32 protein-coding genes, 1 tRNA gene and 1 pseudogene (1 of these 34 only partly in view) are annotated in these 41,123 nt (G+C 62.1%); 19 read left to right on the top strand and 15 right to left on the bottom strand.

All coding sequences use genetic code 11. The features are described from left to right. Positions 1 to 133: 133 nt before the first annotated feature. The 4 genes from GC162_12690 (at position 134) to GC162_12675 (ending at position 4,748) form a co-directional block, all read left to right on the top strand. Positions 134 to 1,390 (top strand): hypothetical protein, encoded by a 1,257-nt coding sequence (locus GC162_12690; GenBank protein ID MBI1369496.1) that lies wholly within the window; start codon positions 134 to 136, stop codon positions 1,388 to 1,390. A gap of 232 nt (positions 1,391 to 1,622) precedes the next feature. Next, the gene (locus tag GC162_12685; protein MBI1369495.1) at positions 1,623 to 2,327 is read left to right on the top strand and encodes a hypothetical protein; all 705 of its coding nucleotides are present in this window, start codon (positions 1,623 to 1,625) and stop codon (positions 2,325 to 2,327) included. A gap of 6 nt (positions 2,328 to 2,333) precedes the next feature. Next, positions 2,334 to 3,239 carry a prepilin-type N-terminal cleavage/methylation domain-containing protein gene (locus GC162_12680; GenBank protein MBI1369494.1) on the top strand — a complete coding sequence of 302 codons (906 nt, stop codon included), beginning with the start codon at positions 2,334 to 2,336 and terminating at the stop codon, positions 3,237 to 3,239. 81 nt (positions 3,240 to 3,320) lie between these two features. Beyond that, complete coding sequence (locus GC162_12675) at positions 3,321 to 4,748, top strand: glycoside hydrolase family 29 (protein ID MBI1369493.1); 1,428 nt, start codon at positions 3,321 to 3,323, stop codon at positions 4,746 to 4,748. Positions 4,749 to 4,769: 21 nt separating this feature from the next. Here GC162_12675 and GC162_12670 read toward each other — a convergent pair whose 3' ends face one another. Beyond that, complete coding sequence (locus GC162_12670) at positions 4,770 to 7,334, bottom strand: hypothetical protein (protein ID MBI1369492.1); 2,565 nt, start codon at positions 7,332 to 7,334, stop codon at positions 4,770 to 4,772. Between the two features lie 20 nt (positions 7,335 to 7,354). Then, the gene (locus GC162_12665; protein MBI1369491.1) at positions 7,355 to 8,440 is read right to left on the bottom strand and encodes a LacI family DNA-binding transcriptional regulator; all 1,086 of its coding nucleotides are present in this window, start codon (positions 8,438 to 8,440) and stop codon (positions 7,355 to 7,357) included. Between the two features lie 217 nt (positions 8,441 to 8,657). On the opposite strand from GC162_12665, the gene GC162_12660 reads away from it, so the two are divergent. Both GC162_12660 and GC162_12655 read left to right on the top strand, forming a co-directional pair. Continuing rightward, entirely contained in the window at positions 8,658 to 10,049 is a 1,392-nt protein-coding gene (locus tag GC162_12660; protein ID MBI1369490.1) for a hypothetical protein, read from the top strand. A 340-nt stretch (positions 10,050 to 10,389) separates the two neighbouring features. Then, the gene (locus tag GC162_12655) at positions 10,390 to 10,866 is read left to right on the top strand and encodes a hypothetical protein (GenBank protein ID MBI1369489.1); all 477 of its coding nucleotides are present in this window, start codon (positions 10,390 to 10,392) and stop codon (positions 10,864 to 10,866) included. 207 nt (positions 10,867 to 11,073) lie between these two features. Here GC162_12655 and GC162_12650 read toward each other — a convergent pair. The 6 genes from GC162_12650 to GC162_12625 form a co-directional block, all read right to left on the bottom strand. Further along, positions 11,074 to 11,147 (bottom strand) — tRNA-Arg (locus GC162_12650). 81 nt (positions 11,148 to 11,228) lie between these two features. Beyond that, complete coding sequence (locus GC162_12645) at positions 11,229 to 11,666, bottom strand: hypothetical protein (GenBank protein MBI1369488.1); 438 nt, start codon at positions 11,664 to 11,666, stop codon at positions 11,229 to 11,231. Between the two features lie 205 nt (positions 11,667 to 11,871). After that, positions 11,872 to 12,699 carry a hypothetical protein gene (locus tag GC162_12640; protein MBI1369487.1) on the bottom strand — a complete coding sequence of 276 codons (828 nt, stop codon included), beginning with the start codon at positions 12,697 to 12,699 and terminating at the stop codon, positions 11,872 to 11,874. Continuing rightward, the gene (locus GC162_12635; GenBank protein MBI1369486.1) at positions 12,666 to 13,934 is read right to left on the bottom strand and encodes a hypothetical protein; all 1,269 of its coding nucleotides are present in this window, start codon (positions 13,932 to 13,934) and stop codon (positions 12,666 to 12,668) included. Before GC162_12635 ends, GC162_12640 begins: the two co-directional genes overlap by 34 nt. Positions 13,935 to 14,266: 332 nt before the next feature. After that, complete coding sequence (locus GC162_12630) at positions 14,267 to 14,956, bottom strand: hypothetical protein (GenBank protein MBI1369485.1); 690 nt, start codon at positions 14,954 to 14,956, stop codon at positions 14,267 to 14,269. A gap of 523 nt (positions 14,957 to 15,479) precedes the next feature. Then, positions 15,480 to 16,145, bottom strand: a complete 666-nt coding sequence (locus GC162_12625; protein MBI1369484.1) for a hypothetical protein — start codon at positions 16,143 to 16,145, stop codon at positions 15,480 to 15,482. A gap of 280 nt (positions 16,146 to 16,425) precedes the next feature. Here GC162_12625 and bioA point away from each other — a divergent pair, with 280 nt between their 5' ends. Continuing rightward, positions 16,426 to 17,796 (top strand): adenosylmethionine--8-amino-7-oxononanoate transaminase, encoded by a 1,371-nt coding sequence (gene bioA / locus GC162_12620; GenBank protein MBI1369483.1) that lies wholly within the window; start codon positions 16,426 to 16,428, stop codon positions 17,794 to 17,796. Here the strand turns inward: bioA and GC162_12615 are convergent. Genes GC162_12615 through GC162_12605 form a run of 3 tightly spaced genes read right to left on the bottom strand, consistent with a single transcriptional unit; the run spans position 17,768 to position 23,006 of the window. Beyond that, on the bottom strand, positions 17,768 to 21,664 hold the full coding sequence (locus GC162_12615) for a hypothetical protein (GenBank protein ID MBI1369482.1): 3,897 nt from the start codon (positions 21,662 to 21,664) through the stop codon (positions 17,768 to 17,770). The two genes, bioA and GC162_12615, sit on opposite strands and share 29 nt — an antisense overlap. A 4-nt stretch (positions 21,665 to 21,668) precedes the next feature. Further along, the gene (locus tag GC162_12610; GenBank protein ID MBI1369481.1) at positions 21,669 to 22,304 is read right to left on the bottom strand and encodes a hypothetical protein; all 636 of its coding nucleotides are present in this window, start codon (positions 22,302 to 22,304) and stop codon (positions 21,669 to 21,671) included. A gap of 18 nt (positions 22,305 to 22,322) precedes the next feature. Next, positions 22,323 to 23,006 (bottom strand): prepilin-type N-terminal cleavage/methylation domain-containing protein, encoded by a 684-nt coding sequence (locus tag GC162_12605; protein MBI1369480.1) that lies wholly within the window; start codon positions 23,004 to 23,006, stop codon positions 22,323 to 22,325. 206 nt (positions 23,007 to 23,212) lie between these two features. Between GC162_12605 and GC162_12600 the strand changes: the two are divergent. The 3 genes and pseudogenes from GC162_12600 (at position 23,213) to GC162_12590 (ending at position 28,119) form a co-directional block, all read left to right on the top strand. Continuing rightward, positions 23,213 to 23,374, top strand: a pseudogene (locus tag GC162_12600) (prepilin-type N-terminal cleavage/methylation domain-containing protein). 492 nt (positions 23,375 to 23,866) lie between these two features. Further along, complete coding sequence (gene dnaE / locus GC162_12595) at positions 23,867 to 27,844, top strand: DNA polymerase III subunit alpha (GenBank protein MBI1369479.1); 3,978 nt, start codon at positions 23,867 to 23,869, stop codon at positions 27,842 to 27,844. Between the two features lie 47 nt (positions 27,845 to 27,891). Beyond that, on the top strand, positions 27,892 to 28,119 hold the full coding sequence (locus GC162_12590; protein ID MBI1369478.1) for an RNA-binding protein: 228 nt from the start codon (positions 27,892 to 27,894) through the stop codon (positions 28,117 to 28,119). Between the two features lie 25 nt (positions 28,120 to 28,144). Here the strand turns inward: GC162_12590 and GC162_12585 are convergent, their stop codons facing one another. From GC162_12585 to GC162_12575, 3 genes are all read right to left on the bottom strand, one after another. Further along, the gene (locus tag GC162_12585) at positions 28,145 to 29,332 is read right to left on the bottom strand and encodes an ROK family protein (protein ID MBI1369477.1); all 1,188 of its coding nucleotides are present in this window, start codon (positions 29,330 to 29,332) and stop codon (positions 28,145 to 28,147) included. 119 nt (positions 29,333 to 29,451) lie between these two features. After that, positions 29,452 to 31,206, bottom strand: coding sequence for a protein kinase (locus GC162_12580; GenBank protein MBI1369476.1), 1,755 nt, complete (start codon positions 31,204 to 31,206; stop codon positions 29,452 to 29,454). 190 nt (positions 31,207 to 31,396) lie between these two features. After that, positions 31,397 to 32,080: a hypothetical protein gene (locus GC162_12575; GenBank protein ID MBI1369475.1), complete on the bottom strand. Its 684-nt coding sequence runs from the start codon at positions 32,078 to 32,080 to the stop codon at positions 31,397 to 31,399. A gap of 232 nt (positions 32,081 to 32,312) precedes the next feature. Between GC162_12575 and GC162_12570 the strand changes: the two genes are divergently transcribed. The 4 genes from GC162_12570 (at position 32,313) to GC162_12555 (ending at position 35,171) form a co-directional block, all read left to right on the top strand. Next, a complete protein-coding gene (locus GC162_12570) occupies positions 32,313 to 32,663 on the top strand; it encodes a hypothetical protein (protein ID MBI1369474.1) in 351 nt (116 codons plus the stop codon). A 49-nt stretch (positions 32,664 to 32,712) separates the two neighbouring features. Further along, entirely contained in the window at positions 32,713 to 33,510 is a 798-nt protein-coding gene (locus GC162_12565; protein ID MBI1369473.1) for a thymidylate synthase, read from the top strand. Between the two features lie 45 nt (positions 33,511 to 33,555). Further along, complete coding sequence (locus GC162_12560; GenBank protein ID MBI1369472.1) at positions 33,556 to 34,047, top strand: dihydrofolate reductase; 492 nt, start codon at positions 33,556 to 33,558, stop codon at positions 34,045 to 34,047. A gap of 638 nt (positions 34,048 to 34,685) precedes the next feature. Continuing rightward, a complete protein-coding gene (locus tag GC162_12555; protein MBI1369471.1) occupies positions 34,686 to 35,171 on the top strand; it encodes a peptidylprolyl isomerase in 486 nt (161 codons plus the stop codon). Positions 35,172 to 35,455: 284 nt separating this feature from the next. Here the strand turns inward: GC162_12555 and GC162_12550 are convergent, their stop codons facing one another. Continuing rightward, complete coding sequence (locus tag GC162_12550; protein ID MBI1369470.1) at positions 35,456 to 36,139, bottom strand: hypothetical protein; 684 nt, start codon at positions 36,137 to 36,139, stop codon at positions 35,456 to 35,458. A 350-nt stretch (positions 36,140 to 36,489) separates the two neighbouring features. Between GC162_12550 and GC162_12545 the strand changes: the two genes are divergently transcribed. The 5 genes from GC162_12545 to GC162_12525 all read left to right on the top strand — a co-directional run. Continuing rightward, positions 36,490 to 37,005, top strand: coding sequence for a peptidylprolyl isomerase (locus GC162_12545; GenBank protein ID MBI1369469.1), 516 nt, complete (start codon positions 36,490 to 36,492; stop codon positions 37,003 to 37,005). 161 nt (positions 37,006 to 37,166) lie between these two features. Beyond that, a complete protein-coding gene (locus tag GC162_12540) occupies positions 37,167 to 38,813 on the top strand; it encodes an LptF/LptG family permease (GenBank protein MBI1369468.1) in 1,647 nt (548 codons plus the stop codon). A 13-nt stretch (positions 38,814 to 38,826) separates the two neighbouring features. Further along, complete coding sequence (locus GC162_12535) at positions 38,827 to 39,963, top strand: LptF/LptG family permease (GenBank protein MBI1369467.1); 1,137 nt, start codon at positions 38,827 to 38,829, stop codon at positions 39,961 to 39,963. Positions 39,964 to 40,040: 77 nt separating this feature from the next. Continuing rightward, positions 40,041 to 40,808, top strand: coding sequence for a carboxy-S-adenosyl-L-methionine synthase CmoA (gene cmoA, locus GC162_12530; GenBank protein ID MBI1369466.1), 768 nt, complete (start codon positions 40,041 to 40,043; stop codon positions 40,806 to 40,808). Between the two features lie 50 nt (positions 40,809 to 40,858). Then, a protein-coding gene (locus GC162_12525) for an S-isoprenylcysteine methyltransferase (GenBank protein ID MBI1369465.1) crosses the window boundary here: on the top strand, positions 40,859 to 41,123 show its beginning. 494 nt of this gene lie beyond the right edge of the window; only the first 265 of its 759 coding nucleotides appear in the window; its start codon is at positions 40,859 to 40,861; its stop codon lies off the right edge, out of view.

Genomic DNA, 41,123 nt, shown 5'->3' with positions numbered 1-41,123 from the left:
GGCGATCAAATCCCGAATCTTCTGGCCCGTTCGCACGCTCGGTGGTACTCTCTGACTCATGGGGTGGCTCCTTGTGGGTTGTTGGTCCAACCGATAGGGTCCACCCCTTCTCAATTTACAGCAAGTTTAGGACATGACCGATCGCATGGCGCTCGCGATTCTGGCGGACGGTCGGCAGTTGGCGATTTATCAGCGGATGGTTCAGGTGCATGCGGCGCTGACTTGGTCGCATCGCTGGACAGCGGAGAAGTCGAAGTACGTCATGAATGTGCAAACCCTCCATCATCGCGCGGCGGGGCGGCACGTCGCAGTGGCGACGGTGATTGCGGCGACATTGTTGCTCGCGGCGGGACTTTGGTGGAGCACGGGGTCGGGCAGACCGATCGGCGGTGTGCCGGTCGCGGGAACGACGCCGGGCGTGGCAACGCTGACGGACTTTTCCAAAGACGCGGCATTTGCCGGAGGGGAGAGGCAGCTCGGCGACGCTCTGCCATCCGGCGAGCTTTTTCTGCGATCTGGCCAGGCGCAGATCATGTTCGAATCCACAGCGGTGGTCGATTTTTCGGGTCCGTGTCGATTCGAGATGACCGGGCCCAATCGAGGGCGGCTGGCGTCGGGGTCAATGCAGGCGTATGTGCCGCAGCGGGCGCATGGGTTCACGCTCGAACTGCCCGGCGGATACCAAGTCGTCGACCTCGGCACACGGTTTAACGTGCTGACGGGCGCGAGCGGCAATGTGAAGCTCAACATCGACGAAGGCGCGGTCGAGTTCCGTCAGCCCGCATCGGATACTCCGGGGCAGCCGCCCATGACGCTGCATGCCGGTCAGTCTTTGCAACTGATCGATGGCATGGTGAACGTGTCGCAGCCGGAGAATCTGCTGATCGACGGCGATTTCGAGCGGCTCGCACTGGGCGAAGCGGAGGGTTGGGTGAGCGATGGGAACAGGGCGACGCTCTGGTACGACGAACCGCTGTGGGGTTCCCGCTGCGTGCGCTTGCTGCCGAAGGAGTCGCAGTCGCAGGGTTTTGTCAATGTTTATCAGTGGGTGACCGGCATCAAGCCGGGTGAACGCCTGCGATTCACCGGTCATGTCCGTACGGACGCGAACAATCCCCTGCACGCCCGTCAGCAGGTTATCCTGCGGCTGAACTATTACGAAGGACCGCAGCATCATCTGCATTCGACCATGAGCCAGGCGCTGACGCCGACCTCGCCGAACGGGGCATATCAAACGTTGAGCGTGGCCGCGATCGCGCCGCCGATTGCGGACCGGGTGCAGGCGGTGGTGGTGATGATTGTCGATCCGCGCGATCCGACGCCCGCGCCGGCTTATGTCGACGATTTGCGTCTGTACCGCGACGAGATTTCGAAGGAGCCGCCCCAATGACGCCGCACACGACCGGCGGCGGCGTTCAAACCGACTTTGGAGCGACCCTTTGGTCACGCTCTATGTGCGTCACCCGCCTTCATCGAAAACTCATCCGAGCGGTGGAATCCGTCCGGTGGAGCTGGATAAATGTTCTCACCTGTGGCGCCGCGGTGAAGCCCTTCACCGGGTCGCAGCCCAACGGAGATTCGTCGTCAGTCCTGATTCATGCCCCCATTCGAAGGAGTAAATCGTGAAAGATTTCAAGACATCATGCGTCATCGCCATGCTGGCGATCTCACTGACCGCCGCGACAAGTCGGGCCGCCACGGTGTTCATTGACTGGAGTTCCGCCGCGGCCGTGAGCAATCCCGACGCGAACGGCAACTACTGGAATTCGATCGGGACCGGCACCAGCGGGGTGACGCAGAACAACCTGCTCTCCTCGACGGGTGTCGCTACCTCGTGGAATGTGAGCGTTGGAATCGTCGGTACGAGCGCCATGGGTTTCAGCGGCTCCGGCGCGGGTTTGACCGGGCGGCCCGCCCCGTTCAACGTGACCAACGCGACGACGGACGGCATCTTCGCCAACCGAATCACCGCGACGGCGACGATTACATTCACCGGTCTGACGCCGAATGCGAACTACAGCCTCTCACTGGTCGGCGGCCGAGTCAGCAGCGGTGACGACGGCGCGATCGCCGTCATCACCGGCACGGGCTCCGGCGGCACACTGAAAAATGACGGAACGCTGCTGAACCTCTCCATCGTCGCCGATGCGAGCGGCACGATCGCGTTCACCTTCAAAGAAGCCGGGGCGATTGAATCCTCTCCCGCCAACATCGCCGCCAACTTTAACGCCATGAGCATCACCGCCGCCCCCGTGAGCATCCCGCTTCCGGCCGCGATGCCCGCCGGACTCGCGCTGCTGTCGCTGCTGGCAGTGCGGCGCCGGTGATCGTTGATGGCCGATCTTCGATTTACGATTCGAGAACCGATGCGAACGCAACGTCGTGAACAATCTGTTTTGGACCCTCGAAGATCGCGCGCGTTCACGCTCATCGAACTGCTTGTCGTCGTCACGATCATTACGCTGCTCGTGGCGATCCTGGTGCCTTCGATGCGCTTGGCGCGTGACGCCACCCGCATTGTCGTCTGCACTTCCAACCAGCGTCAGATCGCCGTCGGCGCCCTGAGCTACGCCGCCGACAATGCCGCGCATCTGATGATCTCCAAGGAGACGTCGTTTTACACCAGCGGGCGCGACCCCGTCCTCATCGGCACGGACACGAACACAACCGCCGGCGATTGGAACGTGTACCGGATTCAGCCGTATCTCAATGGCTTTGATCTGACAACGCATCAGGCCCGCGGCGTGTTTCTGTGCCCCGGCGTCGATGCGGACTTCTATGCGTGGTTCGCTCAGACGCACTGGCAGACATGGGCCTCCACCGCGAAATTCACGCAGCTCTGCTATGGCTATTACGCCGGGGTCGATCGCTGGAAATCCGGTGAAGCTCGCAACGATGCGGATCGTCAGATTTGTCTGACAACTCCGGGCGGGGCCGATCGTCTGCTTGTCAGTGATGCGTTGTTTCCGGACACCAACGGCGTGCAGTACTTTCGATACAACCACGGGCTGAACGGTTGGTCGTTCAGCTACCCGCCCGTCGTCACTCAGTATGGTCAATCTCTGGGCTGCGTCTATGACCGCGCTCCGCCCTCGATCAGCGGCCTTGTCCAGGCGTTCGGCGACGGCTCAGCCCGATGGAAAGACGCCTCGCAGATCAAGACCGATCAGATGTATAACCCCGCCTCCTATACCGATGGCTGGGTCAATCGCGGCGGGTCATCCCCCGCTTATTACTAATCGACGAATCCCTCCCGCCGCTCCCCGTACGAAGCCTTCGCCTCACCCCGTTCATTTACTCCCCCCATATTGGAGACTTTGATGTTTCAACCGACGCGCCGTCAGATGCTTCACGTTGCCTCCGCCGCTGCGGCGCTGCCGTTGCTCGCTTCGACCGCGATCCGATCCGCCGTTCGCGCCGCGGCGCCGCTGCCGGCGAAACGGCCCGTCCCCACGCCCGCGCAGCTTCGCTGGCAGGACTGCGAATTCGGCGTGATCTGTCACCTGGACATGCCCATCGTCGCCGCGCATCCCGTGCCGACGAATAACCTCACGAAAAAGACCTACGACCCGCAACTTTACAACCCCGCGCAACTCGACACCGATCAATGGGTCGCCGCCGCCAAAGCCGCCGGCGCGAAGTACGCCGTCTTCACCGCCACGCACTTCAACGGCTTCATGCAATGGCAATCCGATGCGTATCCCTACGGGCTCAAACAGGCCGCGTGGCGAAACGGCAAAGGCGACATCGTCGGCGACTTCGTCGAGTCCTGCCATAAGGCCGACATCCTGCCCGGCATTTACATGTCGACCAACAACAATGCGTACCAGACCGTCTGGCGTCATTTCGTCAAATGGGGCAAAGGCAAAAGCACGCCCGAGCAGGCGGCGTACAACCGCATCGCCGAGCAGCAGGTGACCGAGCTTTGCTCGCGCTACGGCAAGCTGATTCAGATCTGGTTCGACTCCGCGACGATGACCCCGAAGCAGGACGGCGCGGATGTGTTGCCGATCTTCGAGAAACATCAGCCCGACAGCGTCTTCTACGCCAGTCAGCAGCGGGCAGATCACCGCTGGATCGGCAACGAAGACGCCGTAGCGGGCGATCCCTGCTGGGCGACGATGCCCGGGTTCGACTGCGGCCCGGTCGGACATGGCAGCAACGGCTGGCGAAAGTATCTCGCTGGCGGCGACCCCGATGGCACGTACTGGTCACCGGGCATGGCCGACACCGTTCTGCGAGGCCGCGGCGTGCACGATTGGCTCTGGACCGGCGGTCACGAGAATAACCTGGTCTCCGTCGATCAACTCATGCGAATGTACGACACCTCCGTCGGACGAAACTGTAATTTCCTCCTCGGCCTCGTCATCGATCCGACCGGCCTCGTGCCCGCGGCCGACGTCGCCCGCATGGAGGAATTCGGCAAGGCGCTCCGCAATCGCTTCTCCAATCCCGCCGGCCAAACCTCCGGCTCCGGCAACAATGTCACCCTTCGATTCGACGCCCCGCGCACCATCGACCAGATCGTCCTGCAGGAGGACATCGCCCGAGGCGAGCGCGTCCGCAAGTACACCGTCGAAGTCCACACCGGCGCCGATCAATGGACGCAACTGTTCGACGCCCAGTCGATCGGTCACAAACGCATCGTCCGTTTCGACCCCGTCGAAGCCGCCGCCGTCCGCCTGACCGTCAGCGCGTCCGTCGCCGAACCGATCATCAAGAACTTCGCCGCCTATGGCGTTGCGTAACGATCGGCTTTTATTATTTGGTCATTGAGGCATTGCGTCGAAGACGAGAACCTCGAACGGTTCGAGCGTCAGGGTCTGCTTCACGCCGGCGTCGAGCTTGAGCGTCTGCACACGCTGATCCGCATAGGGCGAGGTGAGCGTGTAGTGCCGACCGGCTCCTGCGGGAAGCTCGAAGACTGTCGCCGCGTCGAGTGTGATCGACTGCGGCTGATCATCGGGATTGCGGATCATCAGTGTGCCCTTGCGCGGCGACCATGCGGCGTAGCCGTACGCCTCCACCCTCAGCGGATCGCCGCCGAACCAGTGCGCATCACGCAGCACATCCGCATTGGCGTGCGCCCATTTGGCCGCCTCGGCGACATGGTCCCATGCTTCGGGTGTCATCATCGACGGCGTCAGATACAGCTCCTGAAGCGACGTGCCGTTGGCGAAAAACGCGCGGGCGTCATGCTTGAGGTGCGGCCCGGCCTCGGCGACGCTCGCGCCCTGAAGATGCCGTCCCAGAACGATCCCGTGATGCATCACCGAGTTGAGCGGATACAGCGGTGACTTCTCGACAAACAACTGATGACAGTAACCGTCACGATAGGTGAGCCATCGCTCGCGGATATCGCCCTTGCCGACCCACCAGCCGACGTCCGAGCTGTCATTGCGCCACGTGCAGTCGATATGATTAAGCCAGAACGGCGAGGGCCACGTGCCGACCGTGACGTTGATGAAAAGTTCCGGATTCACTTTCCGCAGCGCCTGCGCCACGCCCAATAGCGCCATAAAATGCGGACTCACGCCGTCACCGGCCTTGTCCCATTTGAAGATGTTCACGCCGTCTTGGCGCATCAACTCAATGCATCGCTCCTCGAACCATTTGCGGTAGCCCGGCTGAGCGAGGTCCAGCGCGCTGTCGGATGGGATCAGCCCCATCTTGCGGGCCCATTCGGTGCGCTCCTTGCGCCCGTTGTACCCGCCCAACGGCGAGATCCAGATGCCCATGCGGGCGCCGGATTCGGCCATCTTCCGGCTGACGCTTTGAAAACCGCCGGGAAATGCCCGCTTGTTTTCAATCCAGAAGCCCTTGCTCGCATCGTCCCAGCCGTCGTCGATGAGGTATGACATGACCGGCACGCCGCGCCCTTCGACCAGTTCCTTGTTGTACTGCTGCACGACGTCGAGGAGCTTTTCCTCGTTGGGGGAGGAGCCCATGTCGTACCACGAATTGTAGTGCAGGAACGGGCTGGTCGGTCGCGCCCGCTCGCGTTCGATGTAACACAGGAAGGCGCGGCGAAGTTGACCCTCCGGCGCGACGCCGGCGACCTGGCCGAAAGTGTACGACTGCTCGGACGTGAGTGTCAGACTACACGTGAAGCCGATGCGCGTCCGGATGGGATTGACGGCATTCTGCGCGCCGGGCATTTCGACGCCGAAGAACAGACTGTTGTGCGCCGCGGCGACAGGGCAGCCGGGGCACCGGCCCACGGTATATCCGTCCGGCACGCGCACATCGCACAGCTCGACGCCGGTGAGCGGAACGCTCGGCTTCGTCGTCGAGAATGTGACGATCTGACGGATGTAGTTGGAGCCGTCGCGCAGCTCGGCGCGCCAATGGGCGTCGATGCCGCGATCGCTGGTGAATGTCGCCTCGATGGCCATCCCGCCGATGCGGTCAGCGATCCGCCCCCCGTCGGGTGCGGGCTCAATCCGACTCACCACCGGCGGGGCGGTGAGCCGAAACTTCGCGGGGGACGCATCATCGGCGAGATAGCCGCTGAGCTTGGCGCCGTGAATCTTCTGCCCCTTCGCGGTTTCGACGTTGAATGACGTCGCCTTGTCGCGGCGGCCGATGAGTACGAATCGCTTGCCATCCTCCCAGATCAGCGCCAGGGCCGGTCCCCACGTTTGTCCCTGATCCGTGCCCTTGTCGATGCGGCAGGAAATCATCCGGGCGCCGGCGGGAAACGGATACTCCTTGATCTTCGCCTCATGGGCCCGGGCGCTGATCACAAACGGATCGCGCGGCAACGCGCCGACCTCGGGCGCGACGGCCAGCTCGCTGATGGTGGATTCGCCGCTGTCGCCCAGTCCGCCGCGGTGATTGACCGGCATGGCCAGTACGTCCATTTTGCCGATGCGAACGAGCCGCGGCTCGCCGGGGTAGTCGGCCCGCGGAAACGAGGTGATCTGCGTCCATGTCAGGCCGTCCTGCGACGCCAGCACAAACACCTCGTCCGCATCGAGTTGAATCGCCACATACGCCGCGCCCGACGGACCGGCTTCCTGCGGCTGCGTCGCCACACTGAACAGCCGCGCCCCCGTCTGATCGAATGACGCCTGCGTGAGCTTGTTGACCCATGTCAGCGGCGTCAACGCCACGCCGCTGACTCGCCATGATGCGGCGAGCACGGCGTTCTGGAGCGTCAGCACATCGCCGCTCGTCCGGCATTGAGCCGCGCCGGGTGGTGGACCGGGAAACGCGACACCGAGATCAGAAGTCGCAGCCCGGTCGGTCGGCGCCGCCTGAACGAGGCGTGCTTCTGGTCCCATCGCCCACGCGATCGCCATTGCCATGAGTCCGATGAAAATACGTCTCATCACTTGGTTTCCTTTGCGGTCTACGCCGATTCGCGGACGATCAGCGTTTGAGGGATCACGAGTCGTTGGGCGGACATCTCACGGTCGGGCTTGTCGATCTGATCGACGATGAGTCGGACGGCGTGGCCGGCGAGCTGATCGAGACCCAGGTGGATCGTGGTCAGTGTTGGGTCGGAAAACACGCCCCACACGTCATGTCCCCATCCGACGACCGCGACGTCCTGTCCGGGTCGGATGCCGCGCCGTCGCAGCGCGCTGATGAAGGACGCCGCGCCGCTGTCGCTGTCGGCGATCACGGCGTCGGCTCTGCGCCGCATGACCAACTTCTCAACCAGATCATCGAAGCGCGGCGAGCCCGGCGGCCAGCCCTTGGTTTCGACGCAGATCGACTTGGCGTTGAAGGTCAATCCAAGTTTGTCGAACGCGCGCTGCATGCCGTCACGCCGCAGGCAGTTGACCTGAAGCTCCATGTCCTCGAGCACCTGCACGATCCGCCGCCTACCCGTTCGATGCAGGTGTTCGACCGCCTGCTCGATTCCGCCGGCATAATCGCTCAGAACGCGGTGGGCGCGCCGAATGCCCGGATCGCCCATCAGCGATACCACACGGGACGCCGGAGCAAAGGCCCGCTTCGCCACGTTCCATATCGCGTCGTCGGCGTGGGCCATGTAGATCACCCCGTCGATCCCGCGGGCGCTGCATTCTTCAACATAATCACGCAGCGATTCGCCCCGCCCATTGGTCTGCGAGCTGATCACGCGATACCCGTGCTCATCGGCGACTTTGTTGAGCCAGGACAATACGCGGACCGGCATGGATTCGAACCAGTCGTGACCGACCACGCCGATGATCCGGCTCGGTCGACCGGAGAGTTGCTGCGCCGCGATGTTGGGTCGGAAGTTCATCTTCCGCGCAATGTCGCGCACCCGCTTGGCGGTCTCCTTCGCCACGCGCACGCGTCCGCCCCCGGCCCCGGTCAGCACCGCGGCCACCGCCATCGGCGACACCTTGGCCGCTCGGGCGATGTCCGCCAATCGGGGACGCGAGGAGGAGGAAGCCATTGTCGTTGTCAGCTTTCTGAAAACCGATGTTGATTCGAGAAACATTCGTAACGCTGGTTGCCCGCTCGCCTCATGGGACCGGGCCGCCGCCGTGCATGCGAGCGGACGTCATCATCACGATCAGGTTCCATCAAAACGACGACGCGTCGGTCTGGCTATCGCAATGGAAAATGCCTATAGTTTAATTTAACGCTATATCATACACTGAGGATTGAAAAACATAAAGCGTCCGCGGCAGATTTTTGGGAGGCGTTCGCGGCGAATGAATGATGCGAGCGATGCGCGGCATCGTGGGGGCGACTTCGCCTTGGCCTTGAATAGGCGGCTGATTTTGGCAAAGGATAGATTCCATATGAAAAAGCTCTCTGGTTGGTTCGCTGTGTTGTGGGTCGCGGTGTTCGTCTCCATCGCGCGCGGCGCGGAGGACGCCTCATCGCAGGAGAAGCCGGCGCCGCCGCCGCTGCCTGCGGTGTTATTGCCGTGTCTGCAGAACCCCACGCAGACGGGTATGACGATCTGCTTCTACACTCAGAACGCCGCTCATGTTCGTGTGGTCTGGGGCGAGGCCGAGGGCAATCAGATGCAGGAGGCGCCTGCCGTTGCCGCCGTGATTCCGCATTCGCCATGGACCATCTGGAAAGTCAGGCTCGATGGCCTCAAGCCCAGGACGCGCTATCAATACCACGTCGCCTATCAGTTCGCCGGCAAGCCCGAAGTCGTCACCGACACGTACCGCTTCACGCCGTTGCCCGACGCAAAAGATCCCGTGCGCTTCGCGATGTTCAATGATGTGCATAACCATCGCGAGACGCTCGAGGCCTTGATGAGTCACGTGAAGCCCGAGGATTACGATTTTTCGCTTTTGCTGGGCGACATGTGGACCGACCCGTCCCAGTGGCAGGATGCGGACAAGGTTTTTCGTTCGCTCAAGGATTACATCGAACTGCTCAACGCCTCGGAAAAACCGCTCGTCTTCGTCCGAGGCAACCACGAAACACGCGGCAGCTTCAAGAACTACATGGGCTACCTCTTTGACTTGCCCAATCTCGATCCCACGAAAGAACTGGCGGATCAACGATGGAACTTTACGCTCCATGCCGGACCCATCTGGTTCGTCGCCCTGGACACCGGCGAAGACGACGACGACATCACGCCCGACGACAACTACCGAAAGCCCAAGCTCTGGCAGGCATATCGCAAAACCCAGGCGGCCTGGCTCCAGAACCTCGTCCGGGAGCACGCTTACGGCGACGCCCCTTGGCGCGTGATTGTCACCCACATTCCGCTCTACAACAACATTCGCTGGTACTCCCCATCGTCGCTGCGCGATTGGGACCCCGCGCTGCGAGAAGCGAAAATGGACCTGGAACTCGCGGGCCACGATCACTCCTGGAAGCAGCTCGCCAAAGACAAACCCTACACGTTCAAAATACCCACGCTCGACAAACAAGAGGAGACGATCACCCTCACGCCGCCCTGGCCCGTCGTCATCGGCGGCGGCCCGGCCATGAGCGAAGGAACCGTCGGCCTCGCCATCGTCGACGCCACAAAGCTCAACATCCGCTTGCTTTCCTCCAAAGATGGCCGCGAACTCACGCGCCTAAGCTTGGAGAAGTCCGCCACGCGGACACCCCACTCGGGCGTGTCGCGTTAGGCCGCCGGGCACAGGTGCGACACAAGCGGAGGATGTTACAGCTTGGAGTTCCCAGCTAACCACCGTTCTCCATGAACAAGAAAGTGGTGCCACAAACTATCACCACGTACGAATGCTCGCGACAGGCCAAGCAAATCCCAGATCGCGCAGCTGTATCTCCAATTTCAAAAAAGCGGCAGTCAGATTTCAGAATGCCGCATAATGCGAACACTTATACCCTATACTGGCAGACGAGGCGCGTAGAGGGTGCGAATGGGCGCATCTGGGCGTATTTCGGTGAAATTCAAGGCCATCTATTACGACTTAAACTTACGCTATTTGCGCCATTAGCCGCTGGAACATGGTGTTCTATTTTGAGGATGTTTGTCCAGTGGTCAATGGAAAGAAAAAGCCAAAGGCTGATCCGCACTACATCCTTGATGCGAATGACTACCGCCGAAGCTATCGACACCTGCTAAGGACGCCCTATCAGATTCTCAGGGCCATGCCTGATCACAATCGTCTTTACCTCGATCATCCGCTCGATGTCCACGGCGAAACGATCGAGCAGACGATCAGCAAGCTCTATCTGATGCGGTTGAAGCCTGTGCGTGCAGTGGTCGATCGTCTCTACATTGACAGGGAGACAGGCAAACCCAAGAGGGGACTCTTCAACAAAAAGCAAAATGCCAAGCCGGGCGATCTACGGAATCGACTGCCTGTCAGATTGCGTCAATTGCAAAAGACTTATGACGTCGCTGGGATCTCGGAGTCACAACTGCTCGAACTCCTTGGAACTGAGTTTTCAAGTTGGAATCCCGACGGCTCGGGTTCGTAAGACGGGGCGAGCGAAATCAAGAATCTCGGAGATCGTAGAGGCGTGTCACTGCGAAACGAACGGCATTGACCACAGAGTGCAGATGGCGCGGTTCACAACCAATACTGACGCGCCCATTCGCGCCCTATACGCGCCTGGATGCGCCCAAGGCGATTTTTTCTTGATTTGCCCATTCCGCTAACCGCTGCGAACACAACGCTTAAACAATGCACCCGGCGGGATTCGAACCTGCGACCTGAGCTTTAGGAAAGCCCTGCTCTATCCAACTGAGCTACGGGTGCTAACTGTTCTATGGCATAGCTTTACCACTTGTGCCTGTTGCGTCAACCCCAGCGGTTGCGTCACAAGTTGCGTCACTTTGACTAAACAAGGGCCGTGTCGTTGCCCGTGTGATGTCGGTGGGGGTGGGTCAATCCCTTCACGACAGTCCCGGCCTTTGCGAGCTTACCAGCCAGCCCGACAGCTTTGAATGCTGCACCAGTTGCACCGAACCCTATGGCGAACTGTGTGATTCCCGATGTGAGGTCGCCGACAAACGTCTTAGGCTTCCACGAATCGTTGAAGTCCACCTCGCCGAACTCCGACGCATCGGAGCCAGTGGCGTAGTCGTAAGCGTCGATCCCTAGGTTAGCCACGTCACCGGCGAGATTCACAGCCGACTCAGCGAAGCCAAGTCCCCCGTGGACGACGCCCCGTCCTGCATCACGAACGTAGTCGAGGAACGACGGGTCTTCGTTGGCGAGGATGGGCGAAGGGTCAGCATTTTGAATCCGATCAAAATCCGCTTGTGATAAAACCATGTTGCTACCTCCGTAGCGAAGTGTTTGTGGTGAGTGATGTTGATGGCGACGGGTTGAAGCATCCCCATATCGTGAACCTTCAAGGCATCGCGGTAGTCCATCGTCACCGGCCCATCAGCATCGGGCACGTTGAAGAACATCACCGTGTTTCCCTTGAGGGCGTAACTGATAGGCGGAGGTGACGTTGATGCCTCATGGGGTGAACTCATGGCGATGACTCCGCGTCAGGATCGTCAAGCGGCTTACGCATCGCCTCGCCGAGTTCCCATTGTTGACGATGACGTATGTCTACATGCTTCGCCAAGCCGCTGAGGAACACACCAAACTTCGCTCTCAACGCAGTCCCTAAGCTGAACAGAGCCGGGCGCCCCGGTCGCTTCGGTTTGGTGGTGTACCCCTTCGCGGTCTTGCCCCGAATGATCCGCTTGCGATACGGGCGGGAATTGAAAATCGTCTCCGCCAAGACGTGAGTGAGAGCCGCGTCATCCGGTAGGGAACGGGGATGGGCATGGGAGTAGAGCCATACGCCCGCAATCCGATCAACGGCTTCCCTTGCGGTCAGTCCGTCAGCGACAACGCGGCGGACGTGATGCCCAACCACGGACCATGTGTTGCGGGGGAATCGTTGAGTCCGCAAGTTGGAAGCTCCAGCTTGGGCCGCGAAGGTCTCCGGCTCAGTGAGGAACAACTCCATCGCGGTGAGCGCGGCTTCAACTTGTGGGGTCTCCGCAAATTGATCGAGGATCGTCCCCGCATGTTCTCGATATGGCTGAATCTTGGAATCGTGTGTGTACTGAGCCGTGGCGGTTCCATTACGACGAACCTTCTGCACGCACGCTCTACATCGTGAGTAGGTCCAGTTGCGGTGGTTCGTGCATCCCGGAGTCGAACATCGTCTTTGTCGGTTCGCCGCCGCACGTCGCTTGAGGGCGTCATAGGGAATGGGCATATCGCTCCCCTTTTCGTTGGTGGTTGAATGGTGGTAATGGCGGGTGAAGATCAATCGTTTGGGCTGTACACGACAGATCGACATTCAAGAGACCATCCGGGTGTCATCGCCGGGACGGCTTCAAGCCTTGCGTGTTCCCATCGGGCTGACACTCCAAGTTCTTGCTTCAATTGTTGGGACGATATCTTGCCCCGCCCCCGCGTCTTCGGATCGTTGAGGTAACATGCGATGCGTTGAGCCAGCTTGTGAATCTTCCCATCAGACGGTCGCTGCCGTGGCGTTCGCCGCTTCCGGCCTACGGGTTCCCACGGCACTATCTTCACATTCGGCATGACATCCCGAAGGGTCTCTATGGTCTTGGGACGAGAATAAATGATCCACGCCTTCATCGGATGAGCCTTCCCGTTTGTCGTCTTGCGGCAAGCTCCACGGGACATCGCCTGATACATGGCGTGGCAGGCTTCCGACTGGACGAGTTCGTCAAGTTCACCCCTAGCGAATCGCCGGGTTATGTTGTCCGCTTGGCCGATGCACCGTGCAGCGACCGTGTGATGGGGCAAGTGCAGGACGCCTGCAAGGATGACGTTGCGACATTGAGCGTATTCATTGGTTGACTCGTGTTGTCCCCATCCAGAGAAGCTAATGCGGTGTGATCCATCCGGTAGCTGTTCATCGGGGTCGATCCCGCAACGACGCATATGACGACTCAGGATGTCTATGTAATCCACGTTCCTGTCCGAAGGTCTCCGCTTGAACACATGGAGCAATACGGCTTCATTGCCGGGGATACTCTTGATGACATCGACAATTGCATTGACGACTTGCCGCTGCCCTTGAAAGCCTTTCCACATCGCCCCCCGTCCACCGGCTCTTTGCCAATGATGAATGGTCACATCGCGGTAATCTTTGATACGGGCGAAGAGGACCGGACATGCCATAGCGGCGGGGATGTGTTGCTCCGCGTCCAAGACTGTCGGGTCTTCCTTACACAAGCGGCGGATCGGGCGGGACGCGTCCAGCACGATGATATTCTTCAATTCACCCGGCACAACAATGTCATAATGCAACACACCGCCTTGATGATCGGGGATGACTCTAAGCGCGGCGGGAGCCAGTGCGGTGACTTCGCTCCGCGTTCCTTTCCAACTGCGGTCGAAGGTACGGTTCTTCAACGTCTCCATATCGACTGAGCCGGGCGGTTGCATGTCAATGTTTGGCGGTAATCCTTCTTCCAGACGCCGCTTTGTTTCACCCTCCCACGCCTCCGCCGCCTCTCTTGTCGGGAAGGATCGACGAACACGCTGTCCCTTGAACGACAAGCCCACTTCGTAAGATGCCCCTCTTGGTTATACTGACATGACGTTGACCCCTTCGCCTTGCCGCGACTGAAAGTAATCACGATTCCACCGATGCCGATCATCCGTCCGTCAGTAATCTTCCGGGTCTCAAACCACCGCCCGTCTGGCTCTCTTGCGGGGAGGCCACACAGCCCCCGCCACTGAATCCACAACTCCGATTGGCCCACATTGAGGGACAAACCAATGCGGTCAATCTCGACTTCATACCACCGACAACGAATCAGCATGACGATACCCCTTGTGTTGGGGACTGTGATGAATAGTCACCGGAACATCCGGCAACCGATGAAGGCTCACTTGATGCCTTCGCGTTTGGCGATGTTGTAGACGACGCTATCCGACCAGGGCTTACCCGTCCGTGTTGGACATCCCTCAGCGGTCAGCGTCTTGGCAATCGTGCGGAACCCCATGCGTTCCCCTCCCCGTGGCTTGCGGCGTAGCTCCCTTATCCGCTCTATGGTCGCCCGTTCCGCCTCAGTCTCCCCGAAGGGCTTGCGGCCTTCGCATCGTTCCCCCGCTCTACGCTTCCGCTCACGAGCCGCCCTTAGCTTCTGGACAATCACGCTCTTTTCAAACTGAGCCACAGCCCCCAAGACCTGTCGGATGAGGACACGGGTAGGGTCATCGTCCCCCACGGTCAAGTCCGTCCCTCCGTCTGCCGCGATGACTGTCACCCCCAACTTGCGGAACTCTGCAAGAATGACCTCACTGACCATCAGGTCACGCGCCAAGCGATCCGCCCGCTCCACGACCACAGTCCGAACCCCATTGCCCCGGATGGCTAGGAACAGGTCCGACAGCCCCGGACGATCAAAGCCATCCTTCGTCCCGCTGATCCCCTCATCACGAAACTCACAAGCGACTTCGCAAGAGTGACCCTTAGCCCACTTGGCGACGGCCTCCCGCTGACGGGGGAACCCGTCCCCATCCACTTGACCTTTGCCGCTGACCCTAAGATACGCGAATGTCTTGTTGCTGCTCATGGGCTGTTGACCCCTTGTTTTGAAGGGCAAAGAACAGATACGTGTTGTTGATTCTGTAGAATTAAGAATACACAGTCAAACCGGGTTGTCAAGTTTGGTTCCTGAAATTGTCGGGAGGGCCGTCTCTGAGTCATCGTCCCGAAGCCCAGAGCCGACCACGAGCGGGAACGCTGGAGCCAAGCCGTATGGTCAGACCCCCGCAGAGAGGGAGACCATTGAACGCATCCGTGAGCTACGCCGCAAGCCCCGTGGTGGGGAGCGTGTGGGGTTCCCGACCATCGCCTCCACGTTGAACGCTGAGGGCCGACAGACCCGCATGGGCAAGCCGTGGGCTGACCGGGTGGTGCATCGCATCGCCAAACGTGAGGGGATCGCTTGACCGCGAGGTGATCCCGCCAGACGGAGCCTTCTAACGTGCCCGCCCACGCACGCGGGAGCGCCCGCAAAATGAGCGGGGAGGGGAGGGGGGAACCGCTTTCATTCGATAGCGATATACCGTCTCGAAAATATCCGTCGCAAAAAATCAGTGCGACAACTGTACAAGACGCTGGCTAACTGCGTCCGTCACCCACGTCACCATTTCACAGAATTCCCGCTCGACCTTCGTCTTGAGTTCGGGACTGGGCTGTGGATGAGACAAACTCATTCTGGCCAATTCTTCTACGGATACTCCTGCATTGCTGGCCTTGTTGATGGCTTCTACGTTCAAGCCGAGAGGTTGCTTGCCGACGCCCGGTTGAAACTGTGACAATATCGGGTAGATGACTATCCACCCCGCGAGTTGCTCCGCATTTCTGCAAACGCCGATCCATAGTTGACAGCACTTGACGATGTGGTCCTTCGGATGAGGAAGGATTGCCACGTCATAGATGGCGATGGGAGAGATGTTCTCAACGCAGGACGCGAAGTCACACGCCACCCGGTTCGCTGTGCGGATCGCTTCGACCATTGCGGAATCGGAGTCGGACGTTGGCGTATCTTTGTCCTTTCGCATGACATCGAAGTACACCTTCAACAGAATAAGCCCTACACCGATCCCGACCAACCCCATCAAACTGCCCTTCGTCTCCGGCGTTCCGTTGAGTTCTTTTACGCCGATGTAGATCAAGCCCACCGACAACGGGATAAGCATGAGGCTTACAAAGAAGAACCCAAAGTAATCCTTGTCCGGCTTCGACTGGTGCGACATACCAAGCCCCCGTTGAGTTGCGTCAGAGTTGCGTCACATTGACCCCAAAAACAGTCCGACATGAGTTCCCCGGCAGTCCGGCCCTAAACACCTAAGCCATTATCGTGCCTTCGTTAACCATTGTAATTACGAAGGTTGAAAAACACAGTGACCGAATTAGGAAAGCCCTGCTCTATCCAACTGAGCTACGGGTGCGACGCGAGCATCATAGCTTGTTTGCCGGGCGGTGTGCGGCGTTCGGCGGGAAGCGGCGGGGGGGCGGAGCGGGTACGCTGGGGGGATGGATGAAGCACGAATCAGGCAACTGGCGGCGATGGACCATGCGCATGTGTGGCATCCGTTCACGCCCATGCGGCAGTGGCGGGAGGCGGAGCCCCTGATCATCGAGCGCGGGGAGGGCGCATATCTGATCGACGCTCGGGGCCATCGCTACATCGACGGCGTGTCGTCGCTGTGGTGCAACGTGCATGGTCACGCGGTGCCGGAGATCGACGCGGCGATCCGCGCGCAACTCGACCGCATTGCGCATTCGACGATGCTCGGTCTCACGCACGAGCCGGGCATCGAATTGGCGGCGAAGCTCTGCGCGATCGCGCCGGGTTCGCTTAGCAAGGTGTTCTACTCCGACGCCGGGGCGACGGCGACGGAAGTGGCGTTCAAGATGGCGGTCGGGTACTGGCATCATCGCGGCGAGCCGGAGCGGCATACGTTCATCGCGCTCGATGGGGCGTATCACGGCGACACGGTCGGCGCGATGTCGATCGGGTACAGCGATCTGTTTCATCGGCCGTATCGGTCGATGGTGTTTCGCACGGAGTTCGTTCCGCCCGGCGAAGCGGGGGCGATGGCGGCGAAGCTCGATGAACTGGGCGGGCGATGCGCGGGCGTGACGATCGAGCCGATGGTGCAGGGGGCGGCGGGGATGGTCATGCATGACGCGGCGTATCTGCGCGCCGTCGCGACCTTGTGCCGGGAAGCGGGCGTACTGCTGATTGCGGACGAAGTGGCGACCGGGTTCGGGCGGACGGGGACAATGTTCGCCTGCGAGCACGGGCCGATCGAACCCGATCTGATGTGCCTGGGCAAGGGTTTGAGCGGGGGCTACCTGCCGTTGGCGGCGACGCTGTGCACCGATGAAATCGCCGCGGCGTTCGAGGGCGAGCTGCACGAATTCAAGACGTTCTACCACGGTCACACCTTCACCGGCAACCCGCTGGGCTGCGCGGCGGCGCTGGCGTCCATCGCGCTCCTGGAGAAGCGCGATCTGATTCGCGAAGTGCGGCGGAAGGCCAAATTGCTCGGCGAATGGCTAGCGCCTCTGGCGAAGAGCGCGGGGGTCAAGGAAGTGAGGCAGTGTGGGATGATGGTGGGCATCGAACTTTGCGATCAAGCGCCGCCCGCTGCCCATGCCGCGGAAGCGGGGGGAAGCGCGCTTGGGGATTTCGGCGAGTCGGCGAATCGTTATGCCAGGCGGATCGGATATGAGGTGTGCGACATGGCGCGTCAGCGCGGCGTGATCATTCGGCCGCTGGGTAATGTCATCGTGCTGATGCCGCCGCTGGCGATCAATGATGCGGCCCTGCGCACGCTGGTGGATGTCGCCGCCGACTGCATCGCCGCGGTCAAGGATTCTCGATCCAGCGGACGCTGAAGCTGACGTTTTTCAGATCGCTGTAGTCGCCGGGCGGATTGCCGTTGAAAAGATCCTGCGCCTGAAGCGAATTGACCGCGCGGTCGTAAATCGCCAGGTACGAGAGCTTGCCGGTCCATGACTTGTTGGACGTATATTCGTTGGCGAGCACGAACGGCATGGTCTGGTCCCATGTATCAAGCGTGCCGGTGCGCGTGAGGGTCTTGTCAAGCGCGCCGTTGCGATAGACGCGAATCGCCGACTGGTCGTAGGCGATGACCACATGCTCGGCGCCGTTGGCGGTCAGCACGTTGCCGGAGGTGACGGCGGGGGTGCCGTCGTTGCCCGAATTGGATGTGCGGAGCTTGAAGTCGTAGGCCTTGTTGGACTGGCCGAAGGTGAAGTTGCGGTTGGTCGCGGTGTTGCCGTAGGACACGATCGCCGCGGGGCCGGACTGGTTGTCGACGGCGGGCGTGTAGATCAGATCGAGCGTCATCTCATCGGAGGCGCTCAATTCGGTCTTGAGTTTCGTCGCGGCGCCGGGGGAGTAAATGCGCGTGGCGCTGTTGACGGAAAGACCGCCGCCGGTGATCCACGAGATTTTCGACGTGTCCTCGATCCAGAGATTCAGCGGCGTGCCGAATCCGCCCACATCACTGACGATGTATCCGGCCGAACTCGTCGTGCCCAGCGACTGCTGCTGGTAGAGCTTGCTGACCTGCGTGGCGTCGAGGGCCTGATCGTACATGCGGATATCGTCGAGATAGCCCTGGAAATAGTTGGCCTGGGGCGAGGCGGTGCCGGTCGTCGACGAGGCGGTGGAAGCGCCGAAGACGAGCGGCTCCGCGTTGCCGGTGCCGCCGGCGCTCGTGTTGAGTCCGCCGGTCCATGCGTTGCTCGCCACCAGTGAACCGTTCAGATACAGCTTCATTCCCTGCGGGCCGAAGGTCAGCGCGGCGTGGTACCAGGTGTTGGTCGAAAGCACGTTGCCGCTCGCGGCGGTGTAGGTCGAGGTGGTGCTTTCGAGCTTGGCTTTGATGGCCGAGCCCTCGGTGTAGATGAGCATCCCGCCGCCCTGGTTGTAGTTGGACGCATCCTTGGACACGAGGCCGCGGATCGAACTGAGCGAGGAGCTTTTGAAACGGAAGGCGATCGTGCCGGTGTCGAGGCGCATCGAGTCGTGATGTGCGACTTTGATGTAGTCATTCGTGCCGTCGAACTGCACGGCCTTGTTGATGAAGCCGGTCTGCCCGGCGACGGGACCATTGGTCAGCACGCCCGGCGAGGACGCGACGTCGTCGATCGCCGAGGTCATGTTGGCCCCATTGGCCGTCGTGTCCAGGTCCATGTGGAATCGGCCGTCGCTGAGCGTCATCGTTTTGCCGGTGAATCCGCCGTAGAAATGGCACTGATTGCGGATGGTCAGATCGCCGCTGGGATTGCGGGCCAGGCCGTAGCATTCGCCGCTATTATCGAGCGTGATCGTCTTGTTGGTACCGAGCATGTAGATGTCCAGGCGGGTCGGGTCGGCGCCATTGACGTTGAGCTTGCCGTTGAGAATCAGGTCGTTTTTGATGTAGAGATTCAGATGCGAGCCGGAGGCGATACGGATTTCCGCGCCGGCGTCGATGTTCAATTCCTGATTGAGCAGGATGGTGACGTTGCCGCTGATCGTCAGGACGGACGAACCGCTGAGGGTCATCTTGTTGTAGTAGTGATTGGAATTGAGCGTCGCGGTGGAAGAGCCGGAGAGGGAATAGTTGCCTTCATGCGATCCGTTGAAGGGCGATCCGGTCGGCGCGGTGGTGCTGGGGATGGTGACGGCGGAGGACAGCACGCCGCGCGTGCCTGTGATGTTGGCGCCGCTGGAGACGCTGAAGCCGGAGGTGACGTTGCCGCCGGGTCCGATGTAGGCGTCGCCCTGCACGACGGAGCTTTGAGACATGGTGATCGCGCCGGAACTGGTCGAGTTGACGGTCAGCGCGGCGTTGGGCGTGGCGGACTCGGCGTTGTACGCGCCGGCTGTCGAGTGATAGCTGTTGACGACCGTCCACGGACCGGACGCGGTGAAGCTCTGTGACAGCGACAGGCCCGGCATCGCCGCCGACCCCGGCTCGTCGAGCTTCCAATAGTGAATCAGAACCGGATCGTATCGCACTTCCTTGAAGTCATATTTGGCGATGAGCCGCGGCAGCGGACCCGCCTCGTCCGGCTCGCCCAGATCGTAGAGATACTTGACCTCCGCGGAGTTGAGCCCGACGTTGTAAATCCGCAGGTCATCCATCTGACCCTTGAAGTGGTCGCCGCTCGGCGCGGTGTTGTGCTTGGTGCCGATGTAGAGCGGCGTGTTGGTCGTGGCGATCGAACCGCTGGCGCTCTTGGACGCCACTTCCACGCCGTTGAAATAGATCTTCATCTGCGACCCGTTGTACGTCGCCGCAAGATGGATCCACTTCGCGGTATCGGGATAGCCGACGGTCAGCGTCCCCACGCCGGTCAGGTCGAACTTGAACTCGCCCCATTCCGAGAGGAAGCGGTACTGGTCATCGTTGGTGCCCTTCTGCAAAATGCGCGGGTTGCCGCCGGCCCAGTTGCTGCTCTTGACCCAGACGGAAAAGGAAATCTGCGACGTCGGATTGAGCGCCGGGGCGTTGTCGACCTGTACATAGTCGTTGACGCCGTCGAAATTGATCGAGCCGTTGATCGTGCCGCTGGTGGGCGTGTAGGTCGGACCATTGACGAGCGCGCCGGTGTTGTTGTTGCCGCTGGAGTCGGCGGCGGTCAATCCGCCGGTTTCGTCGAACGTGTAATGCGCGACCGGCGGGGGCGGCACCATCGGCTTCGTCGCCCAGAGAATCGACCGCTGCATCAGCGTCTTGCCATTGTCATTGAGCACCGCCGGATCGAAATTGCTCTCGCCCCACGGCAGCATCACGCGCCGTCCCGGCGACGCCACGCCGTTCTGATTGATCTTGCCCGCATCGAGCGCGGCGATCGTGATCTGGCTGTTGTTGGTGCGCGTGCCCAGAATGATCAGGTCCGCCGGCTGCGAGCCCGACAGCCGCGTCACCTTGTACTTGCTCGTCGAAATCGTCATGTCACCCACCGCAAACACGCTCGTGATGTCATGCGTGTTGTTGGTGATCTTTACGCTGTCGGCGTTGTTATTGTTGGCTGAACTGGAAATGCCCAGATCGTCAATCAGATCGCTGCATTCATCGACGATGCCGATCGGCGCATTGACGATCTTGCTCGCCACTGTACTTGCGCTTACTGTCGACGAGACATACATCGCCACTGAATCCGCCATGGCGGCCGTGAATTCCCCCGCCGCCGCGTCGTCGGAAATCGGCACGACCTTCCATCCGAAACCCTCCATCAACGCCTTTTTCGCCGCGTCGTACGTGCCGAGGTTGTTGGCGTCATCGACGACGAACATCACCGTCTTGCCGCCGCTGGAGGCGGGCGTCACGACGTTGGTAAGCGTGTGCGACACGCCGTTGAATCGGCCGACGACGGTGACTTTTACGGGGTCGGTGTTGTCATCGTTGAAGCTGCCGTCGCCGCCGTGCTCGTCGCCGTCGTTGACGGTGATCGAGTACGTTCCGCCGCCGAAGGAGGCGTTCGTGACCCACACGCCGTCCGTGTGCTCCGTGCGCCAGTCGTCGCTGGAGCCGATGTACGAAGTCGCCATCGCCATCGCCGACTCGGCGATCGCGCGGGCCTGATCGTGCGATTCGAGATTCTGCGAGACGCTCAGTGTCGTGCTCTGCGAGCTGACGAAGCCCAGCGAGAGGATCATCGCGGCGGCGACGGCGATGAGCACCAGCAGCATGGCGATGCCTTGCCGGCGGACGGCGGGAGGTCGTGAGGTCTGTGTCGTGTTCATGTGATCACCGGTTTCGCAGGGCCATGGTTCCGACGGCCGTTTCGGAAATGTTGCCGACGGTGACGGTCAGGCGATAGCCCATCGCCGTCGCGCTCGTCACCGTGGCGCCGACGAACGTATGCGTCCATGCCGTCACGTTCTTGCTCCACACCGTTCCCGGAAACAGCCCGCCGCTCTTGAGCGACTGGCAGGTCGTGTAGAAATTCGTCGTCGAGGTGTCGTAGGCGGTGTCCGCCGCTTCGATCTGCGCATCGGTCATCGAGCCGAAGTTCGCGGTGTACGAAGTCAGGTCGCCGGTCGCCGGGTTCCGCTCGATAAGCCGCAGTTCCGAAAGGTTCGGCTTGTCATCGGCGCGCGAATCGGCGGTCCAGAGAATGACGTAGTTGCTCCCCGCCTCCAGCACGCGCTTGCAGCTTCGCAGCGACGCATCAAGCCGATTGCTCAAGGCCGCCACGCGCACCGCCGCCGATCGCATCTGCGTCCGGCTCGACGTGCCGTACGCCGTCGCCACCATCATCGTCCCCACGCCCAATCCCACCAGACTCGTGAGCACCAGCGCCAGCAAAAGCTCCGGCAGCGTCAGGCCCGCGCCGCGCGGGATCGACAGGCGTCTCGTCGTTGCATGTCTTGCGTGTGTCATCGTGATCCTCTGCTTCGATCAACCGTGACCGTGGCCCCCGCCGTGGCCCCCGCCGTGTCCGCCTCCGTGACCCCCGCCGTGCGACCCGCCGCCGCTCCCGCCCAGGTCGCCGTCGCCGGAGTCGCCCGAGTCGCTGTCGCCTCCGCCGTCGCTCGAACCGTTGTCCGCCAGCGAATCGACGCTCTGGGCCGTATCCTCGTCAGCTTCCGAAAGCGGCGGGGCGACGAATCGCGTCAACACCCATCGCCGACCGGCCGTGTCGCGCACCGTGACCGTGATGGTCAGTCCGGAAACGGCGCTGATGCCGGTCGCGGACAGGTTCGAGCTGGTGATCGTGACGCTGCGCGAGAAGTCGGCGAACTCCGCGGGGTACGCCTGACCGGCGATATCCTTCATCGCGCCCGCCGCTTCGCTGTAGCCGTTGAAGTCGTCGATGTTGTCGTAGAGACTGACATTCGTCTCGCCGGCGTCCGGCCCGATCGCCGTCGCGCCCTCCGGGTCCGCATACGGCAGCGAGAGAATGTGCTCCATCATCTCGTTGGCCGCCATCAGCGCCCGTTGTGCATGCACCGCATCGTACATCTGCATCTGCCCCGCCACGATCGCCTGCGTGATCGCCATCACTGAAACCGAAAGCACCACCGACGCCAGCAGTGCTTCGACCAATGTGAAACCACGCTGTCTGGATCTTGACCCGATCATCCTGCTCTCCCGGCGGCGCTGGCGCACGATCGGCGCCTGCCTGTGCCGCGTCGCTTCATTTCTTCGGTTAATCCTCCGATTCAATTCACGCGCCCGCCACGACGCTGACCCGAATTCGCCCTGATCGGCACAAGCCCACCCGCGCCGCCGTCATAGCCGTTACAGCCCCACCCCCGAACCGCCCGCCGCAAAGTCGCCTCCCGATTATGTCGATGCAGAAGGTGATGCGACCTGCGCGCCTCACATCCGATCGCCCGGGCTTCACGCTCGTCGAGCTGCTGACCGTCATTGTCGTGCTCGGCATCATGGTCAACATCGCCTTGCCGATGTTCGGCTCCCTCGACTCCAATCGCCTCACTTCCGCCGCCGGTCTCCTCGAAGCCGACCTTGCCGCGTGTCAGGTCGAGTCGATGTCCCACAGCGAGGACCTGCGCGTTTTCGTCGTCGCCGCCGCCGGCGCGGGCTACCGCATCGCCCCCGCGTCCGACACCGATACGCCCATCACCAATCCCGCCACGCGAACGCCCTACGCCGTGACGTTCGGCCAAGGCCCCGCCAAACAGATGACCGGCGTCACCATCTCGACCTACTCCCTCGGCGGCGACAATCAACTGAAGTTCGGCCTCTATGGACAGCTCGACCAGGCCGCAAACGCCACCATCACGCTCGCAAAGTCCGGTCACAGCATCACATTAACTATCGACCCCACCACCGGCCAAACCACCATAGGCCCCCTCAATTAAGCCGCTGCGGCTGAGCACCCCCGCCACCGATGTTCGGTGTTTATACGGCATCGACCGACGCCCCGTTGTCGGTACAATGCAAATGCACCTTCCATTGGATCAGCGGAGCGGCCACGGATGGCGAACACGTCCGAACAGTTTGTTCATTTGCATGTTCATACCCAATATTCGCTCCTTGACGGTGCGGTGCGCACCGCGGATCTTCCCAAACGCGCCAAGGAACTGGGCCAGTCCTCCGTCGCCATCACCGACCACGGATGCCTCTTCGGCCTCATCGACTTCTACGCCAAGTGCGTCGAAAACGGCGTCAAACCCATCGTCGGAATCGAGGCCTACATGGCCCCCGGCGACCGACGCGACCGGACCTACTCCGGCGTCAAAGACGGCGGGTACCATCTGCTCCTCCTCGCCGAAAACCTCACCGGGTATCACAATCTGCTCAAGCTCGCCTCGATCGCCTATCTCGAGGGCTTCTACTTCAAGCCCCGCATTGATAAGGACACGCTCAAGGCCCACGCCGCCGGACTGATCGCGACCAGCGCCTGCCTCGGCGGTGAAATCCCCTCCGCGCTGACCGCCTCCGATCGCAAGCGCGCCAAGGAACTCGCCGAGACTTACCTCGAAGTCTTCGGCCCCGACAAGTTCTTCATCGAGCTTCAGTCCCACATCCCCGAACAGGCCAAGGTCAATCCCGAACTCATCGACCTCGCCGACCGCGTCGGGGCCGGCGTCGTCGCCACCAATGACGTCCATTTCCTCCTCCCCGATGACCACGGCCCGCACGATGCCCTCTGCTGCATCTCCACCGGCAAACTCATCAGCGATGAGTCCCGCCTGATCTATCCGACACAGCTTTATCTGAAGAGTGCCGCGGAGATGCGAGCGGCCGCGCCGACCCTCGGCGACCGCTGGCGCGAGGCATGTGACAACACGCTCCGCATCGCCGACCTGTGCAACGTCGATCTGAACTTCAAAGCCAACCACGCCCCCGTGGTGAAGATCGAAACAAGGCGGGGGGACTTAAGTCCCCCCGCCTCCGATTCCAATTCCCACATGGGAAGCACCGAGTGGTACAACGCCTACTGCGCCAACTTCACTCTGCTCCCCTTCGATTCGCACAAGGACAAGGACTCGCCCGCGCAGCTCAAGAAGCAATGCGACAAAGCCCTCCGCGATCTCGTCGAAGCCGGGGCGATCTGGCGCTATGGCAAGGACGGCATCACCGATGACATCCGCGCGCGACTCGACCGCGAACTGAAAATCCTCGCGGACAAGTCCATCAGCGCATATTTCCTCATCGTGTGGGACTTCGTCAACTACGCCCGCGCCAACGGCATCCCCGCCAATGCCCGCGGCTCCGGCGTCGGAACCATGGTCGGTTACTGCCTGGGCCTCTCCAACGCCTGCCCCGTCAAATACGGCCTGCTCTTTGAACGCTTCACCGACCCCGACCGCAGCGAATACCCCGATATCGACATCGACATCTGTCAGGACGGCCGCGCGCGCGTCATCAACTATGTCCGCGAAAAGTATGGTCACGTCGCGCAGATCATCACGTTTGGTACGCTCAAGGCCCGGGCCGCCATCCGTGACGTCGGGCGCGTGATGAACATCCCGCTCTCCGAAGTGGACCGCATCGCCAAATTGATCCCCGGCGATCTGGGCATGACCCTTGACAAAGCCCTGAGCGTCGAGCCCGACCTCAAGAAGGAATACAACGACAATCCGCAGACGCACCGGCTCATCGACATCAGCCGCCGCCTCGAAGGTCTGGCGCGTCATGCGTCGGTCCACGCCGCCGGCGTCGTCATCGCCACGCAGCCCCTCGATAACATCATCCCGCTCTACAAGGACCCCAAAGCCGGGAAAAACAAGGAAAAAGACAAGGATGCCGACGGCGATCAGATCGTCGAAATGATCACGCAATGGGACGGCCCGACGTGCGAAAAAGTCGGCCTCCTCAAGATGGACTTCCTCGGCCTGCGCACGCTCTCGATCATCGAACGCGCCCGCACGCTCATCAACGCCACCCTCGACAAGTCCACGCAAACCCGCATCATCGCCGGCGACTTCGGCGTCGGCCCCTGTCCCGAGACGCCCAGAGAGTTCGGCATGCGGAGTGGGGAATTCGGAGTTGAAGACAGCAGCACTCCGCACGCCGCACTCCCCACTCCGCACTCCGTTGATCCGCTCGATCTCGATCGCCTGACTTTCGTCGATCAGAACGTGCTGGACCTGTTCCGTCGCGGGGAGACGGCGGGCGTGTTCCAGTTTGAATCGGGCGGGATGCGCAGTCTGCTGATGGGGATGAAGCCCGATCGGCTCGAAGATTTGATCGCCGCCAACGCGCTGTTCCGGCCGGGGCCGATGGATCTCATTCCCGACTACAACGACCGCAAGAACGGGCGCGCGAGCGTGCCGCCGGCGCACGAAGTGGTGCTCAAGTACACCGCCGAGACGTACGGGATCATGATCTACCAGGAACAGGTGATGCAGATCATCCACGACCTGGGCGACATCCCGCTGCGCGAGGCGTACACGATCATCAAGGCGATCAGCAAGAAGAAAGAGAAGACGATCAACGCCGCGCGCGATCAGTTCGTCGAAGGCGCCGGCCGCAAGGGTCTCGCCAAGCCGCAGGCCCAGGAGCTGTTCGACCTCATTCTCAAATTCGCCGGCTACGGCTTCAACAAGTCGCACTCGACGGGTTACGCCATCGTGGCGTATCAGACGGCTTACCTGAAGACCTATTTCCCCGTGCACTACATGGCGGCGCTGCTGACGTATGAATCGGTCAGCACGGAGAAGGTCACCGAGTACATGGAGGAGTGCCGCAAGGTGCGCTTCCCCGATGGGCGCGTCGGCATCGAGGTGCGTCCGCCGGACATCAATCTCTCGTATCTCGATTTCGCCGTGATTTACGGGGAAAGCGAGCCGCGCGACTGCAATCACGGGCACATCCGTTTCGGTCTCGGGGCGGTCAAGGGCGTCGGCGCGAAGGCGGTCGAGGCGATCATCGCCGCGCGGAAGAAGGACGGCCCGTTCAAGAGTCTGTTCAACTTCTGCGAGCGCGTGCCGCAGATGTCGGTCAACAAATCAACGATCGAAGCGCTGATCAAATGCGGCGCGTTCGATGCGTTGCACGGCGTGGACAAACGTGCGGCAATGATCGCCGCCGTCGAGACGGCGATGAGCCGGGGGGCGCAGGAAGCGACGTTGCGGTCGAGCGACGACTTTCTGTTCGGCGCCGTCGAGACGCAGAAGAAGGCCGAGCCGATCGCGGAGCCGGCGTTGCCGAGCGTCGCGGCGTGGGACAACGCCGAGACGCTCAGCCAGGAAAAAGCAGTGCTCGGGTTCTACGTGTCGAGCCATCCGCTGGACCGTCACAAAAAGGCGCTGGATCGCTTCGCGAACGTGAGCTTGAAGGACGCCCGCCGCCTGCGTGCGGACACGGAAGTCATCGTCGGGGGGATGTTCACGCGCGTGCGGCAGACGTTCGTGAAGAACGGCCGCAGCGCCGGACAGAAGATGGCGATGATCACGATCGAGGACCTGACCGGGTCGATGGAAGGCGTGATCTTCTCCGACGGCTACGCGGCGCACGGCCATCTGATCGAGCCGGAGAAAGTGGTGTTTTTACGGGGGAAAATCGACCGCCGGCGCGAGGAGCCGAACATCATTATTGAAAGCGTCGTGCCGATGGACGAAGCGCCGCAGGTGCTCACCAAGGCGGTGAAGATCACGCTGCGCGATCGCGATGCGGACGGTCAGCCGCGGATTTACAACGGGGAGTTGTCAACGCTCAAGACGATGCTGCGTCAGATGGCCGGGAGCGTGCCGGTGTATTTCGAGGTGTACTGCGGCGAGCAGGTCGCGGTGCTGGAGGCGCCGCAGCGCGTGCGGACGGACGCGACGCTGCCGCAGCGCATCGCCGCGGTGCTGCAGGATGATCAGTGCTGCCAGCTTGTGGGCCCGATGAAACTCATCGCCGATTCCCCGGCCGTCGTCATCGCGTCGGACGAAGAAGCCGTCGTCAACCGCCTGCGCCGCTCGAGCAATGATGAAGAGTTCTGCGATTCAATTGATCGGTATTGAAGCGGGGAGGGGGAAGGGGGTTGGGGGAGTGGGAAGGAAAGGAGCCCATGATGGACGTTGCGATTCGTGATGAGGTGATTGATCTGGATCAGCTATTGAAGCTGGCGGGGTTGGTCGGGTCGGGGGGGGAGGCGAAATACCTGATTCAATCGGGGGAGGTCTGCGTCAACGGCGAAGTCGAGATGCGCCGGCGGCGGAAGGTGCGCGTCGGCGATGTGGTCTCGGTGACGGATGCGGAGGAGATCCGGGTGACGGGGCGCGGCGGGGAGACTTAAGTCTCCCCGCCTCAGAGGACCGTGGTCAGAGGAAGAGGGGGCCCTGGGCGCTGACGAGGTCGGAGAGGAAGGCGGCGAGGGGCGCGAGGGGCAGGGCGACGGCGGCGGCGTAGACGCGGCACTTGTCCATCGAATCGCCCAGCGCCATGCGTCGGACGCGCGAGGTGAGTTTGCCCATGACTTCCTCATCGGATTCGAGCACCTGGCCATGCACGAAGACGGCGGGGGTGTTGAACAGATCGATGACGGCGGCGACGGCGCCGGAGAGATTGTCGAGCATGACATCGACGATTTCGTTGAGGGACTCATCGCCGCTGCGCATGCGGTCGATGGCCTGTTCGATGGACATTTCCTGACCGGCCTGTTCGGACGCTTCATGCGCGAAGGCGGCGTCGGTGGCGGTTTCCTCGAGGGGGCGTTCGGAGCCGTTGAGTCGGAGCCGCCCGAGCGCGCCGGTGTTGCCCTGCTGTCCGCGGTAGAGTTGTCCGCCGATGACGACGCCCATCGCCAGGGAGTCGGAGGCGTCGATGAACGCGAAGCTGTCGAGACTGCGTGCGGGCTCGGCGAGGCGCTGGGCGAGGCAAAGGGCCTGCGACTGGCGCGTGACGATGACGCGGAGCTTGAGGCGTTTGGAGAGGTCGGCGCCGAGGGGGCGGCCATGAATGAGGGGCAGGGCGGGGGCGTCGATCTTCGGATGCGTCTGCGGATCGACGACCGAGGGCACGGTGACGCAGACGCCCAGCACGCGGGCCTTGTGCATCGCGACGACCTTGCGGACGTTCTCGACGATTTCGTCGAGCAGTTCGTTGTAGGTGTCGGGGGTGTCGAAGCGCGTGGCGCGTTCTTCGGTGATCTTGCAGTCGAGTCCGCTGGCGGCGACGTGACAATGCTTGGGACCGATGACGACGCCGACCATCTGCGACGCCGCGGTGGCCAGCGAGTAGAGCCGTCCGGGCCGGCCGGTCTTGTTTTCGTGAACGTCCTGCTCCTCGATGAGCCCGGCTTCGACGAGCATGGCGACGGCCTTGGAGATGGTGGGCGCGCTGATGCCGGTGACGCGGGTCAGGTCGGCGCGCGACTGCGGGCCGAAGCGCATCAGCGTTTCGAGGACGCGGCGTTCATTCATCCGCCGCAGAAGTGTGGGGACCGCCGACGCTGTGGAGTCATGGTGTTTAGACATTGTTGTCATGCCGCCAAAAGGGTGACTGGACATCAATCGCCGCCGCACGCGGAGCCCTGATCCCTTTTCACGCCGCCGTGTTGTGGGGGTACTGGAAAAATCATAGTGGTGCGATCGGCCAAGTGCAATATTTTTGAAGCGAGACTAAGAGATCACGGTTCGATCCGAACGGCGTCCAAACCGACCGTCATTCGACCGCCCCCCGACCCGCTCAGCTCCATCCGCAGCGTCCGGGCTTGATCGCCCGATTCGGACACCGTGACCCGCCCCAGCGGGTGCTGCTCGAACGGATCCGTCGGACCCAGCCGATAACGCACGAACCACTCGTGGAATTGCTGAGTCCACTCAATACGCAGACTCATCGCCTCCGGTTCGTACGGCAGCTCCGCCACGGCGGTTTTGACCACCGTCGCCCCGTCCCGCACCTCGCCGCTCAACACCGGCTTGAGACTGGCGTTATGCGATAAGGTCAGCCGCAGGCCCCCGCCGTCGGGGGCGTCGATCGCGATCGACATATTTCCCCCGCGTCCGAGGATCGGATTGAGCTTCACATCGCAAGTCACCTTGCCGTCGGGGAGCGATCGGCTGAGCCCGACCGGGCCGGGGTTCGCCTTGTCGACCGCCAGCACGTAATGCCCGGACTTGTCGAACGAGCCACCGCCGACGGCGGTCCAACCGGCCCCGAGCGCCGGGCCGTTGAAGTCTTCGTCGATGCGGCCGGTGTCCTGCGGTTGGTCGGCGCCGGATTGATCGGCCTGTCGATTGGCGAACCAGACCATGGAGCCGATGAGCCCGAGCAGCAGGACGATGATGGCGGCGAAGATGATCAGTTGCAGGCCCGACGATTTTTTTTTGCCGGGGCGCTTGGCGGATTTGACGGTGCCGGACTTGGCCTTGTCGACGCGTCGGGCGGGCTGAATCGACGGGCGCGACTGGCGCTCGATCGTGCGGGCTTCGAGGGCCTTGAGCGCATTGTCGAGCCGGTCGATGACGGTGGCGTAGTCTTCGTAGCGCTTCGATGGATCGAGGGCGATCATGCGGCCGATCACATGGGCCGTCGCCTTGTTCACATCGTCGCGGGCGTCGAGCAGGTTCGGCGCTTCGCCGGCCATGCGTGCGGCGATGACCTCCTTGACGGTCGAGCCGGTGAACGGCGGAGAGCCGACGAGCAGATGCCAGAGCGTCGCGCCCAAGCTGAAGATATCGGTGCGCATGCTCGGCGGCTCGCCGCGCACGCGCTCGGGGGCGATGTAGTAGGGCGTCCCCCAGACGGGCTCGTCGTCGCTCTTACCGGCCCGGCGGACGAGGCCGAAGTCCACGACCTTCGCGGTTCCGTCGGCGGCGAGCAGGATGTTGCCCGGCTTGATGTCGCCGTGAATGAGCTTGAGCCGGGCGGCGACGGCGAGTCCCTCGGCCACGTCCTTGCCGATTTCGAGCACGCGCTTTTCGTCCATCGGCTCGCGCCGCAAAACGATCGGCTCAAGCTGCGTGGGTCCGTTGACCAGTTCCATCACGATGTACGGTTGTCCGCGGTGCTGACCGATGGTGTGCACCTGCACGACGTTGCGATGGTTGACCGCCGCCAGGGCGCGGGCTTCGGAGAGGAAGTTGACCATCGCCTTCTGATCGTCGTCACCCTGCTGGCGTCGCATGACCTTGACGGCGACGCGCCGGCCAAGCGTCGTGTCGGTCGCTTCAAAGACCGCGCCCATTGCGCCGGCGCCCATGAGCCGCGTCAGCATGAACTGCCCGATCTTGCCGGGCACGGCAATGGTCGCCCCGCAGCCAGGACAGGTCATCGATGAAAGCGGCTTGACGTTGTCGAGTTTGACCGACTGCCCGCATTTGGCGCAGCGGATGTCGTCGATCCGATCGACCATCACGTCGTTGAACGATTCAGCCGGCAAAGCACGCTCCACGTTCGGCGGGACAAGGCAATGTATCGCGATCAACGGTCACAGGCAAAAGCGGGGCGACTTAAGTCCCCCCGCCTCGGTGATGTCAAAGGGCGGGCGCACCAATAAAAAACCCCGACTCGATGAGTCGGGGTGATCGGGCTTACGCCAGAGTGAAGTCGGCGCCTTAATTCCTTCTCACTCACGCCCGGTTTTTGCGACGCATCATGAACCCGCTCATCAGCACGAGCCCGGCCGGCAACGCGGCGGGGGTGGGGATGGGGGTCACGGCGGTGCCGAAAAGTTCGAGGTTGTCGATCTGCGACGTGCCGCCACTGGTGCCGGCTGTCCAGACACCGTGAATCGTGATGTTGGGGAACACGTTCTCGATGGCGCTGATGGCGCTCAGGTCCTTGCTGTAGGCGTGGAACGTGCTGTCCTGCGTCAGGGTGATCGTGTCCAGATTGGTGAACGACCCGGCCCCGACCTTGTACTCGAGCGTCAGCGTGGGCGAACCGGTGCTAGTCGAGCGGTAATCAAAGCGGATGGTGTAATCGGACCAGCCGATCGAACTGTAGACCAACGTGAACTCATTGGTCGGCGCATCGTTGACGCCGCTGCTCCATCCCGCCGCCTTGCCGGCGGAATGATTGACGGCCGCGGTGTCGAGATAGGAAGTGCCGGTGGCTCCACCGGACACGAGACTGCCACCGGCGAGCGTGAGCGTGGGCGTGCCCACGACGTTTTCCGCGGTCACGCTGGTCGTCGTCGTCGTGATATCGTTCATGTCGAAAATCAACATCTGAGCCGCCCGCGCGCTGGACGCGCCGGAGAACACTGCCGCGGCGATCACCAAGCTCATCATCTTCCGGGTAGCAGACAACATGTTTCATCTCCTTGCGGATGCATACAGGGGACCGTTCTCATTCCGACCCTTTCTCGAAGGCCGGGCGCCAGCATTTGAGGTTAACGGGACCGATCGGTGAATACAAGTAAAAAGATGGAATTCACCCCTTGCTCACACACGCGGCGCGGCATCTTAAATGCCTGTTTTTCCGGCATTTTTTGGCAGGCCACCCTCAGGCGTCGGCGAAGTGGTTCGGCGGTATCATCTGGCCATGGCACGCATGCGCAAACACCAGAAATCGCTGGCCCGCAAGGCCGTTTGGGCCGTTATGGGGCTGCAAACGGCGTTATTGGCCTGCCTCGTCCTCGATCCGACCGATCCGCCGCGCACCGGCACGCTTTGGCAGGCCCTTTGGGCGCTGGCGCATCGGCCGGCGTTTTACCCGCTCGTCGGCCTGCTGATCGTCGGGCCGCCGGCGACTTTTCTTGCCTATTCCGTGGGCGGAAGGCACCGAAAAATTCTTGTTTTTTCGTGGATATTTTTTGGCGCCCTCGCGGTTTATTTCTTCGGGATGCGACTGTGGATCATGCTCCTCGTCCTTTATGTCCACACGCCGCGCTGACCGCGGCGGGGGACTTAAGTCCCCCCGCCTCACCGAGTATGATGCTCCCATGAAGGCCTACCTCGACCTGCTCCGACACGTTTTCACGCACGGCTCGCCCAAAAGCGACCGCACCGGCACCGGCACGCGAAGCTGCTTCGGCCACCAGATGCGCTTCGACCTTGCCGCCGGCTTCCCGCTCGTCACCACCAAGAAGATCCACACCAAGTCCGTCATCCACGAACTGCTCTGGTTCCTCCGCGGCGAAACCAATGTCCGCCCGCTTCAGGACGCAGGCGTGCGCATCTGGAACGAATGGGCGGACCCCGACACGGGCGACCTCGGCCCGATCTACGGATATCAATGGCGAAGCTGGCCCGCGCCGGACGGGGGTCACATCGACCAGATCAGTCAGCTTGTCCGCGACCTGAAGAGCAATCCCGATTCGCGCCGATTGATCGTCAGTGCATGGAACGTGGCGGACATTCCCCGCATGGCGCTGGCCCCGTGTCATACGCTCTTTCAGTTCTACGTCGCCGAGGGCCGGCTCTCGTGTCAGCTCTATCAGCGCTCCGCCGACCTGTTCCTCGGCGTGCCGTTCAACATCGCCTCGTATGCGCTGCTCACCATGATGCTCGCGCAGGTCACAGGCCTTCGACTCGGCGACTTCGTGCATACCTTCGGCGATGTGCACATCTACGACAACCACCACGAACAGGTCCGCGAGCAGCTTTCCCGCACGCCCCGACCCCTGCCGACGATGAAGCTCAACCCGAATGTGAAGTCCCTCTTCGACTTCAAATACGAAGACTTCACCCTCGAAAACTACGAGCCGCACCCGGCCATCCCCGCGCCGGTCGCGGTGTGATTCCTCCTCAGCCGCTTGCGGCTTAGCACGCCCCTCGGAGCGAACATGATCATCAGTCTCGTGGCGGCGATGAGCGAAAATCGCGTGATCGGGCGCGAAGGCCAGTTGCCCTGGCATTTGCCCGATGACCTCAAGTTCTTCAAGCAGCTCACCAGCGGACACACCGTCATCATGGGTCGCAAGACCTATGACTCCGTCGGCTTCCCGCTCCCCAAGCGGCGCAACATCGTGCTCACCCGCCGCGATGATTTTCATCCCGCGGGCGTCGAAGCGGTCAGCACGCTCGACGCAGCGCTCGATCTCGTGCGCGATGAAGCGGAAGTCTTCATCGTCGGCGGGGCGGAGATCTACAAGGTGGCGCTCCCGCGGGCGCAGCGCGTGTATCTGACGCTGATTCACGCAAACTTCGACGGCGACGCGTTCTTCCCGCCGCTGCCGCTGACCGAATGGCGCATCACGCATCGCGACCATCATCCCGCTGACGAACGACACGCGCAGGACTTCACCTTCGCGACCTTCGAGCGGCTGTCGCGATGAGCCGCCTACACTTTGGGACTCCCCCTTCGCCCATGGAGACATTGCTCATGCGCGTTCGACTCATTGCGTGCGGCCTCGTCATCGCCTCCCTCGCCTCCGCCGCCCAAGCCGCGGACTTCCCCACGCTCTACAAACAGTTCGTCGAAATCACCACCCAACTCCAGCAGATGCAGCAGGCGTACGCCGCCGCCGACACGGCCAGGCGTCGCGCGCTTTTTGAACAGTACAACGAGAACATCGCCAAAATCGAGAAGTTTCTGCCCGAACTCGAACGCGCCGCGATCGCTGCGTACAAGGCGGCGCCGAACAAGGACGCCGACGTCACGAAGTTCATGATGATCGTCGTGCGCGACCTGATCGGGCATGACGCTTACGAAGAGGCGGCTTCGGTGACGAAGTTGATGATCGACAACAACTATGCCGACCCGGCGGTGTACGAGCCGGCGGGCGTGGCGGCGTTCTGCACCAATGACTTTGACGCCGCCCAGAAGTATTTCGATCTGGCTCAGAAGGCGGGCGCGGCCGGCGAAGGCGTCGCCGAGTTCGCCCCGCAGATACCCAAGTACAGGGAACTGTGGGCGCGGGAAAAGGCCCTGCGCGAAGCGGAGGCGAAGGCGGATGATTTACCCCGCGTGAAGATGACCACGAGCAAGGGCGACATCGTGCTGGAGCTGTTCGAGAACGAAGCGCCCAACTCGGTCGCCAACTTCATCAGTCTCGTCGAAAAGGGGTTCTACGACGGCGTGCCGTTCCACCGCGTGCTCGCCGGGTTCATGGCCCAGGGCGGCGACCCGACCGGCACCGGCGCCGGCGGGCCCGGCTACGCCATCAAGTGCGAATGCTACGCGCCCAACGCACGCATGCACTTCCGCGGGTCGCTGAGCATGGCGCACGCCGGCCGCGACACCGGCGGGTCGCAGTTCTTCCTGACCTTCGTCCCCACCGGCCACCTCAACGGCAAACACACCGTCTTCGGCCGGGTCATCGAAGGCATGGACGTGCTCAGCAAACTCAACCGCATCTCCCCGGGAGAGGGCGGCGAACCCGACAAGATGGTCAAGGTCACGGTGATCCGCAAACGCGATCACGCGTACAAGCCGGTGACCATTCCCTCCGATCGCTGAAATCTGGAAGCGCGGCGACCTATCGCGCTGCCTTTTACTCCCCACGCCGCACTCCCCGTTCCGCACTAGAGCGGTTTCACAAATCAAATAGCGTTCCCAACGAGCCGCGACCGTGAGGGAGCGGTCAAGGAACGCGATTGGATGCGGGCTCGACCGCTTGCTGACGCGCGCGGCTCGTTAAGATGCGTGGCTACATATTTATTGCAACCGCACAAAAAAAGCGAGGCCGGGCATACGCACCGGACCTCGCTCGATCAGGGGGCAGGGTGGATTTTCGCGATCGCTCATTCCGCGCTGGCGACCGACTTTTCGGGCGCGTCGGTCTGCCGGGGGACCGACGGGATGTTCTGCTGGGGTTTGGCGGCCTTGTCCTGCTTGGGGACATACATGCGGCTCGGGCCGGACGTGGGCTGGGCGAAGTTGAGGTTGTAGACCTGCGCCTCGCCGGTTTCGTTGCTCTCGTGCTGCGGGGGAATGATGAGCTGGGCATGATTGGCGATCGCGCCGCGGGGCTGCGAAGCGACGGAGCTGTTCTTGATGACGGCCAGGTCAGTCGTGGTCACGCCCATGAGCTGCAAGTGCAGGCGCTGGGCGCGGACGAGCGAATGGTCGGAGTCCAGGCCGTTGTTGCCGTCGATTTTCTGAAGCGGGTCGATCCATGTGTGCAGGATCGTGCCGCCGGTGGTGAACTGTCGCTGCGTGCCACCGAAGAAGGTGTTGGTGTTCTGCGTCTGGACGGTCGCCCCGCCGATGACGACCTTGGCCATCCACGGCCAGACCGGCTGTTCGTGCAGCTCGCGCGAGACTTCGACTTCCGGATGAAGCCGGGCGGCGGTGATGAGCTGGGCCTGATTGGCGGTGAGCTGAAGGTTGTGCGACTGGGTGTAAGGGGCGTTCTGCGCGAAGGCGCCGGCGGAGAGGGTCAGGGCCAGGCCGGCGGTCGTGATCATGGTGCGAGCGGTTTTCATGGCGTCCATCCTTTCCAGCGTCGCGCGGCGATCTGGGCGCGGCGATCTTGGTACAGCCGAACTTTTCGTGGTCCCGCCGATCGAAGGCGTGTGCGTCACACCCGCCGATCGCGGAGCCGGACGACGCAAAGATGGAAGGCAAATGCGATGCCAGAGCGCCGACTTTAACGAAGATGCGGTTTATGCCTGTAAAATCGGGCCTTTTGTCAAAGTCGGCATGTTGCATGCACGCCTCACTGTTGTCACAGAACGACACTTCGGCGGCCTCCGTGTTGCATGGACGCAACATCGCCCGGTTGCTCGCCGCCCCGGTCGCGCGTATCGTCCCCCATGCCCCAAGGAGTCCTGCCATGAGCGACGAATCGACCTGTCCGCCGCGCCATCGCATCCGCGTCGACACCACCGAAGGCGCCTTCATCATCGAGCTTCGCCCCGACATCGCTCCGCGCACCGCTGAAAACTTTCAGCAGCTTGTGCATAACGGGTTCTACGACGGCCTGACCTTCCACCGCGTCATTCCCGACTTCATCGTTCAGGCCGGCTGCCCGCACGGCGACGGCACCGGCGGACCCGGCTACACCGTCAACGCCGAGTTCAACGACCTGCCCCATGAGAAGGGCACCGTCTCGATGGCCCGCACGAACAATCCCGACTCGGCCGGCTCGCAGTTTTTCATCTGCCTCTCCCGCGACAACTGCCAGCACCTCGACGGCCAGTACACCGCCTTTGGCAAAGTCATCGAAGGCATCGACATCATCGACCGCCTCGCCGCCGTCCCGCTCATCTACCCCGAACTCGGCACGCCGATGGACCCGCCGATGATCCTCCACTGCACGGAGGAATGGAACGAGCAGACCAGCGCGTGAGGGCGAAATGACCAATGACCAAATCCCAATGACCAAGGAAGGAACGGCCTGCGGCCTTTCATTTTGACATTGGGCATTTGAGCATTCCCTTGGTCATTGGTGCTTGGTCATTGGTCATTGCCTCTTGGTCCGATCCCCGCGCCGACATACCATGACGCCCTATGCCCCTGACGCTCTACTGGTACATCCTGCGCGATCTGCTGAAGCTGCTTGTCGCGGCGGCGGGCGTGCTGGTCGTCGTCATGAGCTTCGGCTTCGCCGTCAAGCCCATCAGTGAAGGTCTGCTCGATCCCTGGCAGCTCGTCAAAGTCATCTGTTACACCATGCCGGGCATGCTCACGTTCGCCCTCCCCTTCGCCGCGGCCTTCGCCAGCACGCTCGTCTTCTTCCGCCTCGCGCAGGACAACGAGATCAACGCCTGCGCCGCCAGCGGCGTCAGCTACCGCGAACTGCTCACCCCCGTCGTCCTGCTGGGCCTGGTGCTGACGCTCGGACTTTTCTGGATGAGCAACTGGGTGGTGCCGCGGTTCTGGCGGCTTGTCGCGGCGGAGATCGAGCAGGATGTGGCCAAGCTCGTCGTCCGGCAGATTCAGCGCCGCGAAGTCGTCGAGCTCGGCAAGCTGGTGCTCTACGCCGATCACGCGCAGGACAATGTCACGATCGCCGATCGCCCCAAGGACGGGCCTCAGCCGTACAACACGCTCGTGCTCGACGGCGTGGCGGTGGCCCGGCTCGATGAGCATTCCGCGTTGCGCTCCGACTACACCGCCGAGCGTGCGGTCGTCGATCTGTATCGTGATGAATCGCAGGACCGCATCTACGCGACGATGCTGCTGACGAATGTAACGATCAACGACCCCGAATCGGGGACGCTCATTTCCGTCGCGCGGCAGCCGATCGAGCCGCAGGAAATTGAAAGCCCCTTCGAGCAGAAGCCCAAGTTTCTTTCGCTGCCGCGCCTGAAGCGTCTGGTGCAGGAGCCGGAGCGCAGCCGGGGCGTGCGCGATGCGAAGCTGGGGCTCATCGAATCGCTCGGTCATCAGGCGATTCTCCGGCAGGCGCACGATGCGCTCGTCGATGGCAAGCACGAGCTGGAGCTGACCAGCCCGCAGGGTCAGCGTTACGTCATCACCGGCCCGCCGCGCGATCCGGCAGGGCGGAAGATGCGACTCGAAGCCAGCGGGAACGACAAGGTGGTGGTCCGCGCGCGGGCCGGCGACGTGACGACGCAGCGGCTCGAAGCGGAGGCGGCGACGCTCGAAGTCGTGCCCAACGATGTGAGCGGCGAGCCGCGGATGAACCTCGTGCTCGAGCGCGTCAAGGTGATCGATCAGGCGCTGCCCGCACCGAGCTTGCTGCGCGAAGTGACGCTGCCGCTGTTGCGCACGGACAATCCGATCATCGAACCGCTGCGCGCCCTGTCGATCGACGGGCTTCTGGGCAAGGCCAGGCCGCACGAACAGCCGGACATCAAGCGGTCGAGCATGATCCTCACGCGCCAGCTCAACAGTCTGCTGCGCGACATCACCAGCCGACTGCACGAACGCGCCGCCATCGCCGTCAACAGTCTGCTCGTGCTCCTGCTGGGCGCGGTGATGAGCATGCTTCTGCGGCAGCAGACGCCGCTGGCGATCTTCTTCTGGTGCTTCATGCCGACGGTCGTGGCGTTCCTGCTCATCTCGACGGGGCAGAACCTCATCGGATGGGAGAAGATGGCGCCGATCGTCGGCATGTTCACGGTCTGGAGCGGCAACCTCGCCTTGGCCGCGCTGGTCGTCTTCGTTTACCTGCGGCTGTGTCGAAACTGAGCATGGGTCATACATGAGAACGCTCGACCGCTACATCCTCCGCCTGTTTCTGATGAATCTGGTCATCCTCTTCGCCGTGATGATCGGCCTGATCATCCTGCTGGACCTGATCACGAACTTCGACGAATTCGTGCAGGCGGCCCAACGCATCGAGGGCGGTTGGTGGGCGCATGCATGGGGCGTCATGAACGCCATGGTCGATTTCTACGGGCCGATCCTCTTTCTGTTGTTCGTCTACCTGGTGGGCCTCCCGCCCGTCGGCGCCGCGGGGTTCACCCTCGCCGCGCTCATTCGCAATCGCGAACTCGTCGCCATGATGGCCGGCGGGATCAGTCTGCACCGCGTGGCCCTGCCGATTCTCGTCGTGGGCTTCGCGGCGAATGTGCTCATGGTCGCCGATCAGGAACTGGTCCTGCCCGCCATGGCGCAGAAGCTCGGCCGCACGCGCGCCGAGATCAAGCTCGGCCAGATTCGCCAGACGCCCATCCGGCTCATGCCCGACGGCAACGGCTCGCTCTTCACCGCCGCGAAATTCGACCTGGAGCACAACACGCTGCATCAGGTGAGCATCCTCCGTCGCCAGAAAATCGACGACGCGCGCTTCGGCCGGGCGACCGAGCGCATCAGCGCCGCCCAAGCCATCTGGGACGACAAGAACAAGGGATGGCAACTCGAAAACGGATACGGTCTGATGAACGATCTGGGCACGGACAACCGCTCGCCCTTCGCCGAGCGCAAGCCCGTCGAAGTCAACTTCATCGCCTCGGACCTGGACCCGATCAGCATCATGCTCAACAAGCGCGCCGAGTTTCGCAAGCTGCTTAGTTTGCGGCAGCTCACCGAGCTGATTCATTCATCGGGGGCGGTCGACGTGGCGGACCTGGAGCGCATTCGCCACAGCCGCTTCAGTCTGCCGGTCATCAACATGCTGATTCTGATGATGGGCGTGCCGTTCTTTCTGGTGCGGGCGCCGGCGAATCTCTTGCGGCAGTCGATCAAGGCGGCGGTGGTGTGCATCGGGGCCTGGGCCAGCGGGTTCATCATGCTCCAGATCGCCCCCGGGGCGCTGCCGCCGGCGGCGATCGCGTGGATGCCCGTGGCGATGTATCTGCCGATGGCGTTCTACCGCATGGATACGGTCGAGACCTGACGGCCGCGCGGCATTTTGCTCGATGGGCAAAACGGATACACTGGACCCCAGCACGCGGCTTTCCGCCGCATCGCAGGATGGACGCCATGAACATCAAGCAACCGCCCGCCACCGGAGCCGACAAGGTCTTCGCCGAGCCCAAGTCGCGCGTCGACGACTTTTCCTTCAACCAGCAGGTCGCCGACGTCTTCGATGACATGCTCGACCGCTCCGTGCCGTACTACGGCGAGATTCAGCGGCAGATCGCCGAACTCGCCTCCGACTTCGCCACCGCCGACGGCCCGATCTACGACCTGGGCTGCTCCACCGTCAACAGCTTCATCGCCATCGACCGCTATCTCCCCGCCGACTTCTCCACGAAATTCATCGGCATCGACTCGTCGAAGGAGATGCTCGAAAAGGCGCGCCAGAAACTCGAAGAGATCAAATTCCGCCACCCCTACGAGCTGCGCCACGGCGACTTGAACCACGGGATCGCCATCGATAACGCCTCCGTCGTCCTGCTGACGCTCACGCTTCAGTTCGTCCGCCCCATGCACCGCGACCACCTGCTCAAGAGCATCTTCGACGGCATGGCGCCCAATGGGTGCATCCTCCTCGTCGAAAAAGTGCTCGGCGAGCACTCGACGTACAATCGGCTCTTCATCAAGCACTACTACGAGATGAAGCGCCGCAACGGGTACAGCGAGATGGAGATCGCGCAGAAGCGCGAGGCGCTGGAGAATGTGCTCATTCCCTATCGGCTCGAGGAGAACAAGGAACTGCTCCGCCGCGTGGGCTTCGAGCACATCGACGTCTTTTTCAAGTGGTACAACTTCTGCGGCATCATCGCGATGAAAGCGTAAAAAAGGTGTCAGCGGTCATCTGAACATCTGTCCTTGCTGACCGCTGATACCTGATCCCTGACAGCTTCTTCAAGGATTCCCCTGTGATCGCACTCGGTCGATTCTTCTTCAAATACCGCGACTTCGTCGTGCCGGCCGTGCTGATCGCGCTGGCGTATTTCATCAAGCCCGATGTGTACGAGGGGCATGAGCATTTGAATCTCGTGCTCAACAGCGTCGGCATCGCGATCGCTTTGTCGGGTCAGATTCTCCGCGCGGTCGTGATCGGCTTCGCCTACATCAAGCGCGGCGGGAAGGACAAGGAGGTCTACGCCG

The sequence above is a fragment of the Planctomycetota bacterium genome, from assembly GCA_016125255.1.
Classification (GTDB): Bacteria; Planctomycetota; Phycisphaerae; order Phycisphaerales; family Zrk34; genus RI-421.
This window is presented reverse-complemented; position numbering and strand designations above follow the sequence as displayed.

Bases quoted from the DNA above. Each gene is read 5' to 3' on its own strand.
- GC162_12690 (MBI1369496.1), top strand. From the start codon at position 134: ATGACCGATCGCATGGCGCTCGCGATTCTGGCGGACGGTCGGCAGTTG.
- GC162_12680 (MBI1369494.1), top strand. From the start codon at position 2,334: ATGGCCGATCTTCGATTTACGATTCGAGAACCGATGCGAACGCAACGT.
- GC162_12675 (MBI1369493.1), top strand. From the start codon at position 3,321: ATGTTTCAACCGACGCGCCGTCAGATGCTTCACGTTGCCTCCGCCGCT.
- GC162_12670 (MBI1369492.1), bottom strand. From the start codon at position 7,334: ATGAGACGTATTTTCATCGGACTCATGGCAATGGCGATCGCGTGGGCG.
- GC162_12665 (MBI1369491.1), bottom strand. From the start codon at position 8,440: ATGTTTCTCGAATCAACATCGGTTTTCAGAAAGCTGACAACGACAATG.
- GC162_12660 (MBI1369490.1), top strand. From the start codon at position 8,658: ATGAATGATGCGAGCGATGCGCGGCATCGTGGGGGCGACTTCGCCTTG.
- GC162_12655 (MBI1369489.1), top strand. From the start codon at position 10,390: ATGGTGTTCTATTTTGAGGATGTTTGTCCAGTGGTCAATGGAAAGAAA.
- GC162_12645 (MBI1369488.1), bottom strand. From the start codon at position 11,666: ATGGTTTTATCACAAGCGGATTTTGATCGGATTCAAAATGCTGACCCT.
- GC162_12640 (MBI1369487.1), bottom strand. From the start codon at position 12,699: ATGTCGATCTGTCGTGTACAGCCCAAACGATTGATCTTCACCCGCCAT.
- GC162_12630 (MBI1369485.1), bottom strand. From the start codon at position 14,956: ATGAGCAGCAACAAGACATTCGCGTATCTTAGGGTCAGCGGCAAAGGT.
- GC162_12625 (MBI1369484.1), bottom strand. From the start codon at position 16,145: ATGTCGCACCAGTCGAAGCCGGACAAGGATTACTTTGGGTTCTTCTTT.
- bioA (MBI1369483.1), top strand. From the start codon at position 16,426: ATGGATGAAGCACGAATCAGGCAACTGGCGGCGATGGACCATGCGCAT.
- GC162_12615 (MBI1369482.1), bottom strand. From the start codon at position 21,664: ATGAACACGACACAGACCTCACGACCTCCCGCCGTCCGCCGGCAAGGC.
- GC162_12610 (MBI1369481.1), bottom strand. From the start codon at position 22,304: ATGACACACGCAAGACATGCAACGACGAGACGCCTGTCGATCCCGCGC.
- GC162_12605 (MBI1369480.1), bottom strand. From the start codon at position 23,006: ATGATCGGGTCAAGATCCAGACAGCGTGGTTTCACATTGGTCGAAGCA.
- dnaE (MBI1369479.1), top strand. From the start codon at position 23,867: ATGGCGAACACGTCCGAACAGTTTGTTCATTTGCATGTTCATACCCAA.
- GC162_12590 (MBI1369478.1), top strand. From the start codon at position 27,892: ATGATGGACGTTGCGATTCGTGATGAGGTGATTGATCTGGATCAGCTA.
- GC162_12585 (MBI1369477.1), bottom strand. From the start codon at position 29,332: ATGTCCAGTCACCCTTTTGGCGGCATGACAACAATGTCTAAACACCAT.
- GC162_12575 (MBI1369475.1), bottom strand. From the start codon at position 32,080: ATGTTGTCTGCTACCCGGAAGATGATGAGCTTGGTGATCGCCGCGGCA.
- GC162_12570 (MBI1369474.1), top strand. From the start codon at position 32,313: ATGGCACGCATGCGCAAACACCAGAAATCGCTGGCCCGCAAGGCCGTT.
- GC162_12565 (MBI1369473.1), top strand. From the start codon at position 32,713: ATGAAGGCCTACCTCGACCTGCTCCGACACGTTTTCACGCACGGCTCG.
- GC162_12560 (MBI1369472.1), top strand. From the start codon at position 33,556: ATGATCATCAGTCTCGTGGCGGCGATGAGCGAAAATCGCGTGATCGGG.
- GC162_12555 (MBI1369471.1), top strand. From the start codon at position 34,686: ATGACCACGAGCAAGGGCGACATCGTGCTGGAGCTGTTCGAGAACGAA.
- GC162_12550 (MBI1369470.1), bottom strand. From the start codon at position 36,139: ATGAAAACCGCTCGCACCATGATCACGACCGCCGGCCTGGCCCTGACC.
- GC162_12545 (MBI1369469.1), top strand. From the start codon at position 36,490: ATGAGCGACGAATCGACCTGTCCGCCGCGCCATCGCATCCGCGTCGAC.
- GC162_12540 (MBI1369468.1), top strand. From the start codon at position 37,167: ATGCCCCTGACGCTCTACTGGTACATCCTGCGCGATCTGCTGAAGCTG.
- GC162_12535 (MBI1369467.1), top strand. From the start codon at position 38,827: ATGAGAACGCTCGACCGCTACATCCTCCGCCTGTTTCTGATGAATCTG.
- cmoA (MBI1369466.1), top strand. From the start codon at position 40,041: ATGGACGCCATGAACATCAAGCAACCGCCCGCCACCGGAGCCGACAAG.